This is a genomic window from Mucilaginibacter terrigena (assembly GCF_004168255.1).
Classification (GTDB): domain Bacteria; phylum Bacteroidota; class Bacteroidia; order Sphingobacteriales; family Sphingobacteriaceae; genus Mucilaginibacter; species Mucilaginibacter terrigena.
Genome location: NZ_SEWG01000002.1, coordinates 1 through 57,671, shown reverse-complemented (window position 1 = coordinate 57,671; position 57,671 = coordinate 1). Strand labels below are relative to the sequence as shown.

The window sequence follows — 57,671 nt, the reverse complement described above, 5'->3', positions numbered from 1 at the left end:
TAGTGTCCTCCTGATGCTTCCATGTTATCTACATCGATACCTTGCCCCTTTAATATCGAGCCGGCTTTAAGGGCGAAGAACGCCAGGTAAGCAAAGCCAATAACCGGGATAATGTATGAATTATGGATACCTGCTGTATCTGCAAGGATGCCCTGTACCGGCGGAATGATAGAGCCACCCAGGATCATCATAATTAAAAATGCCGATCCCTGGCTGGTGTATTTACCCAAACCGGTAACCGATAAGGAGAAGATGGAAGGCCACATGATAGAACAACATAAGCCACCGCTAATGAACGCAAATACGGCAACCATACCTGTGGTTAATAAGCCAATGATCATAAACACAGCGCCTAATACGCCGAATATAGCCAGGGTACGTACCGGTTTTTGGTTACCGATAAGAAATCCTATGATCAGGATAGCCACACAGCCTGCGTATGGGTAAAAGGTGCTTACGTTAGTACCGCTGATGCCGTTAACAAGCAATACAACGCCAAATGCAATAAATGGCACTATTACGGTAAGTAAAAATTTAACCTGCTTAGTAAGGTTGAAGGCAGCGATAGCACCAGTCCAGCGGCCTATCATTAAGCTGCCCCAATAAAGAGAAATAAATGGCGCTACCTGGTCGGTAGTAAAGTTGCCGAACTTGGGTGTTTCGAGCAAGGCCCCCATATTACTTTGGATGGTAACTTCGACCCCCACATATGTAAATATAGCCAGCATACCCAAAATAAGCTGTGGATACTGCATAGCGCCCCAGCCTTCTTTATGTTTGCTGCTGGTAGATATGGTTGTAAGTAAGGTGATCAGGATAATGGCAAGCGATGCATATACCATGTACGATTTATACTGGTTTACATGTTTAACATAAAATATAAAATCGGCCTTTTCCTGCGGGGTGATTTTTTTAATATTATTTATTTGCTCTAAAGTTTCGCCGCCATGATCTTTATATAACTGCGTATTTACAGTGACATTGTTTTCCTTTGCGGCTTTGTTACCAAAGTAAGTACTTACCGGGCCTGCAGCCAATATCAGCAGGAATGCTATAAAAATAACGCCTAAAGGCCTGTTGGCCTTATTGCTTGGCTCTATCTTTTCGTCGCTGGTTACACGTGGTAATTTCGATACCCAAAAGAAAATTGCTACGGCTATAAATAAACCTGCCAATATTAAATACAGGTTATTTACCGATGCTATTTTAACATCAGCAGCGGGTATTTTAGCAGATGCCGAACCAAAAAGCACAATACCTACAATAACCGGCCCCCAAATACTGCCGAAATTATTTACACCACCGGCAAAATTTAAACGGTGGGTACCCGTTTCGGCGCTGCCCAGGGCAACCACAAAGGGGTTGGCCGCGGTTTGCTGTAACGAGAAACCTAAGGCTATTACAAAAAAGGTAAATAGTATAAACGCGAACGAACCGGAGTTAATAGCCGGGATCATGATCAAAGCACCAACAGCCGAGATTAACAAACCGTAAATGATACCGTTTTTGTAACCTATCTTATTCAGGATATCAACCTTGGTTGCCGATGAAGCAAAGTAAAGTATCAGCGACCCGATGAAATAACCACCATAAAAAGTAAAATCGATCAATTGTGATTCGAATTGGCTTAGGTGAAAATGCGCTTTGCAAAAAGGTATGAATATTCCGTTCGAGGCCGCTAAAAAGCCCCAAAAGAAAAATACTGTTACCAGCGTATACAACGCCGATCCATTACTCTTCGAGTTTGTTTTTTCCATTGTTAATTAAGGTTAATACTATTGGTGTGTTTGAAACACTAAACATAAATCAAATTTTATAATTATGGCTATAATTTTTTCAAAATATAAATCACAACATTAAGTTTTATTGTTTAACAGATAAAAGTTGCATATTAGTGTCCTGATTTTTTACCTGTATGATTAAGCAGGACATATAAGCCTATATAATGATAGAAGCCATTATTTCGGGAATTGGATTTGGATTAGTGCTCACGTTTATAACAGGCCCGGTCTTCTTTGCTCTGATAAAAACCAGTATTGAAAAGGGTTTTCATGCTGGCCTCTCGCTTGCCCTTGGTGTAGTAATGAGTGATATGGTTTTTGTGGGCGCCATACTATACGGCTCGCAATATTTTGATATCTCCGCACACGATAAAACCATAGCCGGTATAGTAGGCAGCATCATATTATTCACTATCGGCATTTACTACATCTTCAAAAAAGCCGATGTTAACTACAAAAACACCATCCCCAATAAAATAAACCACGCGGGCTATTTTTTTAAAGGCTTTGTGATGTGCATTTTTAACCCCACCGTGTTGCTTCACTGGACGGTGGTTATCGGCGTGGCCAGTACGCAGTTTCACGCGGGTGTGCACCACCGTACCGCCAAAATAGCGGTCATGTTCCTCACCATCCTTATTATTCAATTCGGGCTGGATACCGTTAAAGCCTTTTACGCCAATAAACTCCGGCAAAAAATATCTCCAAAATTTGTACACCGCCTAAACGAAATTGCCGGTATCGCGCTCATCATCGCATCATTGGTACTGATAGACAGGCTGGTTACGCATTTTATATTTTCGGCACCGGCGGTGAGTTAAACGAAGCCTCCGCTGGTTAGCGGAGGAGTAAACCTATTTTACTTTGTCATGCTGAACGATAGTGAAGCATCTATTCGCCGCTATACATGCGGTTGTGCACAGTTCGCTAATACATCCTTCACTATCGTTCAGGATGACAAAAACGGAAACAAAAAAGAGCGATAGAAACCTATCGCTCTTTTTGTTATAAGAGTTTGCTACTAATCTCTAATCACAAACCTCTAATCACTAATCTTACATATAAGCCCTTTGGTTATTACCTTCCATCCAGTTAACAAAGGCGCGGTTTACAACTTTGTTACCGCCCGGGGTTGGGTAATCGCCGCTAAAGTACCAGTCGCCGGCATGGTCGGGGCAGGCTATGTGCAAATTATCAAGGGTTTGGTAAAGCACTTGCACCTTAGCCTTAATATTTGGCGGGGTGATGATCTTAGCAATACGGTCAGAGATCTCCTGGTCGGTAAATGGCGCGTAGATGGCCTTTACGTAATTTTCAACATCTTCTTTAGCCAGTTTAGAGCTATCCTTACATTTCTGGTAAACCTCAACAATGATATTCTCTTTGCCTTGCTCTTTCAGTAAACTAATCGCAGCCTCAAAAGCCACAAACTCGCCCATGCGCGACATATCAATGCCATAGCAATCCGGGTAACGGATCTGCGGGGCAGATGATACCACCACTACCTTTTTAGGGCCAAGGCGGTCAAGGATCTTCAGGATGCTTTGTTTAAGCGTAGTACCACGTACAATGGAATCATCCAGCACCACTAAGGTGTCGGCATCTTTGTTTATTAAACCGTAAGTGGTATCGTAAACATGGGCAACCATTTCGCTGCGGTCGGCATCCTGGGTAATAAAGGTGCGGAGCTTCACATCCTTAATAGCAATCTTCTCCACACGTGGGGCAAGCGCTAAAACTTCCGTCAACTCTTCCTCGCTAATTTTATCGTCGCGGTTCAGTAACCTGTCGCGTTGGTATTTTTTTATGTATTTATGGACACCCTCTACCATGCCGTAAAAAGCAACTTCGGCAGTGTTGGGGATATAAGAAAATACCGTGTTCTTAACGTCGTTATCTACAGCGCCCAATATCTGCGGACAAAGCAACCTGCCCAGTTGTTTACGCTCTTTGTAGATAGATGCATCGCTGCCGCGCGAGAAATAGATGCGCTCGAACGAGCAGGCCTTTTTCTCTAACGGCTCGCTAAACATATCCTCGGTTATCTTGCCGTTCTTTTTTACTATTAGAGCATGGCCGGGTTTTATCTCGCGAATGTCCTCGATGGGAATATTAAAGGCCGTCATAATAGCGGGGCGCTCGGAAGCGGCAACCACTATTTCATCATTATAATAATAAAACGCGGGGCGTATACCGACCGGGTCGCGCATTACAAATGCATCGCCGTGGCCCAGTATCCCTGCAATGGTGTATCCACCATCCCAGTTCTTGGCAGATTTCCTTAAGATCTTGGCAACATCCATATCGTTAGCAATGAGTTTGCTAATCTCCATGTTATCGTCAAGTCCTTCGCGTTTGTACTGGTCAAATAGGCCCTGGTTCTCGGTATCAATAAAGTGGCCTATCTTTTCCAATACGGTTACGGTATCGGCTTTCTCTTTAGGGTGCTGGCCAAGGTCGTACAGTTGCTGCAGCAATTCGTCAACATTGGTCATGTTAAAGTTACCGGCAATAACCAGGTTACGGGTCATCCAGTTGTTTTGGCGCAGAAAAGGGTGGCAGTTCTCTATACTGTTTTTACCATGCGTACCATAACGCAAATGGCCCAATAACACTTCGCCGGTAAAGCTTACATGTTCTTTGAGCCATTCGGTATCGGCCATTTTTTCAGGCGTTTCCTTTTGTATCTCGGCAAATTTCTTCTGGATGTACTCGAAGATGTCAGCGACCGCGTTCGATGCCATCGACCGGTGCCTGCTGATGTACCGTTTACCAGGCTCAATATCCAGTTTAATGGTAGCAACGCCCGCGCCATCTTGCCCGCGATTGTGCTGTTTTTCCATTAAAAGGTAAAGCTTGTTTAGTCCGTACAGTGCAGTACCGTACTTTTTCTGGTAAAAAGAGAGTGGCTTTAAAAGGCGGATAAATGCCACACCGCATTCATGTTTAATCTGATCGCTCATGATTGGGAATGAGCATGCAAAGGTAAAATTTTATCTTATATAGTGTTTAAACATATTGTCATTAGTTAGTATTTTTTACGATGTGGAAAACTCCAACAAAACTGATACGATTTTATCATTTTATAATGCTTAACAATCGCGCATTTTGAGGCCATTGCAAAAACGTTAAATTTGATTTAACCAATCGTCAACCCCATGAAAAAATTACTTGTAGCAATTTTCTCTTTAATCGCTTTTTCCTGCTCGTCGCCAAAAATTAAACCGTTGTTTGATATGCCTATGGGTGTGCAGGCTTATACCTATCGCGCCAGCTTCTCAAATGGTGTCGCTGCTACGCTGGATACTGTAAAAGCTTTGGGCATTACCGAGATGGAAGGCCCTAACCCGGCGAACATTAGCCCCGAAGAATTTAAGAAAATGCTTGATGAGCGTGGTATCAGCATGCCATCTATCGGGCTGGATTATAACATTATTGCCACTAACCCGCAAGAAGCAGTAAAGCTTGCCAAAATATTTGGCTCCAAATACGTAATGGTGGCCTGGATCCCCCATGGAGATACCTTTACTATTGATGATGCAAAAAAAGCGGTAGCCGACTTTAACTCAGGCGGCAAAGTGCTGCAGGAAAACGGTATCACCCTTTGCTACCACAACCATGGTTATGAATTTGGCCCGTACGAAGACGGCACCCTGTTCGACTATATCGCTAAAAACACCGATCCGAAATATGTATCGTTCGAGCTGGATATGCTTTGGGCGTTTCACGGCGGTGCCGACCCTGCCGCATTGCTGCTGAAATACCCAACCCGATGGAAACTTATTCACCTGAAAGACATCCGCAAGGGCATTGCTAACGACCTTACCGGCGGCACCGACATCAAAAACGACGTAGCCCTGGGAACCGGCCAGATCAACGTACCCGAAGTATTAAAAGCCGCCAAACAGGTTGGTGTTAAGCATTACTTTATTGAGGATGAAAGCCCTGACCATGCCGCGCAGATCCCGCAGACCATAAAGTATCTGAAAAGTTTGTGAAAAATAAGGCGGCAAGCCTGCTGTTTTGCTAAATTTACGTGCATGAAAATAGCGCTTGCCTCCCCTATATTTCCAAGATCAATTGCCGACGGTTTAGCTAAAACCGAAAAGTTAACAAAAAACGCCGCACAACAAGGCGCCGGGATCATTTGCTTCCCCGAAACATTTATTCCCGGTTACCCGCTGGCAGATGTTAAAGTAGCAAAAGCCTCGCCTGAAGAATTGCAGGGAGCATTGGAAAAGGTTTGCAGGATTGCTGCCGATAATACTATAGCTATCATTATGCCGATGGATTGGTACGAGGGCGATAAATTTCTGAACCTTGCGCATGTTATATCTGCCAAAGGCGAGATATTGGGCTATCAAACCAAAAACCAGTTAGACCCATCCGAAGATACAGTTTGGTCACCCGGCACCCAACGCAGCCTGTTTGAAATTGACGGCTTAAAGTTTGGCATTACCATTTGCCACGAGGGTTTCCGCTACCCCGAATCGGTACGCTGGGCAGCGCGCGAGGGTGCACAGGTAGTTTTTCACCCGCACCTATCAGGCAGCGATGTAAAAGGTGTGCAATTGACTGATTGGGGCAACATCAACAGCCCCTACTACGAAAAAGCCATGATGATGCGCGCGCTGGAAAATACCATTTACTTTGCCAGTGTTGGCTATACCATGAGGTACCCGGAGGCAGCCACATCATTGATAGCGCCCGATGGCAAATGCATTGCTTACCAGGCCTACGGCGAGGAAGGCATTATTGTCGCGGAGATCGATACCGAAAAAGCAACCGGTTTATTGGCTAAGCGGTTTAAACCGGAGTTGTACAGAAAATAGCCTGTCATGGTGAGCCTGTCGAACCATTAGCCGCTTTGCCAAGCCTTCGACAAACTCAGACTGACAATTCCACACGCCCTTTTTGGTGTTGTCACCAGCAAGCCGCCATGGAAGAAATCGGTTTGTTTATTTTATTCAGCATAAAACGACTTGGTAACGACTATATCACCAACGATATGATCATTAAACTCTTCTAAATCCTCCGCAGGCACCCATAGTTCATCATGCACCGGCCCGCCAACATTTTGTATCTTGTATTTTTTAAGATAATCAGCTGTTAACTCAAATTTGGTTACATAACCTGAACCCGATGCAGGCACATTCCAATCACGTGCAATTTGTATCGCATATTCCTCGTTCATCACGGGATAAAATATTGGTTGCTCCATTAACCTTTTAGGGAATCTCTTCCAACCAGAATCTTCTATTAACTTTAATTCCTTTGGCCCAACCGGCCGATATAATGTAACTAACTCGTTTTCCATGCCGTTTACTTACTAAACCCAACCATTCTATGCAACACACCCGGGTCGTAAACCTTGCCGCCTTTTATCACCACTTTAACATTACGCACATTGCTGATGTTGATTAAAGGGTTGCCGTCTATAATAATAATATCCGCGATTTTACCTGCGGCGATAGAACCCGTTTGCTTGTCCAGCCCCATTACTTCGGCGGGTGTGATGGTACCGGTTTTTAGGGCCTGCGCCAGGGTTAGGCCTGCTTCTACATAGATCTCCAACTCGCGGGCAACGCTAAAGCCCGGGAACCCCATATCGGTACCGGCTACGATAGGCACGCCGGCATCGTGTAGTTTTTTCACAATCATTTTCATGCTCTTCAACATGGGCGCTATCCTGGCAACCGTAGCCGAATCCTGTCCATAGGTTTTAAACTGGGTTTGCAGCGCTAATGGCAAAGTGTAAAACGCCGGCTCCAGTTTGGTGATATCATCTTTTACATTGCGGTAGGCCAGCTCGTAAACGCCAACGGTAGGGTCGATAACCGTGTGATGATCTTTGATGAATTTGATGACCGCTACGCTAACGCTGTCATCAAAATTGACAGATCTGTCTTTGTTCTTCTTCATGATGCTGTACACATACTGTATGTGGTTCACCATGTTCATGCCCGAATCAACGCCGGCTATCAGTGTCATTCCGTTGGGGATATGCCCCGTAACGGTCAGCCCTACTTTATGGGCCTCATCACATATCGCCTTAACAATAGCCGGTTTTGTTGAACTGTAAATTTTTATTTGCGCGAAGCCTTTAGCCTTATACGTGTCCACTGCTTTTATGGCTTCTTCTTTGGTATCCGCCTGGATAATGCCTAACGCCATTGGGCCTTTGCCATCAATAATACCGGCCATTAATATCTTAGGGCCTATACCCTTACCGCTATCGATAGCTTGCTGTATGGCATCGATAAAACCAAGCTCGTTACCGCAATCGCGTACGGTGGTTACGCCCGCGGCCAGGTAGGCCGGCCCCCATTCGGTTTGTTCAAAATGGGCGTGCATATCCCACAGGCCGGGTATAATGGTTTTGCCGGTGGCATTAATAACCTGCGCGCCCTTAGGGATCTTTTCGCCGCCAATTTGCCCTATTGCCTTAACCAACTTATGGCCTATGTATTTGATCACCCCGTCCTGTATCACTATTAAACTATTGGGGCGCGATGTGCCCCGCTCTACGTCGACAATAGTGCCGCCTGTAATAGCTATGATGTTTGATTTAGCTTTGGTGGCCGGTGTTGCTTTAGCAAACGCTTCCATACCATAACCAGCAGCGCGTTTTATCAGTTCGGGCAGCAGGGTTTCGTACTGCTCGCGCATCATTTCGATTTTGTCACCCTCGGCATCAATGGTGAGGATGCATATGAGTTTGCCCGCATTATCCGTCCAAACCAATTCGTTACCCCATATCAATCCACTGATAGTATAGCGGTTAAAGGTTATCGGTTTACCGTTGAAAGTAAGGTTATCAATGCCGGTCTTTGTTATCTGCAAGGCACCAAAAGGCAGGGTGTTAATGCTTGCGGGCTGTTTTTTATTGTTCCAGTATTGCAGCAATACCTGCTGCACGGTCGCCGGCGAGTAACCGGTTACCGGGAAAGTGAAACCCGAAATATTCTTTATAAAAACAGAATCGCTTACCCTGATATTGGCAACACTGCCTTTTATGCTGATGGAATCGTTAATGGTAGAAAACCTGGAGGTGTTCCCTTTTACAACCAGTTCGATTGGGTCTGCAACGGGGTTTACCTTTAGCGTGGCCTTCAATGGTACCGCGCTGCCCCTGTCTACAAACTTAAAGTCGACCACATATTTCTTCTGATCCTTATAGTTATAAACTTTATACGTTTCCTTACCAATATGCTGCTCAAACTTGTGCAGCAGGAATACGCCGCTATCCGCTGGGATTTCCTGTGCTTTAGTTTGGATGAATATTAAAGACAAAAGAAGGAAAGATAAAAGGCTTTTCATGATGCAGGGTTTTGTTATTCAAATATAAAATAAAAAAGCCCTGCTGAAAAGCAGGGCTTGACAAGAACAATACATTCATCAAGAGACGCGAAGTATGCGGGCAACTCTACAACCGCTCCCCATGCTGGCTGATATCCAGCCCAAGTTCTTCTTCTTCTTTTGACACACGCAGAGGCGATATCATATCAGTGATCTTCAATAATAACATCGACCCAAAGAAAGAGAACAACGAAGTGGCTACAAGCGCAAGTAGTTGGATAAAAAACAAATGGGTGTGGCCAAAAAACAAGCCGTCGCCGGTAACGTTTGCCGGGTTAACGGCCTGGTTGGCAAATACCCCTGTTAACAGCATACCTACCATACCACCCACCCCATGGCAAGGGAATACATCCAGTGTATCATCAATAGTGGTACGGGTGCGCCATTCTACTACCAGGTTACTCACTACTGCCGATATGATGCCAATAGCCAGCGAGTGCGGAACGGTTACAAAGCCTGCTGCCGGTGTTATAGCAACCAAACCAACCACCGCACCAATACAGGTGCCCATGGCCGATGGCTTGCGCCCGCGCAGCATATCAAAGAAGATCCAGGTGATACCACCTGCTGCCGATGCTGTTGTACTGGTGGCCAGCGCCGTTACCGCCAAATGATTTGCGCCAAATGCCGAACCCGCGTTAAATCCAAACCAGCCAAACCATAGCAAGCCGGTACCTATCATTACATAGGTGATACGCGCAGGCGAGTGGTTAGCCTCGTTACGGCGCTTTAAGAATAACGCTGATGCCAGTGCCGCCCAGCCTGCCGACATATGCACTACCGTTCCCCCGGCAAAATCAAGTACCCCTAACTTGGCCAATGCCCCATCGGGATGCCAGGTTGCATGTGCCAATGGCGAGAAGATGAATATGGAGAACAGCACCAGGAAGATGATGTAAGAGTTGAAACGAATACGCTCGGCAAAAGCGCCGGTAATTAGCGCCGGTGTGATAATAGCGAACTTTAACTGGTACATGGCAAAAAGCAGCAACGGAATGGTTGGCGCCGCAGGCCAGCTGGCATTGCCCAGCATGCCTTTCATCATAAAAAATGTTGATGGGTTGCCAATTATCCCGCCAATACTATCGCCGAAGGCTAAACTGAAGCCAAATATGCCCCAAAGCACCGTAATAATAACCATACAAACAATACTTTGCAGCATTGTTGAGATAACGTTCTTTTTATTTACCATTCCGCCGTAAAAAAAGGCAAGTCCGGGGGTCATAATTAAAACAAGGGCTGTTGACATCAGCATCCAGGCAATATCGCCGGTATTAAAGTTAGATTTTACAGATTTATCATACTCTACCGATGGAAAAGCAAACGTAAGTGCTAAAATAACAAGGATAACAAAAAAAGGTACGTAACGTTTCATATCAAATTAAAACCATTTATTTAAAACGGCCTCAATTTATAAATTTTTTAAACGAAAATTTTATAATAATTACGATGATTGCAATAATTTAATCAACAAATCAGGGAATATCCCGAAAATTATTAACAATAATGCAATTATTGATGAAAAAATAAGCAGGTTACCTGATGAAAAAACTTCATTTTTAATTATTTCCGTTCTTTTCAGAAATAAATTAAGCGGAATGCGGATATAATAGAATAAACCAACCACAGTAGTAACCGCGCCGGTAATTAATAAGGCCATCAGCCATACATCATGCGTTTGCTGGTAAACACCATATACCGCCGAAAACACAAACACCTTACCCGTAAAACCCGCGCTGATGGGTATGCCCGTTAAGGATATCAGCACCACAACAAAACAAACCGAAGCCAACGGGTACTTAAAGCCAAGGCCTTTGTAATCGCTCATGCTGGTGATGCCCTCATTGTTCTCAAAATAACTGGCCAGCATAAGCGCCGCAATGTTTGCCAAACCATAAACCAGCAGGTAATAACTTAGCGCGGTAAGCCCCTCGCCGCTAAATGTAACCACCGCCATTAAGGCAAAGCCAGTATGCGCTATGCCCGAATAAGCCAGCATACGTTTAACGCTGTTTTGCCAAACGGCCGCGAAATTACCCACTACCATGGTAACAATGCCCACTGCAGAAAGCAACATCCTGAAGTTTAACCCCGTCCAGTTGATGTACATTCCACTGGAACTAATAAACGGCGTGATAAAATTCACCAGCAGGGCAAAGGCGGCTATTTTTGGTAAGGTAGAAAGATAAGCCGTAACGGGTGTAGCGGCGCCTTCGTAAACATCGGGCACGTAAAAGTGGGCGGGCACCAGCGATAGTTTAAAACCGATGCCGAGCAATATCAGCATCATACCAAACGTCACGCTCATATGGTTCGTTTGGAGCAAGCCTTCCTGCATTTCGCGCGAAAAGATATCTAATGAACCGCTAAACGCATAGATCAGCGAGATTCCGTAGAGCATTATGGCCGACGATGCCGCGCCAAATAATACATACTTTAAACCGGCCTCGCTACTTTTTGCATTACCGGTGTGGTAGGCTGCCAGCAGGTATGATGCGATGGAAACCATCTCGATGGCCAGGTAGATGGACAACAGGTTTACGGCCATCACCATCAGGTGCAAGCCCAGCACCGAACCAATTACGATGCTATACAGATCCGACAGGCCTTTTTTATGCTCTTTAAGCTTATTATCCCAGGCAAAATAGATCAGCAGGATAAACGCCAGCACATCAATGATCAGCTTAAAAACAATACCCGGCCCGTGCAGCAACAGCATATCGCTAAAAAATCTGGCCGTTTCATTGGCATGCAGACTGGTTTTTTGGCTTAGCACCTGCACAATGACTATGAACATACCGCCAATTGATACCGCACGGCATAACGCCGCAGACCGCTTGCCAAATAAAAGATCTGTTACCAGTACAATAACAAACAACGCGGTTAAGTACAGCTCGGGTACAAAAAAGCGCAGGCCGCGTAGTACATCGTTTAACTGGTTGGTGATATCGGGTAACAGATCCTTCATTGATTATTTACTATTGTACTATAACTAACTGGTTTTTTGGATATTTAACCTGATATTTTAATTTAAGCTGCTTGTCGTCCTGTGGTTTTAAATTAAGGTTCCACGACAGCTTGCCGGTAAGCTTATCCATTTCGGCAGCGCTTATATCCTGCGTATCAACCTCGATAGCCGAGTTTTGCGCTACCGGTACCTGGTCTTCTACCAATAAACTCACAGGCTGGTTCTTCCGGTTCTTCACTGTGATAAGCCAGTCGCGGGTTTCTTTTTTGTTGCCGCCAAAAATTTGCTTTTCGGTAAGGTCCTTTTGCAAGGTACGGGTTACCACAATATTTTTATCGGTGCCCAACGATAAATTTAAGGTATCGCCGGTAGCATAAGTATCTATCAGCGATTTACCAATAAATGTACCTTCAAAGAAAAGGTTGGCCTCGCCTGATAAAAAATTGTATTTGTTCCAGTCGGTGATGCGGGCGGTTAAAAATACATCGGTGCTTAGTTTTGGCGCTACAAAGTACTGGTAGGTGGCTTCGGTATTTACTTCACTTATCTCCACCAAATATTGTTTACCATCGCTTGGAACACTGTATGGGTTGGCAATGTTAAACTCAACGTTGGTTTGGTTTTCAACCTGTTGAACTTCAATTGGGGTAGATTGAATACTGGAATTACCGCGGATTTTTAAACCTGCGGATTTTCCTTGCAATGAACTTGAATAATCCTTATTCTCCGATGAACCGTATCCCAATACTACAACCTCATTTAGAGAATTTACCGATGGTTTCAGATCAACATTAAGTACTGCCTGCGCGGTACGCTCTGTTTTTTCGTAGCCAAGGGAACTATATTCTAAAATGGCACTGCTGCTTGGTACCTGTATCGAATAATTACCGGCTGCATCCGACAGCGTGCCTATAGATGTTCCCTTAACACGAATAGAAACACCAGTAACAGGTTGATGATCATCCTGTCCGGATATCCTGCCTGTTACCTTAGTAATAGACGATTGCTGCCCTGCGTAATACATACCATAATTTAAATAATATGGTGTCAGCTCCGGTTTTCCGCCACTAACGGTTGGGTTACCTGTAGATAGCGTCAGCTTTACATTCTTCCAGTCCTCGCCGCTTTGCTGGGTAACATTTGCTTTATATGATATGGTGATAGGGCTATTCACATTTTTCGCCCTGATATCGTAGGTAGGGTACCAGCTGGCGTTATTAACCAGATAGGTTAACGTAAATTGAGATTGCAAAGCCGCCTTTGCCGAAACCGTTACCAGTATATTACTGGTGGCATCGGTAATGCCGCTGCTTTTACGTATATCCGCTATTTGTTTATCGTAACGCTGTAGTTCGGTATTAACAGTGGCTATATTATTATTAATTAGTTGTTCTTTCCTTTTATTTTCAGTAAGGCGGGCTGTTTGGAAATCGAGCGCCTGTTTTAGTTTCAACACATCCAGGTTACTATTCTGGCCGCTTACCACCTGGTTTTTTACCAGCATGTTGTACTCTTCCTGGTTAACGGATAGCACGTAATTAAGCAGCGAAATTTTATCGCGCAGCTGCTTTTGCTGCAATTGCAACTGCTCAACCTGTTTTTGCTTTTGCTGCAAGTTAAGGTAGTTTATTTCGTGCTTTACCGATAAGATGGTAAAATCCCCGGCACCGCGCACCTGGATGCTTTGCACATCAATATCGGGCGAGATATCTTCAAAAACCAGTGTTGATGTACCCGGCGTTATGCTAACAGCCGATGTGCGGGTTACTTGCGCCCCGTTTAAAAACAGGGTAACCTTCTGAACTTTCGATACTATCTTTTGAGATTCATCGGCGTTGGCTATATGAGCAAGGCCGATAACAAAGCAGGTAATAAATAATAACTTTTTAGTCATGATATTTAATTTTACCTGTATGATGCGCAAGCCTTAACTTTTCCATAAATCCGTTAGAAATAAATTGCTGTTTATTTCATTTGTATGAACTGCACCAGCGCCAGTACCGAATCGTTTATCTTATCCAACACCAGCGATGGCATAATGCCCAGGGCCAGCGCGATAAGCGCCAGGGGTAGCAAGGTTGCCGTTTCGCGGAAGTTGATATCGGTTAAGGCTACCTTCCAAACATCGCCGCCTTTTAGCGATACGCCGCCAAAGAACATGCGCTGTAAGGTCCACAGGAAATAAGCGGCACTTAGTAATATCCCCACCGAGCCGCAGATGGCCATCCAGTAAGGCAGAAGCCCGTTAACTGAAGGCGATTTAAAAGCACCTGCCAGCGAAAAGGCCTCGGCCACAAAGGCGGAGAAGCCGGGCAGGCCCAATGACGCGAAAAACGCGATCATCACATAAACCGTGTAGCGTGGCATCAAAGTACCCAGTCCGCGGAAATTGTAGATATCCCGGTCGTGTACGCGGTTGTAAACTACACCTACCAAAAAGAACAGCATGGTTGATAAAAAGCCGTGGCTCACCATTTGCAATACCGCGCCGCTGATGCCTTCGGCTGTGTTGGAGGCGATGCCCAGTAATACAAAACCCATATGCGATACAGATGAATAAGCGATCATACGTTTCAAATCGCGCTGGGCGAGGGCGTTAAATGCGCCGTATAATATGGAGATAACCCCGAGCAAGCCAAGCCAGAACGCGCCTGTAAAGGCCACCTCCGGAAAAATACCGATGCAGATACGAATGATACCGTACCCGCCTATTTTTAACAAAATACCCGCAAGGATGATAGATACCGGGGTTGGCGCTTCCACGTGCGCATCGGGCAGCCAGGTGTGCAGCGGCACTACAGGCACTTTAATGGCGAAGGCAATAAACAGCACCACAAACCCAACGGTACGCGCGGGCATGCCCAATATGGTGGCATGGCTTAGCACCGAAAATACCGATCCCTCGATATAATTGGCAGGGTTCATCATGTGGATGATATTGAAAGTGTGGTTACCCGTAAGCGGGTCTTTCACCGACAGGTATAAACCCACCATCACCAGCAACATAAATACCGACCCAAACAGCGTATAAAGGAAAAATTTGATGGCCGCGTACTCGCGCCTGGCACCGCCCCACATCCCTATCAGAAAATATAAGGGCAGCAGCATCAACTCGTAAAAGGTATAAAACAAAAAGAAATCCAGCGCGCAGAATACGCCTATCACTGCCATATCCAATAGCAAAAACAACGCGAAAAATCCTTTAAGGTTACTTTTTATCTCCCAGGATGCAATAGAGGCAATTACCATTATCAGCGAGGTCATCACCAGCAGCGTTACCGAGATGCCATCAATCCCCACAAAATATTCTATCTGCATTTTGCCTATGCTGCCCAAGTCAAGGCTTATCCACGGAAGCTGCTGCACAAACTGGAACTGCCCCTCCTGGTTAATGCCCGCATGTGCCGCCCCGGTTTGAAAATGCATGTAAATGTAGATGCTAAAGCATAACTGAAGGAAGGTTGCACACAGCGTAATGTATTTGAAACTGGCGCGCAGCGATGATGGCAGGAGCAAAATTACGATGCCGAACAAAATGGGTGTAAAAATGAGCAGGGTTAATATATTCATCAGGTCCAGATCAGTTTTAAAATAAATACGGTGACAAGCACTAACAACATGCTGTATAAATAATATTGAATTTTACCCCCCTGGAAACGGCGGGCAAAGCCGCCAATGCCGTGTACAATATCGGCAATCAGGTGCAAAAAGCCGTCGACTATATGTTTATCAAACCAGGCGGCTATGCCAGCGAGGGCGATACCAATTTTTTCGACCAGGTTTACCAGGCCATCTATCACCTTACGGTCGAACCAGTACGAGGCATAGCTTAGCCACATTACAAAGCGCACGATAACGCGGTTATAAAACGTATCGATATACCACTCGTTAAACGAGATGCGGAACAGCAGCCCCGTTTGCGGGAACGACCAGCTATTGCGTTTTACATAAACTACGTAAGCGCCATACATGACCACCACGCTTAAAACATTTACCAACACCGGGATGATGTAGTGGTACATATTTTCGCGCGCTAAAAAGTTTACCTTCGCAAAGCCTTTGTTCAGCCAGGCATCTTCATAAAAAACCGGACTATAACTAAACACCGGGAACAAACAGCAAATAGCTAAAAACACCAGCGGTACCTTATATTGCCAGCCGCCATCGCCCATGTGGATGTGGATCTGCGGGTTCATTTTTTGCAGGCGGAAATCGCCAAAGAAAACTTTTACAATTAGCCTCGCCACGTAAAACGCGGTTAGCCAACTGGTGAATAGCGCCACATAAGGTACCAATTTCAGGATGTCGGCTTTGCCGTCGCTCCAGTCAAAAGCCTGGATCAGGATACCGTCTTTTGACAGGTAGCCCGATGTTAGCGGTAAACCCACCAGCGCCAGCCCGCCAATTAGGGCGGCGATAAAGGTTAGTGGTAACTTTTTACGGAGGCCACCCATGTGCAGGATATTTTGCGGATCGATATCCAGGTTATTATCGTCCTTAATGTGTTTCATCTGGTGGATAACGATACCGGCGACCAAAAACAGCAGGCACTTGAAAAAAGCATGCGTAGCCAAATGGAACAGCGACGAAGAGTACGCCCCAACACCCATAGCCATCACCATAAAGCCCAATTGCGATATAGTGGAATACGCAAGGATGCGTTTCAGGTCGTTTTGTGTGAGCGCGATAGTTGCCGCCATAAACGCGGTGAAGCAGCCGATAATAGCCAGTATGGTTAGTTCCGTTCCGTTAAACATGGGATAGAACCTACCTAATAGGAACACCCCTGCCGCCACCATGGTAGCCGCGTGGATAAGCGCTGATACTGACGTTGGGCCTTCCATCGCATCAGGCAGCCAGGTATGCAGCGGGAACTGGGCCGATTTGGCGGCCACGGCTAAAAATATGCCGCCAACGGCTATGTATTGCCACAAGGCGGGTACGCTACCCAGCCGGCTTATCCATTGCCCGTTGGTAATTACAGAATTAACTATCGAGCCCTTATTTCCAAAAATCTGCTCGATATCAAAAGTGCGGTATTGTACAAACAGGATAAGTATGGCTATCAGTAAACCGATATCCCCTATCCTGTTCATGATAAAGGCTTTTTTATTGGCCATGATGGCGCTTTCGCGGGTAAACCAGAACCCGATAAGCAGGTAGGATGAAAAGCCCACCACTTCCCAAAAAGCATAAAGCAGTATCAGGTTATCAACCACCACCAAAGCCAGCATGCTAAAGCAAAACAGGCTTAAATAACGGAAGTAACGGCTGTACCCCTCATCATCCTTCATGTAAGCGGTAGAGTAGATATGCACCGGCAAAGCGATAACCGATACCAGCAACAGCATCAATACCGAAAGATTATTAAGCAGAATGCCCGCCTGCACTTTGGTTGCGCCAATGGTAAACCAAACCTGTTGTGCGTGGATGGTGTGGTTATCCCACACTTTAAAAAATACGTTTGCAGCAAGTACCTTACTTGCCAGTATGGCCAGCGTTGATACCCAACCCGAAGCCTTGCTTTTACCCAACAATAAAAAGTTAACCACAAAGGCAGCAAAAGGCAGCACCACTGCTATAATAGCAAGGGTTACGGTTTGCGCGTCGTTGTATGGTAAGGTTGGGTTCAATTCGTCGCCTGGTTTAGTTCAATATTTACAGTAGCCGGCGTCCGGTTTCTGCGGGTACCTTTTGGCCCGGTAAAAGTTACCGCCGTAACCCCCGAGTTATAAACCCTTAACAATTTTAGCAGGTCTTCTTCTTTACCACCCGTTAAAGTAGTGCCATCGCTAAGCACATAATTTACCCCGGTATCATTACCGCGGCGGCTCCTGATGTAAGCTTTGTAAGCTTTTGACAGCGTACCAAATTTCCACTGATACAGTTTTTTACCATAAACTTTCGTGATCACGCTCACCGTGGTGTCATTTTCTTTCGAGCCTACGAATTTAGGCTGTACAAGGACATCTATACTTAAAATCTTCTTAGGATCAAGGTCTTCTACTTTGCCGTAGGTAACCTCCTCGTTAAACAAAAAAGATTTTTGCTGCGGCCGGGGTTTTGGAACTGGCAGGGCGCTATCGGGTATATTGGCCGGCAAATGTTGTTTTGTTTTAATGATAACAGCACCTGCGGCAGCCTTTGGCCCGTACATGATCCTGGCACCCTTCCGTTTTATAACCGATACATCTAAAATATCCTCAACCCTTAATTCTTCCAGCCGGCCGTTGTAAACCGTATCATTGATCAGCACAAAGGGTTTTTCTTCGCCTTCGGGTGGGTCGGTAAATACCATTTTTTTATCGGCACCCATTTTTACGTATTGAAAATCGGGCTGCGGCGGCGGTTCACTTTCGCGCGATGCCCTATGCCTTGCACTGCGCCTGGTTGTATGTTTTACCTTCTTTTTCGCATGCTTCTTCCGTGTTTGCGCAAACGCGCTAACGGTAAGAAACATCAGCAATATTAAAAGTAGTTTTTTCATCGTCAATCTTTCAATTGGTTAATTTTATCAGGGTTGATGGTTTTGTAGCGGCGGTACACGTTAAGTATTATCGCCAGCGCCACCGCCGTTGTAGCTGCTGCCAGCACAATGGCAAACAGCGCGAACATTTGGCCGCCATTGTTTATGCGGTCGTACTTACCAAAGGCTACCAGGTTTAAAATGGCTGCGTTCAGCATCAGTTCGATTCCTATCAGGATCATGATGGCGTTCTTTTTGGATACGATAATGAACAGCCCGATGCAAAACAGCACCACGCTTACCAGCATAAAGTCGTTAAGGTTGATCATGCTTCCGCGGCCTCCTTTCTGGACAGGTGCGCCGCACCAACCAAAGCTATCATCAGCAGTACCGATATTACCTCGAAGGGCAGCAAATAGCGGGTCATTAAATTAACGCCTATATTATTGATGCCTGTGCCGTTCACAGGAACAACGTTTTTTGTGGCGATGGCCTGTTTTACCCAGGGCAGGTTATTGATATCCGCTTTAAAAACCACGTTCAGCATCACCACCAAAAACAGGGCGGCTAACAAAAACGCGGGAATGTTACCAAGGCTGATAAAACGGCTGCTTTGCTTTTCGGCAGCAACTAAAGCCTCCTTGCCCGAAAGCATGAAGGCGAACAGTATCAGCACCAAAATACCGCCTACATATATTACAATTTGGGTGACGGCTACAAAATCGGCCAGGGCCAAAACGTACAGGCCTGCAAGCCCAAAAAGCGTTACAAAAAACATGAAGATGCTGCGTACCAAATTTTTGCTGATGGCCACAACCAATGCCGAGCCCAGCGTTATAAAAGCCATTACGTAAAATAGTATTTGCACTAAACTCATAACCCGCCCTCCCTTGCCTTCATGGCGGCTAATTTGGCTGCTTGTTTTTCGGCGTTCTGGCGTTCCAGCAAGTCGCGTTTTTCAGCGGCAAACTCCGGCGACATATCCGAAAACTCGTAGTTCAGATCTTTCAGCTCGAATACCGTTTTATCGTACTGGTTGGTCATTACAATGCACTCGGTAGGGCACACAATGGTACACAGGCCGCAGTACATGCACTTGGCCATATCAATATCAAATTTAGCGGCGTATAGTAGTTTTTTAGACCCATCGGATGTTTCGCCAATGCTGCCCTCGGTAGATTTTATCGATTCGATATCGATACAGTTTACCGGGCAAATCTTGGCACACAAGTCGCACACAATGCAGTCGTCAATCTCTACATCCAGTTGGTAGCGGCCAACCTCGGGCACGGGCAGTTCCTGCTTAGGGTACTGGATGGTATTGGTATTGTTTTGCTGGTTAAAATAATTATCGTTGGTAATGGAGGTTACCTGCCGCTTAGCATTTGACGCAAATAAGGCCCTGATGGTAAGGGAAAGCCCCTTCCATGCCGTTGTAAAACCGTTTAATGCTCTTTTTATCATGTTATCTGGATTTCACCGATTTAATGATTTCACCGATTACTTACCTTTATTCTCTTGTCTTGACTCTAAATTCTTGCCTCTCTCCCCTACATTACCCACAGCCGCCACACGCCCGATATCAGCATGCATAAAAACGCCAGCGGGGTTAATACCTTCCAGCACAGGTTCATCAGCTGATCGACCCGCAAGCGGGGCAGTGTCCACCGTATCCACATCTGTACGCCTACCAATGCTAAAGTTTTCACCAGTATCCAGATAATGCCCCATGCGGTGCCGGTTGTCCAGGTTGCCAAAGTTACCGAACCTATGTTTGGTAACGGCGTGTTCCACGCGCCTAAAAATAATATTACGCCCACCATCGATACCAAAAACATCATCGAGTATTCGGCCAAAAACACCAGCGCGAACTGCAGCCCCGTAAATTCGGTGTGGAAACCCGCCACCAGTTCCGATTCTGCCTCGGGGATATCAAACGGTGCCCGGTTACTCTCGGCCAGCGATGCTATAAAATAAATTACAAAAGCCACCATCAAATGCGGCGCCTGGAAAATATTCCACGACAATATACCCCCTATAGCCGATACATCCCAAAGGCCAAAAAACTTTGCCTTATCTGCCGACAGAATGCCCTGCTGCATAGCGATATCCTGTAAGTTCAGCGTTTGCGCTATCATCACTACCGAGATGAGCGCGAAGCCTGCCGGGATCTCGTAAGAGATAATTTGCGCGGCCGACCGCATAGCACCTAATATAGAATATTTGTTATTCGACCCCCATCCGGCCATCAGTATGCCAAGGGTTTCGATAGAGATAATGGCGAAAATATAGTATAGCCCGATATTAATATTTGCCGGGACCAAACCGGGCGCCCAGGGCAGGGCTGCAAAAGCAAGGTAAACGCCAATAAAAATAATAACAGGCGCCGCCAGGAACAATACTTTATCGGCCGCCGCCGGGATGATCAGTTCCTTTTGTACCATTTTTATCATATCGGCCAGTACCTGCAGTGTACCATATTTACCAGTTTCGGTTGGGCCAAGGCGGTGCTGGATAAACGCGCTCACCTTACGCTCGGCATATACGCCAAACATGGTAAACAGGCCTACAAAAGCAAATAAACCTGCTGCTACAATAAAATATGTAAGATAAAAATTCAAGGGGCGTTTGCTTTGGCTGCAAACTTAATAAATGCCGGGGATAGTTGACTGATTTGGTAGTGCTTTTTTAGAATGATTTTAAAGAGGATAAAGGATTAGAGGAAAGATTTTTTATCAGATTTAGGAGGATAATTTGTTGTGCGTTGCCTTTGGCCCGGGCTATCCGCTCATACGCGCACAGGCCTTAAGCGCGGGGCCGGTATCCGCTACTATCCCTAACGCAAATGCTGAATTATTTGCACATCTAACACCCTTCCCTTACATCAACAAACTCGCTTTTAACCTCATTGCCGAAGAATTGGGATGCGTGGTGGTCAAAATCGGGGGTATCATCAATAGTGGTGTAAAAATCGCGGTGGCCGGTTTTTGTGAGCCTTTGCTCCATTTCGGGGTGGCGCTGCAGGTAATCAACCAGGCTGGTGGCAACAATATCGCCCTGCGCAACTACATTGATGTGTGCCGGCAGGTGGGCTTTTATCTTTTCCTGCAATAAGGGGTAATGGGTACAGGCCAGTAATATGGTATCGATATCCGGCGATTGCTGCATCAACTGATCCAGGTATAACTGCACGTAATAATCCGCACCGGGTTTGTTGTATTCACCGTTTTCTATCAGCGGCACCCAAAGCGGGCAGGCTTGCTGGTAAACCTTCAACTCGGGCGCAAAGTGTTCTATCTCTAACAGATACGAGCCCGACTGCACGGTACCTTTAGTACCCAGCACGCCAATTTGTTTGGTTTTAGTATAGCTGCCAATAACTTCGGCAGTTGGGCGGATAACGCCTAATACCCGCTTATCAGCATTGGCTTTAGGCATATCCTGCTGCTGTATGGTGCGCAGGGCCTTTGCAGATGCCGTATTGCAGGCCAGTATTACCAGCGGGCAGCCTTGTTTAAACATCCATTGCACACACTCCCAGGTATACTGATGGATGGTATTGAACGAACGATTACCATATGGCGCACGACCGTTATCGCCCAGGTAAACGTAATCGTAACCCGGCAACTGCTCCACAATGGAACGAAACACCGTTAACCCACCAATACCCGAATCAAAAACCCCAATAGGACTGCCTGGTAACATATCATCAAAAATAAAAAAAGCGCCCCGTAATGGAGGCGCTTTATAAATAATTTAATTTTCAGATTACTTTAATCCTAATTTAAGCTTTACAGCTGCCATCAGGTCGTCAGCATCAGGCGATACAACAAGGTACTCGCTGGTGGTATCTAATACATAACCGTAACCTTTTTCTTTTGCTACTGCAGCAACCGCGCCGCGTGCTTTATCAATAAGCGGTTTACCCAACTCGCGTTGTTTAGCTTCCACCTGTTGTTGCGATGATTGCTGGTAATCCTGTAAACGTTTGGCAAGGTCCTGTAATTCGGTTTCGGCTGCACCACGTGCTGCATCGGTCATGGTTGTCCTTTTTGTTTGGTATGCCTGGCCTTTTGTCTGGTATTCGTTATTCATTGCAGTAAGCTGATCAATGAATTGTTTTTGATAAATTTCAAGCTGAGATTTTACTGTTTTTGTTTCCGGCATAAAATCAATTAACTGCTGAAAATTAATGTGGCCAATTTTTGATTGTGCCTGGGCAAAGTTGCCTGCAAATAACATTCCTGCTGCAACTAAAGCAACTTTAAATAGTTTTTTCATTTCTGTTCTTCTGTGTTTAATAATAGTTCTAATTATAAATATAAAATTTTTATTTGGCAAGTACACCCGGTTTTAATCCTAAACGGGTTATCACCGCATCGCTTTTATTATAACGCGGGTTGGCGTACAGCATAATAACTTCGCTGTTTTTGTCAAATATCATATCCAGGTTTTCGCTTTCGGCAACGGCCTGTACAGCTTTAGACACCCTATCTTGTATTGGTTTAATTAAGGCATTGCTTTTTTTAGAAAGTTCGCCATCCGGGCCAAATATCTGGCGCTGGTAGTCTTTGGCTAACTTTTCTTTATCAACTATCTCGGCTTCGCGGCGTTTGCGCATTTCGGGTGTCATTAACACCTGGTCGGCCTGGTAAGCCTTGTACAAACGATCGATCTCCTGGAAACGGGCGTCAACATCTTTTTGCCACGTTTCTGACAGCGAAGCCAGTTGTTTTTGAGATGATGTATACTCGGGCATATGTTTAAGTATGTAATCCGAATCGACATATGCAAAACGTTGTGCCAGCGCTGCCGTGCAGGCTGTAAACGTAATAAAAAGTACTAAAATTATCTTTTTCATAAACTGCTGTGCAAATTTAATTAAATCCTCCGCTTAAGCTCTGTGAAATTGTAAAATGGAAGTGCCCTTTGTTGGCATCGGGCTGGCCCGGTATTTTATCAAAACCATAACCATAATCTAAGCCTAACAGACCAAATATCGGTAAAAATATCCTTGCACCAACACCAACCGAGCGCCTAACATTGAACGGATTAAACTGGTTAAAATTATCCCAAACGTTACCGCCTTCAGCAAATGCCAGTAAAAATATCGTGGCCGACTGCCCTGTAATTACAGGGTGTCTTAACTCCATAGTATATTTATTGTAAATAGCACTACCCTGGTTTGTATTTGCATTTAAGTTTGAGCCTACCGGTACGATAGAGAAGTTTTCGTAACCACGTAAACCTATAACATCCGTACCCTGCAGGAACTGGTAACTCTGCATACCATCGCCACCCAGTTTGAAACGCTCGAACGGAGACGGGCCTACCAGTTTGTTATACTGGCCCAGGTAACCAAAACGCACCTGCGACATCAGCACTAATTTACCGGTTATCCGTTGGAACCACTGTGCATCAAATTTCCATTTGTAGTATTCTACAAAATGGTAGCGTTGCTCGGGCGTGGCTATATTGTAGTTTATGCTGTTAAATAACGAATATGGGGGCGTAGCCTGTATGGTTAATTTTATGTTTGAACCTGATGTTGGGTAAAGTGGCATATCTACCGAGTTACGGCTAAGCTCTTGCGTTAACTTGATATTGTACGATGTACCGTTCTGGAACAGGTAGCCCCCGTAGTTATCCAGATCGTAGTGATCTACGTTTAACGAGTAGTTTAGCTGGAAGTAGTTATCGGGCCAGTTTAGCTTTTTACCCAAAGTTATACCTACACCATTTATGCGCAGCTTATTGTAATAAGGGCTGGATTTAGGGTAATACTGCCCTGTTGAGCTGCCTTGTGTATAAGCCGAGAATGCAAAGTAAATTGGTTTTTTACCCCCCAGCCATGGCTCGGAGAAGGTGAACGAAAAGTTTTGATATGTACGCCCACTCGACTGCCCCCTAAGACTTAGTTTTTGCCCGTCGCCTTTTGGCAGCGGCTTGTATGCTTTAAGGTTGAAAATGTTACGTAAGGCAAAGTTGTTAAAAGTTAAGCCTAATGTACCTACCAGTTGCCCGCCGCCAAAACCACCTGATAATTCTATCTGATCGGATGGTTTTTCAACTACGTTATAAACCAGGTCTACAGTACCATCGGCGGGGTTAATATTGGTTGGCCTTGGTTCGGTCTTTTGCTCATCAAAGTTACCCAGCTGGCCAATTTCGCGCGCGCTGCGTATCAATAGCTCCTTATTAAACTTCTGACCGGGTTTTGTGCGGATCTCGCGCATTACCACCTTATCGTTGGTAACATCGTTACCCTTTAGTATCACACGGTTAATGGTGTATTGCGGCCCTTCGTAGATCCTGATATCCAGGTCAACAGTATCGTTATGGATCCTGGTTTGTACGGGGTCGGCATTGAAGGTTAAATAACCATCGTTCAAATACAGCGAAGAAACATCATCGTTATTAGGCGTAGGGCCCGATAAACGTTTGTTTAGTTCTTCTTCGCTAAATACCTGTCCTTTTTCTATTTGTAGTATCCTTGTTAAAAGCTCTGTAGGATAGCGGGCATTACCAGAGAATTTAACATCGCCAAAATAATATTTAGGGCCTTCGTAAACGTTAATTTTTACATCAACGGTTTTTTCATCGTGCCTGGTAACGGTATCGCTCAACACTTCGGCATCGCGGTAGCCTTTGGCCTGCATTTTTTCTACAAGGGTTTGCTTATCCTCGTCGTATTTATCCTGTTTAAATTTTTTAGAACCAAATATGTTATAAAACTTCTTAACACGGGTATTCTTCAGAAACTTCCGCAGTTTAGCATCAGAAAAGGCTTTATTCCCTTCAAACGTGATACTGTTTATTTTGATCTTGGATTTTTTATTAACGGCAACATCCAGTATAACACTGTTTTCATCGCCGGGGTCTTTAGTTTGGGTGATGGTAACTGTGGTGTTAAGGTATCCTTTTTCGTTAAAATGTTTTTTGATAATAGCTGTAGTTGTGCTCAGCAGGTTTTGGTTAACTATCTTACCGGTTTTATCACTTAGCTTTTTGTTTACATCTTCAATTTCGCCTTTGCGGATACCCGTTATGTGCAGGCGCGATAAACGGGGGCGCTCCACAACGGCAATTTCCAGGTAAATAGTATCCATATTAATACGGGTAACATTTAACTGTACATCTTCAAAAAGGCCTTGTTTATAAAGGTCTTTTATAACGTTTGCGTTTTGCTCGCCGGGCAGGTTTATCCTGTCGCCTTTGTTTAGTTTAGATATGGTAAGCAGGATATCCTTATTAACATATTTAGCTCCCGAAATAGTAATATCGCCTATAATATAATCTTTAGGATTAAGATAGCTCAGGCTATCGGCAGGGATAGACCCGGTTAGGGAAGATTGCCTTGTACCGTTAACCTGTGCCAGTGCTGCAGAGCTTATAATAGAGAAGAGAAGGGCAAAAAAAACTTTATTCATCCGAATATTTTAGTGGGCTAAAAATAATTTATACAGTTGTTAAAAAGTGTTAAAAGTAAAAATTTAGTTTACCTGCTCGCTTGTCATCCCAAAACGGCGTTCGCGTTTCTGAAAATCAAGTATAGCTTCGTACAGGTCTTCGCGCCTGAAATCAGGCCAAAGCTTTGCAGTGAAGTACAGCTCGGCATAGGCAATTTGCCATAGTAAATAATTACTTATGCGGTACTCGCCACTCGTCCTGATCAGTAGTTCAGGGTTTGGCATACCGCCGGTATATAAATTATCTTCAAACATTTTTTCATCAATATCGGCGGGTTGCAGCTCCCCGCTTTGCACTTTTACCGCCAGCTTTTTAGCGGCGTTCACCATTTCACCGCGGCTGCTGTAGCTTAAGGCAAGGGTAAGCACCAGCCCGGTATTACCGGCTGTTTTACTTATGGCCTGTTCTAATTCCTGGTGGCATTTGCCGGGCAGCATTTTTAAATCGCCAATGGCATTTAAGCGTACGTTGTTCTTCATCAGCTTAGCAATCTCCTTATTAAGGGTACTGATAAGCAATTCCATAATAGCGGTAACTTCAAATTTGGGCCGGTTCCAGTTTTCGGTACTAAAGGTATATAAGGTTAAATACTCTATCCCTAATTCGCCCGCGCTTTCAACAATATCCCTTACAGACAGCACCCCGTTATGATGGCCAAACACCCTTAACTTTCCTTTACCCTTTGCCCATCGGCCGTTACCATCCATGATAACAGCAATATGGCGGGGTAATTTCTGAAGATCTATCTGGTCCTTATAACTCATTTCCCGAACGGTTTTAACAGCTGTATCTCAACTGTCGCACCTATTGCTTTGTTAAAATTTGAAACGTTTTAAGCAAAGCTTTCAATTACTTATGCTCTTTTTTTCAGGTGACAAAGGTAAAACTTAATTGTATTTATTTTAGTATGCCGTAAAAAAGAAATAATTATCGGCGGAGGGGTATAAACAATTCTGTTGAGTGTATGGGGTTTAAAAACAACACCCCCTTTGCAAGCAAATGGGGCTTGTTATAATTTATGCATATGCAGCGGCCAGATGTGCGTCCCTGCCGTTGTGGCAAAATCCTTATTACTTTGTAAACTGTATATTATTTATTATCTCAGTTAACAATGTTTCCGCTTTTGCGGCATCCGCTTCAGGATATTCCATGCGCCCTGCTTGTGTTAATGTTTTTGCTTCATTTTGAATATAAAAACTATAATACCCTTTATTATGTAACACGTAGTTAACCACTAAAATTTGCTTATTTCCAGTATTTTTAATTACAGATGTATAGGTATTATTATTATATTTTTTTAATACCCCATAGCCGTCGTCGTTGAATCTTTTTGTTCTGGCCAAATCGTTGTGTATAGAGTCTTGGTTAACATTAAAAAAGCTTACTAATATATTATCCGCCTTATAATTATATGGCGGGGAATAATCTGTTTTAGATTTAGTTTGCAGCTTAAGGCGCCCAGGAAGAGCATCAACCTGTTGCTTATTTATTTTATATACGCCATTGGGTAGTGAAATTTTGACAAATTCACTGGTATGGGTTGACTGTGCATGGCAGTTGATAACGGTAATTATACTTAATGCAATTGTTATAAATATCTTTTTCATTATTTCTTTTTTATAAGTTAAGGGCACTGTATAACGATAAGTTTCCCATCCTGATCAATACCAACTACAGCAAAAGCGGTAGAACTTGCTGGCGCTTTGTATAAATCAATTGCGTCACCAAATAGATCCTTTAAGATCTTTGTTGTTGCGGTTAACTCGTCAACGTTATATGTGTCTTTATATCCAGACGCCCTGGCCTGGAAAGCCGTTGCATAGCCACCTCTATCATTATTAAAATCAATAAACATTCCTTGAACTGTTCCCCAAAGATTAATTTTTATAATATAGGTGGTATTATTCAAAATTACAGCAGTGTAAGAATTATTCTCATAAAATTTCTTATCAGCCGCGCTTGCCCCAATTCGCGACAGGGTCGTTCTGTCGTCAATCAATCCAAAAACGTCATCAGGTGATGGCCCAGCCGCTTGATGGCGGTGCATTGTACCAATAGTATATCCTGCGGTACTATTCCAAGTAAAGTCTGATTCCCAATAACCGTTTATACCTGCGGTAATACCTGTAGTTTTGTACGTATTTGGAGATGTGAGGTTAGCCAATTTAAGGTCGGATCCAAATTCATTCGTTCCCGGCTTTGCTAAAATTTGATCCCTTTTCGAAGCAAAATTTGCAGGAAGATTTTGCTTTTGCTTTTTCATTTTAGCACAAGGGTCTTCCGGAGATGGTGGTATGGTGCATGGATCAGGCGATACAGGAGGCGGAAAGCCACCATCACCCGGGTTAACCAAATTTATTTTTATGGAGTTAATAACTTTACCATTTTTAATACTTGATGGATTCTGACCGGCACAAGGGTTAGGAGGATTACTACCCGATCCGCCACCTCCCGAATCACCTCCGCCACTTGTTGGTGGTATGCCTGGCGAACTTGTATCAATTGGCAGGTCATAACAATCAAGGCCTCCGTAAAAGCATTGAACGCTTGTGGGGAAACCATTCAGTGTGCTGATAGTACAATAATACCATGATGTGCATGTTTGCGCTAAATTTACTTGTTTGTCAGTACTTTGTGTTATCTGGACATTACTGCCTGGTTGTATTATACTTTTTACAATTTGATTTGTTATTATACCATTTTATAAACGCAACCACTCATAAATTTTCCCTGAGGAGTAGAATAATAAAGAATACCGCTAAAATTGGTATCACGCTTAACATATGAGTTTCTTGCGAGCTTTGATACGTCGCCGTTTACATAATCAGCGTCGCCAACAATGGTCATTATATAAGCTATAATTCTTACCAGTTCTTAATATTAACACCGTACTGCGACTATTGTATTGAGATAGTTCACTGGAGCCAATCTTTAATGCAATTTTTGATGCTGAGTCTAATGGCATTTCAATCACGTCATAGTCAAAACGAATATAGTTTTTAGACTTGTTCCAGTTAGGGCTAAAATATTGGCTCAAATCAAACTCATCTCCAACTGATTGGGTAGACTGTCCTGACTTTTTTTCCTGTTTAGGAAAGTTGTTTTCGTACCATGATTTTGCCGCACTAATTTTAGGATCAGTAAGTGTTAACGGCGATATTTCGCCGATCTTGGAAAGATCTTTACGGCATCCATAGATAACAGCGACTGATGCCATCAAAATTAAGCAAGCTTAAAAACGGAATTCTTACTTTAGGATAAAGTTTTTTCATGTGAAAGGTAGAAGGTTTTCCCTACAAACGTATAATATCTTTCTTTTGTAAAAAAGCATTAAATTACGCGTTTTGACAACCATAGCTTGTCAAAAATGCATAAATAAAACGATAACCATGTTTTAGAAGCGCCCTCTAAAAAGACCTGCAACCACACTCACGACAACACACATTTTCGCCGTTGTTGGTGTTGTCACCAACAACATTTAGGATAAATAGCAGACTGGCATGGCGGTTTGTTGGTGACAACACCAACAAGTGCGGGAAGTGCACTTAACCCTGTATGGTACAAACAGGTTCAAAACCAGAAACCCCCTTCCGTATGCAAAAGGGGATTGGGTCGCTCAATTTTTTTTTGATTTAAAATGCCTGGTTTTCCTTCAACAGATTGATATCCTTTGCTGCAATATCAGCAATGGCAAATTGCTGTACATCTGTTATCTTCATTTCGTCGAGCGTGTTTACCAGGTTACCGTAAACCGAGCTTTCGGCTGGTTTTATGATCACTATCATGGCTTTGCCTGTTGTTTGCTGTACGTATTTACGGGTTTCGAGTATGGCGTGGCGCAAACCGCTACCGCTGTAATTGGTAACAGCAGGTGCAATAAGGGGCTTATCTGCTAAACCTAAGTAATACATGGCCTTATTGTCTTTGCCAAGGCAAATGGTCATGGTGCGCGATTCGCCTACGGGGTCGCTTACATCACCTACCGGCATGTTTAATTCCATTGCCTTTGGTTTTGTTAGCGATGTGGTAAGCATAAAAAAGGTGATGAGCAGAAAAGCAAGGTCGACCATTGCGGTAAGATCTACCTTAACGGCCGCTTTTTTAGAGCGGGTTTTGTTTCCTGATTTTTCCGGGGTTGTATTTAATTCGGCCATGACAATATAGTTTAAGGTTAAACAATTAGTTACTAACTATAAAACGTATAAATATACTGTATTGTTTCAATAACACAAAATTAAATTCTGTTAAAATATATAATTAAGATATTATATATTTAAAATCAACTTTTACTTAGTAATAACAAGCTGAGGTTACAAAGGTATAAGAGATGGTGAAGCCTACGAACATGTAAAAATCGCGCGGTTTAAAATCGCCACGCTGGGTGCCGGGCGTACCAATATAAACACCGGTTTTCTCGCCGGAGCGGTCGGCCAGTTTTACAGCGGTAGCGTTTGGCAGCGATGCGGGCGATGCATACAACCCGCTTACATCATCCAGGTAATCGGTAGTGGTAAAACGATACCCCAAGTCGGCGGCTACCGTCCACTTGCCCGAAAAATTATATTTTAGCCCTGCACCAAACGGCACCACAATAGCTTTGGTTGCGTAGGGGCTGGCTTGCCCCTCGGTTTGCAAACCCCTTAAACCAATAACATTGCCTGCCTGTGTTGTAGCCTTTGGGGCATAGGATGTGATCCCCGCACCCGCGTATATATAAGGTGTGTATTTATTTTTACCGGCATCAGGGATGTAGCTCATAAAGTTAAACTCGGCCATCAGGCTAAGCTCCTGTAAAGGAGTTTTAAAGCTAAGGTTACGATCGCGAAACTGCTGGCTGGATGATGTACTGTCGGCCCCGCTTATCTGCGCAAAAGAATAACTTAATTTTGCTGCCAGGTAACGGTTAAAATTGCGTTTTACAAAAAGGCCGGCAAACGCGCCGCTTGGCTTAACCGGGTTGTTTACATTCAAATCGCCAATGTAGCCCGCAGCGCCCAATGCCCCACCTATTTCCCAGGTTTGGGCATTTGTATTTATGGTAATAAACAGTAGCAGGAAACCAGCAATGAATTTAGGCATCAAAGGCAATTTAATAGTTACGGGCATCTAACCCCCATAACAGCTTTTTCCTTAACGTAGATAAGTAGCTTTCATTATTCAAGCGTACCAAATTAAGCTTAAAGCCGGCCTTGTACACCTTAAACTGCATGGGTTTATCAACAATAACCGTACGGCTATCGCACGATACGATGTAGTTATTGCCCCGGTAATCAATATCAAGCGTTAGCGTGGTGGTATCGGGTAATACTACCGGCCGTACGTTTAAATTATGAGGCGCTACAGGGGTAAGCGCTATGCTATTTGATTGCGGGAAGATAATTGGCCCGTTACAGCTTAACGAATAGGCTGTTGAGCCCGTGGGGGTTGAAATGATAATGCCATCGCCCCAGTAGGAGTTTAAAAACTCCCCATCCATTGCTACATGGGTGGTGATCATAGCGCTGTCGTCGCGCTTGTGGATGGTTACATCGTTCAGCGCGAAGTTATTATCGCCAAATAGCTTTTGTTCAGAATCTATCACCAGCAGTTCGCGGCTATCCAGCGTAAACTCTTTATTAACAACGGCGTGTATGGCTGCTGCTATATCGCTTTTATTAATGCTGGCCAAAAAGCCCAGGCGGCCAAAATTTATCCCGATAACCGGCACGCCCGAATCGCGCACAAGCGTAACCATATCCAGCAAGGTACCATCGCCGCCAAGGGTTAAAAAAACATCAACATTATTTTTTATGGGTTCGTCGCAGTTTAGGGTGGCGCAGGCGGATATATCCACATTACCCTGTAAGTATTCACTTAAAATAGGGTGTACGTAAATATCAACCTTATGTTGTGCAAGGCTATCAAACACCTGGCGGATGTAAGGGAACACCGATGGATCGTTAAACTGCCTGCCGTAAACTGCTATTTTCATATATCGGTTACAAATTCAGGTAGTTCATAAACGAATCGAACCTGTCCATAGAGTTATCGTTATGATCGGTGAAGTTAAAGGTGGCTTTTACATCGTAATTATAGCGTAAAAAAGTGGCCAGAATGTTGGAGATATCCTGCTTGTTCACCTTAAGGGTTACTTCCATGCGGGTGCTATCCGGGAACGTGCGGGTGTACGAGCTCAGGATCTGCGCGTTATCAGACTCTACCACCTGCGACATATGCGCCAGTGAATTGTTCTTATTATCAACTTCCAAAACGATGATACCGCCCGGCTCGGATACTGAAGTAAGTTTGGCGAAATACTCGTTCATGGCGTTGATGGATATCATGCCCAGGTAGTCTTTTTTGATATTAAGCACAGGCACAACACTTAGCTGCCGCTCGTAAAACAAACGGATAACATCGTAAATATGCTGCTCCTCTAATACATACGGGTTTACCAGCGATAAAGCCAGCGAGCCTATTGGCGCGTTAAAGTCGGTTTCTTCAACAAGGTCGTCCTCGCTTAACAAACCCAGAAATTGTTCTTCGTTTACAATTGGCAAATGGCAAACCCTAAACTCTGCCATACGGTCAAACACCTTCTGGATACTATCAGAGGTATGTACCGGTGGAATGGCGTCGGATATCAGCTCAATTGCAAGCATTTTTATTTTTTTTAGTAGCCCCACCCAAACCCTCCCCGAAGGGGATGGCTTTAAAAGCCAATTTAAAGTCTCCCCTACCGAGGGAGATTTAGAGGGGGCTGTTATTTCTTTATTTTATTCAAAAACATCGTCAGGTACTTATTAAACTCTTCGGGCCGCTCCATCATAGGTGCATGGCCGCATTTATCTATCCAGTGCAGCTCAGAATTGGGCAGCAACTCGTTAAACTCGACAGCAACCTCGGGCGGCGTAATTTTATCATCCCTGCCCCATATCAATGATACCGGCATGGTTATTTTACGCAGCTCGGTTTTCATGTTATGCCTGATGGCCGATTTTGCCATAGCCAATATCCTGATCACCTTATGTCTGTCGTTTATCATCTGGTAAACTTCCTGCACCAGTTCTTCAGTAGCTACCGCGGGGTCGTAAAAAGTGTACTGCACTTTTTCCCTCACAAAGTCGATACTCTCGCGGCGCGGGAACGAACCGCCAAAAGCATTTTCGTACAAACCCGAACTGCCCGTTAACACCAGCGCTTTTACATAACCGGGGTGCGCCAATACATATATCAGCCCCACGTGCCCGCCTAACGAGTTACCCAGCAAAATAACGTTGCTAAGCTTTTTAAATTTTATAAACTTATGTACGTATTTTGAAAGACTGCGGACTCCAGTGGTCAACAAAGGCATATCATAAATTGGCAAAACAGGAATAATAACCCGGTAATTGGGGCTAAACTCCTTTATAACTTCGTCCCAATTGCTTAAAGCGCCCATTAACCCATGAAGCAGCAACAGCGTTTCGCCCTCCCCCTCTTCAATGTAACTGAAACCTTTTTCCTCTTTAAGCACAAAATCCATAATATGATCGGTATAAGTATTGCGTAAATATATCAGACCCGCGTTAACTTCAGTCTGAAATGTTGTAAAATTATAATTATTAACCAGTTTATCAGTTTTTGTGTAATAATTATTACAGTAAAACTATCCTAATAGTTGCTTCACTATTTCTGATACCGTTTTACCATCGGCCCGGCCGGCAAGCTCTTTATTGGCCACACCCATTACCCGGCCCATATCCTTAACTGATGTTACCCCAAGCCTTTCGATAACTTCCTGTATAAAGCCCTCTATCTCAAACCGTGTCATCTGCTGCGGCAGGTAGGGTTCAATCACATACATTTCGGCCATTTCAATATCGTAAAGGTCTTCGCGGCCCTGTGTTTTGTATATGTCTGCAGATTCTTTACGTTGTTTGATCAGCTTTTGTAACACTTTTATCTCGGCTTCCTGGGTCAGTTCTTCGGCAGCGCCCTTTTCTGTACGGGCTAACAGGATGGCAGATTTAATTGCCCTAAGCGCCCTAAGGCGGTCGGCTTGTTTAGCCAGCATGGCTTGCTTTATATCCTGATCTATTTGAGTAAGTAATGACATGGTTTATTTAGTGATTGAGTGAATTATTTTATTTCGAATTTCGAATGTTCAATTTCGGATTTAAAAAACCCTATTGTCATTTCGATGCGATAGCGAGAAATCTTGTTCGATAAGATATGCGATTAAGCATGGCGTAAGATTTTTTCCTCGTACCTCGTTCAAAATGACATTTATTTATTATTACTTCTAAAAATATTAGTCGCCGAAGCTTGCGCGGTTGGCATAATAACCAGGTCGTTGATGTTTACGTGCGCGGGGCGCGACGATATAAACCAAATGGTTTCGGCAATATCATCCGCCACCAGCGGTTCAAAGCCATCATACACTTTTTTGGCGCGTTCTTTATCACCTTTAAATCGTACCTCCGAAAACTCGGTCTCCACCGCGCCCGGGTGTATGGCCGAAACACGGATGCCTTTATCATTCAGGTCTATCCGCATACCTTTATTAAGGGCATCAACCGCGTGCTTGGTTGCACAATATACGTTTCCGTTTGGATAAACCTCTTTGCCGGCTATCGACCCTAAGTTAATAATATGCCCGAAACCATTGGTAACCATCCAGTTGGATACCACCCGGCTTACGTACAGCAGGCCTTTTATATTGGTATCTATCATGGTCTCCCAATCATCGTAGCTGCCGTTCTGGATAGGATCGAGCCCCTGGCTAAGACCGGCGTTATTTACCAGCACATCCACTTTTTTCCATTGCGCGGGCAGGCCCTCCAGGTTTTGGATAACCTGTTCGCGGCTGCGCACATCAAATGATGATATGGCTACTTCAACGTTATATTTTTTGTTTAACTGCTGCGCGATCTTCTCCAGGCGTTCCATACGGCGGCCGGTAAGTACCAGGTTGTATCCCTCGCGAGCAAATGTGTGGGCACAGGCCTCGCCTATCCCCGCGGTGGCGCCTGTTATTAATGCGATCTTTGCCATAGATAATGTTAACTATCGGCAACGAAATTATGTTTTTATGTTGACTTTATTTGTCTTTTTACCGTAAGGATAGTTGGGTTACACGGCAGGCAATCTATCAGCCGGGTTTAGCTTTTTAACAAACGACAAGCCGGTAAGCACCAGTATCAACAATGTATTATATAAAACCAGTTTCTGGGCGAAAGGCACTAACCTGCCTGCAAGGGTAATGGCTATCATATTCAGCATTACCAAAGCCACAATTATGGCCTGCATTTTACTAATGGCTTTTACCTGTATGATGGCATACCCAAAACAAACAAACCCGGCTATGGCAAAGGCGTTGGTAAATATAATATCCAACCGTGAAGCCACAATTGCCACGGATGCGAATAGAATGCCGGCTATATTGTATATATTATAGGTGTGCCCGTCTATTACGGTAGCTTTTGCTGATGATGCCAGTTTAGGGTTAACCAATACTTTTAGCTTATGCCAATCGTAAATTAGCAGTAGGATGTTCAGCAGGGTAAAAAAACCGTTAACGTAAGGTGTGCCGTTCCAGTTTTGAGAAATGGTTACCGCCAGTATCGACAGGTTCATGGGTACCAGCATAACAGCGCCAATGGTGCTGAAGCGCTGCGATAACAGCAATATACCACATACCACCTGCAAGGTTGCAACTACACGTGCAAACAAGGCTAAGCCATACTTGGCCAGCATAGCCTCTAAAAGCGGCGGACCGATTATTTGCCCGAAATGCCCGTTAGTTAACTTACACAAACCCGCCGAAAGAAAATATATCCGAGGAAAAGCCTGATGAGTATTATGAAGAAATCCTTATGCCGTATCATTTTGGTAATTACTGGTTTAGATGCCACAAAGAAAACTGTTTCTTAAAAAATAGCGGGAATCTATTAGACCAACTATTAACGATAGTCGACAAATTTGAACTTCAGCAGGATAACATCAGACGAACAGCGGTTAGCAGTCGACGAAAATAAAAAGGCCTGTTGGTTAACAGGCCTTAAGTATATGTCATTGCTGTAAGCGATAGCGCGGCAATCTCGTAGCAGGTATATTGTTCATGCATTGGCTACGAGATTGCCACGTTGCTTCGCTCCTCGCAATGACATGGGATGAAGATTCTTATAATTGCCTTATTTTGATATTCTTGTAATAAGCCTTGTGCCCATGATCCTGCAGGGCAATGTGGCCAATTTTGGCCATGCCGTATTCGGGGTGGTCTTTCCATTTGCCTTCGGCTTTTTTCTTTTTCCAATCGGCATCCCAAGCGGTAAACTCCAAGATCTTTTTACCGTTAAGCCAATGCTCTACATGCCCGTTCTTAAACACAATGCGGCTGGTGTTCCACTGGCCAACCGGCATAATTTTCTTTAACGCGTTGGGGATGTGCATGGCGTAGTCGGCGCCGGTTTTTTGCCATTCTTCCAGTTTATCGGGCACCCATCCAATATCATCTATGATCTGGTACTCGGGGCCTGTAAGGTAGCTTGCTTCGTACTTGGGCGATTCTACCACATGGTACAAAACGCCGCTGTTGCTGCCCTGATCAATCTTCCAATCCCAGGTCAGTTCAAAATTATTAAACTGCTTATCGGTTACAATATCGCCGCCTGTATCGGTACCTTTTACAGCGCCCAGGCAAACCAGCGCGCCGTTCTCAATTTCCCAGTTCTTTACCGCGCCCTTTTTATTATAGCCATGCCAGCCTTTTAAATTTTTGCCGTTAAACAGGCTGATCCAGGCCGATTTTTTTGCCTGTGCAAAGCTTTGCGAACCGGCAAAAGCCATAATTGCCGCAAGGCTTAATATTTTAAAATTCTTGTTCATGTAATTGGTTATTGGTTGTCCTATCCGCAGGGTGCTCTGCGAGAGACCCTGCGGGGGACAATAGATCATTATTTAGCCATCTTCATTTTTTCGGGATCCCAAAACATCGGGCTGTTTTTGTAGTAGCTATCGTTACACAACAATGCCGGTGCAGCCGCCCGGTATCCAAAAATGGCATCCTCGGTAACTTTGCCGTTATTACGAATAGCGGTTATCCAGTTGTTCATATGGTCGTAAGGGCCGCCCAGGTAACCTTTTTCGGCGTTAAAAGTAATTTCTTCGGGGGGTAAAATATGTTTCCTGCCCGAGTCGCTTTGCCCCGCCTTGCGCATTTTTTCGATATAAAAAGGATCGTCCGACTGGATATCCTTGTTCCTTTTCAGCGTAACGCTATCCCAGGTAATATCCATCGAGCCTTCGCTGCCTACCAGTTTAAGGTAAGTAGTACCGCTGGTGCCATCCACAAAATTGCAGCGTAACGACAGGTTGAACGCGGGATGCGCCACGGTTTTGCCATAATCAAAAGTGCCTAACAAAACATCAGGTACTTCGCGGCCGTCGTTCCAGTAACGTAAACCTCCCGACGCGTAAATTTTATTCGGGCCCATCGATCCGGTTATAAAGTGCAGGCTGCTAAACAGGTGCACAAATAAGTCGCCCGCCATACCGGTACCATAATCGGTATAATTTCTCCAGCGGAAAAACCTTTTAGAATCGTAAGGGCGTTTTTGGGTATTGCTTACATAGGTTTCCCAATCAACCGTTTGTGCCGATGCATCATCGGGTATTGGGTATTGCCAAACCTCTACCGGGGCGCGGCGGGCCCAGAAACCTTCGGCATAGTTCAATTCGCCAATGGCACCGCTTTTAAGCAGTTCGTGCGCTTTCTCGTTCCCTAATGACGATACGCCCTGGCTGCCAACCTGGAACACCTTACCGGTTTCCTGCTGGGCCTTTATCACCGCGGGGCCTTCGGCAACAGAGTGTACCATTGGTTTTTCGCAGTACACGTGTTTACCGGCGTGCATGGCATCAACAGAAATTTGCTGGTGCCAATGATCAGGCGTGGCTATAATTACCGCGTCGATATCCTTGCGGTTCAAGATCTCTTTATAAATTTTGGTGGTATAAATATCGGCTCCCCAGCGCGTTTTAGCCTCTTTTAAGCGGCCATCGTACAAATCGCAAACGGCAACAAGTTTTACACCCGGAACCTGCAGGGCAACAATGGCATCCTGTGTGCCCATGCCGCCTGCCCCTATCAGCGCTATATTTACCTGGTCGTTAGGGCCGTATTGGTTATACTTTTGTTTAAGATAATGGAAACTATGTTTGTCTGCGGCTAACAAACTGCTTCCGGCGGTTACAGCGGCGGCTGTGGTGGCCAATTTTTTGATAAAGCCCCTGCGGGATGCTTCGGGATTTTCTTTCATAAATTATGCGTTAAGTTATCTTACAATTATGTTTATTAGAATATAATTTAGGTTTATAAGACATTGGCATGCCTGAAAGTGAAGGTATAGTTTTTTAACAATAATTGAAAAAAGAAATAACGGCACATCAAAGCATTATTAGGTTTATAACCCTAATAATTAATAAATAAGGTTATTTAACCTAATATTTGCTAAATTAGGTTTAATACACTAACTTTGATACAATAAGGTGAATAAAGCTAATTTATGAATGCAGCAATTACCGCGGATATAGTTAATTCAACGTCAATGAATGACGCGGCATTCTCAATGTTGATGAAAGATCTCGAGCAATGTTTTAAACAGGATAAAGTTGAATTTTACCGTGGGGACAGCTTCCAGGTGTTTATAAAAGACGCCGAAAAAGCATTGCTTAAATGCGTTAAAAGCAGGCTGTTGGCTATACTATATACCGAACAAACCCGGATAGATATACGGTTAAGTGTTAGCATAGGCGTATTGAGATCGGATGTAGTAAACATGGGTTCGAACATGGAAGAAATATTTGTAAACTCGGGAAGACAGTTTGACAAATTTCAGAACTCATCGCGCAGATTATATATCAACTGTGGAAACACTGAAAAAGATTTTACGTATGAAATAATAGCCGAATATGTAGATAGCCTGCTCGACAGGTTAACGGCCCGGCAAGCAGAAGTGCTTTACTATTTACTCTCAGAGAACACGCAGGCCGAAACTGCAGGGCTGTTAAAATTAACACCTGCAACTATAAGCAACCACGTAAGGGCAGCCAGGTACGAAGAGATTAAAAGCATGCTTAATAAATTTAAAATATTAACCAATCAGTTAAAGGATGGAAAGTAGCATTATATGGCTTATAAAATTACTATTAGCTCATTTTATAAGCGATTTTTGGTGGCAACCATCAAAGTGGGTTAAAGATAAAGAGCGCCGTAAAATAAAGTCGATATACCTTTATTGGCATATCCTGGTTACAGGCATCACCGCCATTTTATTTGTGGGCTTTAGTTATTGGAAGGTTGTTTTGATCATTACCCTCATCCATGGCCTGATAGATGTGGCAAAATCTTACGCAAAACCGGGTTTCAGAAATTTCGCCATTGACCAGATCCTGCATGTTTTAGTAATAGCCGCAAGCTGGGTGCTTGTTTTTGGGCATCAGCCAAGCATGCCGGCAATAAATGATTTTTATGTAAACAGTAAATTTTGGGCATTTGCTGCCGGGATATTCTTCTTAACCTTACCAGCATCCATTATTATTGGGCAGGCTACCAGCCAATGGGCAGTGCCCGCCGGGTTAAAGAACGCCGGTAAATATATAGGTATAATTGAAAGGCTTTTGATATGTCTGCTGGTGTACCAGGCCCATTATGAGGCTATTGGTTTATTAATAACAGGGAAAAGCATACTACGCTACAACAGTGCAAACGAGGAGGTTAAAACCGAATATTTATTGATAGGGACCCTATTGAGTTTATCTTTAGCATTTGCGGTAGGACTGGCGCTTAAAGCTATTATGCAATAAATTAATTATGGCATGCTGTTCTATTGAGTTTGTCTTTTTACCATCATCTATCAACCATTAACTATCAACTACAAACTCCAATACTTATCTTTGCCCGCATATTCATGAGCAAAACTGTAACACCATACCAAAACCAGCAGGGCACCAAAAAAGAGCAGGTGGCCGATATGTTTAACAATATATCTAAAACCTACGATTTTCTGAACCACTTTATGTCGCTGGGGATAGATATCATCTGGCGTAAAAAGGCTATCAACGAGTTAAAGAAAGATCAGCCTCAACTGATTTTAGATGTAGCTACGGGGACGGGTGACTTTGCTTTCGAAGCATTATCTATACTGAAGCCTAAAAAGATAATCGGGGTGGATATTTCGCAGGGTATGCTGGATATCGCGAAGCAAAAAATAGCCAAACGCGGCTTAAGCGATAAATTTGAAGTTAAACTGGGCGATTCGGAAAAATTGCCTTTTAATGCGGATGAGTTTGACGCCGTTACCGTTGCCTATGGCGTGCGCAATTTTGAACACCTGGAAACCGGCCTTGCCGATATTCACCGGGTGTTGAAACCAGGTGGTAAAGCTGTTGTGCTGGAGTTTTCAAAACCAAGGGTATTCCCGGTAAAACAACTTTATAAATTTTACTTTAATTATATAACACCAGGCATAGGCAAGCTTTTTTCTAAAGATGCAAGGGCTTACACTTATTTGCCCGAGTCTGTCGCGGCTTTCCCGGATGGCGAAGCGTTTACCAGCCTGATGCAAAAAGCAGGTTTTAAAAATACCAAAAGCCGCCCTTTGGCGTTTGGTATCTGTTCGATATATACCGGTATTAAATGATAAAAACCCGCCTTTTCATAACTATCCTGTTGATGGGCTGCAGCAATTTTTTATTTGCGCAGGCATGGGGCGGCGGTGCCGATAACAATGACCTTAGCTTTGGCTTCTCGTTTTCGTATTTGCAAAGCAGTTTTAAGATAATTAAACAACCCAACTGGCAGGAACCCTTTTTTGATACCGAACTAAACCAGTATGCCACAAGTAAATTAACCAGTATTAGTTCTAAGCCTTTACCGGGTTTTGCGGTTGGATTTTTAACGCGATACCGCTTAACCGATCACCTGGAAGTGCGCGCTACGCCATCGCTGGTATTTGCCGACAGGGCCGTAAGCTACACCTATGTAAACCCCGATCAGGATGTAACCAAATCGGTGCAAACCACAACGGTTGATTTCCCCTTGCAACTTAAACTCAAATCGGACAGGATAAAGAATATTAGGGCCTACCTGGTTGGCGGCCTAAAGTATTCGGGGGCTATCGGCTCAAAAAAGAACGAAGCCAACACCGCGCCTACTGAGCGCCTGCTCAGAAATATAAAAGGTTATTCATCGTACGAGGCAGGCTTTGGCTTTGATATCTATTTCGAATACTTCAAGCTGTCGCCCGAAATAAAACTAACTAATAGCTTGGGCAACATGCTTCTGTCAGAAAGCACACCGTACGCTACACCTATAAGCAGGTTATCGCTGCATACGTTTACATTTAGCCTGTTTTTTGAGTAAATGTTAATCTAATCGTTTTTCGTAACAAACAAATCTTAAACCCGGCCTAAACTCCAGGTCCATCTCGCCCATAAATTTGTACCCCAGTTTTGGGAAAAGTTTTTGCGTAGCCTGGTTGTTGGTATTGGTATCTACTCTCAGGGTATTTATCTTCCGGTCAATAGCAACGGTTTCTGCCTGCTGCAATAATGCCGCGGCTATGCCCCTCCCCTGGAAATGAGGACTAACAGCCAGCCTGTGTGTTACAATAGCCTCTTCGGTAATATCAAGGCCTACCTGCGCGTATTCGGGGTATTGCTCGGTAGTAATGGCCGATACGCCTGCAATGGCGCCGTCAATGTCGGCTACCCAAAGCTGATTTAGTGCAATGTCGTTTTCAAAAACCGCCGGGTTTGGGTATGAATCATCCCATTGCCCGTTACCGCCCGCTATCATTAAGGGCACAACATCTTTAATCAACTGCATTATTGCGGGGATATCTGTTAATTTGGCAAGGCGGATCATTTGATTTTAAATTTACGTCCCGATAGCTATCGGGATTAGATTTCGGATTTATTCAGGTTATAATCTCGAACGAGATACGAGGAGAACTACCGTAAGGGGCTGATCGTTATCGCTGGTTGGAAATGACATTTTATTTTAGACTGCGAATGTTTGACTTTTTCGTCTCAATTCTCACGTCTAATATCTCAAATCTAAATTAATGGTTATGCTTTTTATGTATATCCTTCACCAGGCATAGTTTTTTTATTTCATCTATGCGGATGGGGAAAGGGGCATATTTTAGACGGTTGCCCACCATCTCTGTAACGTTATCCGAGTGGGCTATTACCTCTTCGGGGTTATCGCTGGCCAGCAGGCGCTTGTACATGCGGTAATCGCCCCATTCAATGTAATACACCTCGCCGGGTAGTATCTTATTATCGGTAATTACTTTTAAAGCAACCCAGCAGCCGTTCTCTAAATATGGATACATGGAGTGGCCCCAAACCGGCAGGGCGAAGTCGCACTCTTCAATCCCTGGAAAATTCATGCGGCCGACCGGGAGCGCGTCATTTATATCATTGTAAACCTCTACACCCGATGCCGTGGCAATAATATCATACATCGGGATCCCCTCTTCGCGGCTTGCAGCCACAGGTTTATCCGCGGTCCTTTTTTGGCTGCCAAGATATTCACCGTATTTTTCCTTAAAAACCTTCAGCTTTTCAGGGTCGATATTTTGGCGGCTCTTGATGATCTCGGTAATAGAACTGGCCGAATTGAAACCCAATGCATCTGCTAATTCGCTATTGTTATTAAATGCCCTGCCACGCAGCTGATTATAAAGGATTATAAACTCCAATGTTTCGGGCCGTACTGTTTTTATTTTATTAGGTTTTGATAGCTCATCCATGGCAATAAAAAATAAATAAAGATTTTTCTTGATTTATTTAAAGATATTTCTTTATATTTGTTCGTTCGATAATTGCTAATTTAAAACTAATAATCAATAATCCAAACAATATGCTTACAGAACTTAAAGAATATACTTTATGAAATTCAGGATTTGGATAGATACCTATGCGTCATACATTCAATTAACCGCCCCCAAAACTTCCAATATTACTGCACCAATGTATATAGCATATTCCGTATTGCGAGATGAACAAAAAACCGGCAAAGACTTGCCCGATAATAATAAATTAAACAAACGCCTGGAGGGCTATATAGCCGCTTGTGATAAGTATCGCAACGAGATAGCGGCCATCCAAAAATACATACCCGGATGGACACCGCCGTTTGAGCTTAAAGCTTAGAGTAAGAAAGCGGAAGCTAAAAAGCCCCTGACTATGAACTATGAACCATCAACTATGAACCCTTCTATAAACCATCAACTAATATAATCATGATAAAAATTGCTCAAAAACTAAAAGACCAACTATGGTGGCTTATTATCACTGTAGATTACAATTACAGCCGCATAAGCATTGCCGACCACGACCTTACCGACGACACGCTTACTCTTTGGCTGGAAGACAAACAAGACTTTAAAAACTCATTGGACGAATGCCTGCAGCTGGATATCTCTGTAAAGAACTTCGCCAAAATTATCAATGCCGAAAACCTGAACAGTTACGAAGGCCAGCGCCTGCACCCTAATAAGCAATTTGTTTATAAAACCCGTGTACAGATCAACGAAGCCATAACCTGGTACAAACAGGATGCTACCCTGGTAGAGCAGCAATGGGCACGCGAGGCAATGCTAAAAACCATCTTAACACAATTGGTTGAGACAGAAGCGGCAGTTGATAAAGACTGGTAGACATTATGCCATTTGGAATATTTAACATTATTGTTGAAGATGTAGATAAGTTCTCCGTTAGGTATGGTAGTGCATTACCGTTGGGCTTGTGGATGTTCATTTTTTCGTATTGTGTTAATTTTTGTTTTGGCACTCAAGAGGGCTACGCCGTTTCTTTGCCTTAGCCGCAAAGAAAACGAACCAAAAGAAAAGGCCAAGTCAAAGCGAAGCTTCCGCCCGCCCTGCCGGTTCTTAACGCTTTCTCCGCGCATGCGCGGAGTTCGAAAGCTAAACCGTCTTCCCGCCATACTCCCGGCCCGCCCGCTTTGACGCTTGGGCCAGCGCTCGTTAGACAAAAAGGCTTAATCGGGTAAATCACGGCTCAGCAACGAGTGTGAGGAACCGAACGTTACTTCAAAATGCGGCATTGGCCCATTCGGGTAGTACAGGCTTTGCAAACGCAGTAACTTTCACAGAAGGGGACGCAGCCGCGACTTTTCTTTGGTTACTTTCTTTTGAGAGAAAAGAAAGTAACATCCACTGACGGTTCATAAAGCATAATGCCCTTCCTAACGGAGATGTAACTGCTGAAAAAGGGATTACTTGGTTTTAACCAATTGATCCTGTTCTTTATCTACCTCAACAAGCTCCTCAACTTCGCTAATCGCTTCTGCGGGTGCAGTGGCGTAGTTTAACTTACGAAAGCGCCATATGGCAAAGGCAGGCTCCTGGTAACGGTTTATTAATTTGAAGAATTTTGGGAAGTTGTGTACCTCATCGAGCAGTACGCCGGTTACGATGCCACTGTTGTCCAGGATCTCGCGGATGGTGTATTCTTTATCTTTAGTGATCCAGATCTCAAAGTCGCGCCTTATTTCGGTGCTTTTATCGGCATCAATTTTATCATTTATACATATCACTTTATCACCCGGCCTCATAATAAGTCAAAATTAAAAACTCAAAAGTAAAAAACGCCTGTCATAAGCATTATTACATTAGTTAAACCAACTTAACATCATCATGTTTGACTTTCAACTTTAAACTTTTGACTTTTAACCTAACTACCCGCCGGCATAGATACGAAGAAGGCCGTACCTTCGTCGGGGGTGCTTTCCACCCATATGCGGCCGCCCTGCATTTCGGTAAATTCTTTGCACAACAACAGGCCAAGGCCAACACCTTTTTCATTATCTGTACCAAAGGTTGATTGGGCTTGTAGCGAGAATAGCTCCGCTTGCTTTTCGGCAGACATGCCAATGCCATTATCGCGGATGATAAGCCAGCATTCGCCGCTTATTTGTTTGGCCTTAAAGCTTATTTGTCCTCCCGGCTGTGTAAACTTAATCGCGTTGCTTATCAGGTTACGAATCACCAGCTGCAGCATATCGCTATCGGCCACTATGCGGATGTCCCAATCTATCTTATCAGTAAGGCTGATATTCTTTTTAAGCGCGATGGCTTTTTCAAGCTCGATGGTATTAAAAAGGGCATCGCGAAGGTTAACGTACCCAAGTTTAACATTAACCCCATCCATTTGGGCTTTTGACCATATAAGCAGCTTACCAAGCATATCAATGGTGCGCCGGGTAACCTTGAGCAGGTCACCTTCAACCATTCTGCGTTCGGCAGTATCAAGTTCGTATTCGGTAACCAACTCCAGGTAGTTCTGGATATTGCTAAGCGGCGAGCGCAGGTCATGCGCTATGATTGACATCAGTTTATTTTTTTCGGAGTTAATGCGCTCCAACTCGTGGTTTTGCTGTGTAATGTGATGGTTTTGCACCTCAATGGCATCGGCTTTGTCTGATGCCGATCGCTTTTCATGATCATAGTTACGCCTTAGGTACGTAATTGTATAATATACCACTATTACCACTACCACATATGCCGAGGTAAGGTCCCAGTAACGGCTTTCGCGATTGATATAATTATTGGGTACCCAGTTTGGGTAATAATACTCGACCAGGTGCATACTGATAATGATGGCCATGTTGAGGCCTATCCAAAATTTTTGCTGCCGTTTAGGCACAACGCAAAGCACCAGCAATATGCACAACCCCATTAGCAGATCGGTTGGCCCGTAAGTGCCTGCGTTATATTTAAAATTTATGGCGAATAGCAGGTTACCGATAATGGTAAATATGGTAACCGTTGTTTTTACCTTGCCGCGATACCTGGACAGGTAATAAAGTACCGAAAAGATGAGAAGTGTTACCAGGCTTAACAAAGAAATAAACGGAAGCCCTATAAGGTAATTAAAGGGCACATTATAAGCAAGCGCTAATATCGAAATCAGGCAAAGTGAGTGGAATATTCTGACCTCTAAAGAGAACTCCGCAGTAGTGCCTGTAAGCCTAAGCCATAGCCTGTTTATATTTCCAAAGAGGCGCAAGTTGTAAATTAGTTAGGGTTATACAAGGTTACAAATAAAAAATTACAGCACAAACCTTTAGAGCAATACTTATCTTAAAAAAATAAGAATTTTCGTAAATTGTAAAAGCATAAAAAAGCCCCGCTAAGCAGGGCTAATATTTTTCAAAGAAATATATAGGCTTAGTTGCGGCTAAAACCGCCTCTGCTGTTACCACCACCGCCAAATCCCGGGCCTTTATCCTCGGCTATATTAACTGTTATGCGTTTACCATAATAGCTTTGGCCGTTCATGCATCTGATGGCTTCTTTAGCTTCCGCTTCATTAACCATCTCAACAAAACCAAAGCCCCTGCTTTCTTTTGTTTCACGATCTTTAACGATCCTGAGGGACTTAACAGGCCCAAAATCACCAAAAACCGCATTTAGTTCGGCCTCACTTACTTCTAACGGAAGGCCTCCAATAAATACTTTCATTAATCTCCTTTTGTTTTTCTGTAAAGATACGCAAAACAGGGCGATTTTTATAGCGCGCAAGGCAAATGAAGGGCTCTGTAAGATGTTTTTTACAATGAGGTGTCAATACAACAAGTGCAGGGTATTACTGCTTCTTTAGCTTAAGTTCAAAGGTGCCCTCTACCCTGTAAAGCGATGAGTTTGGATCATCGTCTTTAGAAAGGAAGGTGAAAAAATTACCCTTTGCAAGTACATCTTTGTTACGGTATTGCAGCAGGTTTATTTTACCCGAATCGCCGGGCTCGGCATATTGTGTAAGCGTGTATTGTTGCGAGTGGATAACATCGGCCATCATCAATAACTGGCCTCCTGCTACAGGTTTGGTAAGGCTATCGGCTGCCGCCCCTTTAGAACTGACGCCAAAGCTCATGGTATGTTCTTTATTAATGGCAGTTATTCCAAAATAACGGTTATCGCCGGCGCTCATGTTCACAAAAGCAACTGAATCTTTAGATGCATCGAAAGTATAGGTAGAGTCCTGCATTTTGATGGTCAGGGTACCCTCGGTTGCCAGGAAATTGTCAGGCGAATTGGTGGTTAACGCGCTATCCGCGTTTAATGCAATTTTCTTTTGATCTACAGCTTGTTCGCCGGTATCTTTTTGGCACGACACTGCCAACACCGAAAGGAGCAGGACAAGTGAAACATACCAATTAGTAAACCGTTTTGAGTGCATAGGTAAATCGATGGTATAAAACTATGAAAAAATATTTTAATTACGCCCTGCTAAACCGGTAAAAACAAAAAATTTAACACTTTTTAACGATATATTATAAACGTGCTGAACCGTTCAAAGTTTTGCCAAATTGTCAAAATAATAATATTTGTTTCGCGATATATAATATTGGTTACCAGAGAGTTTATTTCGCCCCAAAATATCCGTGAGAAGTTACCAGAATACATATCCGGCCTATTGTGGGTTCATAAAGAAAAATCTTTATTTTATTTGCATATTTAAAGAATAAGTATTATCTTTGTATATATCAAATGCCAACCGGCATTAATTACATAATCTTATACATTCATGAAACGCTTATCCTCGGCCCGTGGTTATACCATGCGCATCAACCGGTATTTTGATTTGATAAAAGGCAAGTTTCATATGGAACTATTACCAAATACCGCTTTGAAAGAAAAAGGTAAACTTACTTATCAAAAAATCTGGGATACCGAGCCCGAGCCACCCACCCTATCGGGGTTGGCGCTGTTCCTTGGCTTTAACAGCCGTAACGAATTTGAGGCTTACGAGCGCGGCGGCGAGTTTGCCAACCATGTTAAACGCGCGCGGTTACGGATAGAGGCCGAGTATGAAAAGAAACTGCATTACCAGTCGTCGACCGGTGCCATATTTATGCTTAAAAGCCTGGGCTGGGCCGAAAAACCCGACGGCACTTTACTTACCGACATCCCTAAAACAATGAAGATAGAAATTGTAAACCCGGGCCTTAAACTGGCGGTTAACGAAAACGAAGTGATGCTGAATTGATTAAAACACTGATCCCGGCCATGTAAACTATCATCCCAAATCAAATGAAAACTTCTACCTTATTTAAGCATAATTACGAGGCCACTACGCATGTAGTAATTAACCAGGGCGGCACCAGTTCGGGCAAAACCTATGCCATACAACAAGTGCTTTTTTGCCTGGCTGTGGAGACCGAAAAACAGATCATAACCGTAGTAGGCCAGGATATCCCCAATTTAAAATCGGGGGTGTTGCGCGATGCGCAGGCCATCCACAACGAATCGGAAGTCCTGAAGATCATGGTTAAAAACTATAACAAAACCGACAGGATCTTTGAGTTCAGCAATGGCAGCATCATCGAGTTTAAAAGCTACGCCAACGCCCAGGATGCCAAAAGCGGTAAGCGCGATTACCTGTTTGTAAACGAAGCCAACGGTATTGCGTGGGATGTATACACCGAGCTTGCCCTGCGCACCAAAAAACGCATTTACATTGATTACAACCCCAACAATGGCTTTTGGGTACACGATAAACTGATTGGCAAGCCCGGTGTGCAGCTTTTTATATCAGACCACCGGCACAACCCTTTTATTGAGGAGCCATTACGTAAAAAAATAGAGGCGCTTAAAGCCGAAGATCTGGAACTATGGAAAGTTTATGCCCGTGGCCTTACCGGTAAAATAACCGGGCTGGTGTTTAATAACTGGCGCATATGCGAGGCCATCCCGCAGGATGCCAAATTGATCGCGGCCGGGCTCGACTTTGGGTTCACCAACGACCAAACCGGCTGCCTGCTGGTTTATAAACAAAACGGCGAACTTTGGGTAGATGAACTATTTTACGAAACCCATCTTACCAATACCGATATCTCGCGCAAACTGCAGGAGCAGTTTATCAGCAAAGCCACAGAGATCATTGCCGATAGCGCCGAACCAAAATCAATAGAGGAATTGAAACGCATGGGCTGGTTTATAACAGGCGCGAAAAAAGGTGCCGATAGTATCAAAAACTCGATAGATATCCTTAAAAGATACCACATCAACGTTACCCGCGAAAGCGTACACCTGCGCAAAGAACTGGAGCGATATAAATGGAGAACTGATAAAGATGGGAAAACCATTAACCAACCGGTTGATACCTGTAACCACCTTATAGACCCTTTACGGTATGTTGCCCTGAATAAGCTGAATACCAAAGGAAACAGCACCTTAAAAACCAGGCTGCCGAAGCCCTCCCGGCCCCCGTTGGCTAACGGGGGAGTTTTTGAAGAACTGATTGGTGGCCCGTTATCACAATAAAAAAACAATTTTACTTTAATAGATCCCTGCATAATTAAATCTGCTCCCCCTTCAGGGGGTTGGGGGGCTTTGTATGATAGAAAAAACACTTATAACCACACATGGCAAGTTGCGGGTAAAAATACCCTCGCAGTTAAACGAGGTTACCCTGGGGCAAATGATGGCTTTGCAGGATAGCCCCCAGCTTGGCGACCTGGATGCCATCAGCATCCTATCAGGCGTGCCGGTTACCGACCTGCGATCGGTACGCGATGCAAATGATTTTATGCAGTTTGCTGATGCTGTATTGTCGCTATCACATCAAATTAAATATTTGTATAACAGCGATGAGATCCCCAAAAAGTTAACGGTAGAAATAGATCAGAAACCGGTTACCGTAAATGTTATCAATAATCTTTCGGTAGAGCCTGCAGGTGCCTTTATGGCCGCCCGCGATGTTATAGCCGACGAGATAACAGAACACGTAAAAATATACGGCGAGGATAACTGGAAAGATTACTTTAACCCATCGCTTACAGCATGCTGCAAAGTGCTTGCCTTTTACTTTTACTGCCTTGCCACCGGCAACGTTTATGACGAATACGCGGCATCAGCCTTTACCGAAACTATTAAAAAAATAAGGGTAACGGAGGCACTGCCCATAGCCAAACATTTTTTTATGAGCTATCCAAACTTATCGAAACCGAGAACAGGCTTTTGGCATCGGCTGCTACAGTTTTGGAGAAAAGGGCGGGCATTCAATCCTTCGAAAAGTTTAAATACATCAACACCATAAACTCGCTTGCCGGGGGCGATATCACCAAATGGCACCAGGTGCTGGCCATGCCCTACGAACGCGTACTCACCAAGCTGCTGCTTAATAAAACCGAAGCAGAATATCAGAAAAGATATAGCGAATTAGCCCCCTAACCCCCTGAAGGGGGAACAAAATTTATTATCAAACTTATCCCTGTAAGTAATTTCAATTCAAAAGCTCCCCCTTCAGGGGGTTGGGGGGCTTCACATTTATGCGTAACCAAATAGAAGCCATAACTCAAACCCTTAGCGCCAATCCGTCATTTTTATACGGCACCGAAAAAGAACTGAACACCCTGGCAGATGATGCCGCCTTCCCCTGTGTGTTTATGTACCCTATGCAACCCATTGTGGTATCGCCGCAGGTAAATGGTTCGGTAGATAATGTTTTTACCCTGTACCTGGAGTTTTTGTACAAAACGGAGTTCGGCCAGTTTACCGCCGAAAACGAAACCTATGTACAGCAGGCCCTGCATATGGCAAACGAGTTTATTGTAAAGGCCGCCAAATACCGCGATGGCGATGGCCGTTACTTCCGCATCAAAGCAGGCGAAAAAGCCAAATGCCTCCCCGTTTATAACAAGTTTGATGTAAACACAACCGGTGTAGGCCTAACCATAACGCTTAATACCATGTACTATGATGTTTACTAAGCAATGCTGTAACCTAAGCCTATAACTCAACCCCACATAAAAGAAATGAACTTAATAGCCACCATCGAAACATATAACCTGCCATCCATCATATTGGATAGTAACAACAGCCGGTCGCAGCAGGCAAGGGTATCCATCGCCATTTACGACCCTGTAACCGGCAAGCCAACAAACGGTAATAATTGCCAGGTGTTTTACAGGCTTACCGACGAATTTAACAACGCCACCATTCAAAGTGCATTCGTACCCGGCATGAGCGTAGTTATTTTTGAAGGTGAAATAGGCCGTGTAATTTTTGATAGCCCCTACCATGTGGCATCTTTTACGGCGAAAAAATTCGAGTTTGTATCCATAACCGGTGGCGAGGTAACATTGCCCCCTCCCCCGCCCGGCGACATCCAGTTCATCAGCATAATTGTTAACAATCCCGAAACTTCTGCGGGGGCGCATAACGGGCAGATTACGGTAAATGCAACCGCTACTTATCTGCCTATCGGCTATAACATTGATGGTACAGGCTCGCAGGTATCATCCATATTTACAGGCTTGGCGGGCGGCACCCATACTATTACAGTAACAGATGCAAACGGGCTAACATTAAGTAAAACTGTTTACGTACCTACGGTTAATAATTTACTGCGATCAGACCCATCGGTAACATTACCGGGCAGCAATATATCCCGTTGGAACGCCGCTTTCAACCCGGTTGTTTTCACCTATCAGCGCCGGGATTTTAACGTTACCGAACTACAGCTGCATACTATAAACGGCAAAACACGTGTTTTTACCAATGCCGATATTTCTGCCGTGACCGCGGGCGATATGATCTATATCGAAACCCCAACCTGTACGGGGACATTTAAAGTGACCGAAAAATATACCGCCAATGCTTTGGTGATAGATACGCCTTTTATGAGCAGCAGTACAGGTTTTATTAACATTAACCGCCTGCGGCCATATTATAAAATAACTACCCGCATAACATATTATGATAAAATTACCGGGCTGGAAAACACCATAGCGGCAACAAACCGCCCCAACAACAAAGGCATTACCCGGGCAGATATTTCAAACTTTTTACAAAGCCTGCTGCGGGCTAAAGACGAAAACGATTTTACACAAAGCAATTATCGGGATGATAACCTGAGCGCCTGCTACAAAATAGCCTACGCCGAAGAATGGGACGGCCATACCCCAACTTTTAACACTATCGAACACCCCTATTATGTGGTTTATGCCGCCAAACAATTGGGCGAACGTTATGGCGGCAACCTGGCAGCTTACGTGCCTTTCAGCACGGTGCCAAATGGGGTGGATAAAGCCAAATGGATAACTGATTTTGCCGAACCGGCTTACAGCAACGGCTACCCTTTCGATATCGGTTTTATTTATAGCGAGGATATGGTAGGCCGGGAGTTATATGCCGAATTTACCTTGCTGGATATAAATCGCAACCCTTTAGCCGGCGGCCCCGATACCACATACCTGCTTAACGATGATGGTTCGTGGTTGCTTACCGAAGACGATGGAAAATATGTTATTGCAAGGCAAAACCAATCTGCATTACCGGTGCCGGGGCAATTGGGCCTTAACCGCCTGCTTATACCCGGGCCGTTTGCTGCCGATGTTTACTATATCAACGTAACATTAAAATATAATGACGGTTACGACATTGCACATACCGTAACCCAAACCCAAACCATCAGGGTTGACGACGCGGTAGAAGATCAATCGGTTTACCTGCGCTGGATCGGGCTAAGCGGCAGCTGGAACTATTACCGCTTTGTTTACAACCAGGAAATAAGCCTCGACGTGCAAAACGCCGTAATCATTAAAAATTACGTGAGCGACTGGGAACACCAGGACAGCATTGAGGAAGTAATAAGCAAAACCGCGGGGCAAAAAGTAAAAGTAGTAGCCGAGGACCTGCCTGTTGCTGATATCAAGGGCTTACAGTCCATCAAATACTCGCCCAAGGTGCAAATGCTGGTAAATAAAAACCCGGTTAAATGGCAAACCATTGTTATCAATACAGCTACCTACAGCGAGTACGAAACCCGCAACGGCCAGGCGCCGTTCAGTGTTACGTTTAACTTGCCGGCAATAAATATACAGGTGCAGTAACGCTTGTAATAGCTATTGCTCTTTTACAAGTGCAAGGTGCCTCTGCAATTGATCAAACCTGTCGTTTTTGTAAAAATCTACGCCGTAGGCAAATACTTTATCCGTCATTTCAAGTTCAGTACCGGTAAACCTGGTGATGTACGATACAAAAGCGCCGGTGCCAACATAATCGTTTGTAGATAGGTCTGTCACCTCGGTGAAATGGATCTTGGTATCGTCGGTAACATATTTAAACTTTCTGATAGTAATTCCTTTTACAATCATCGTTCCAGAGCCGTCGGCTTTAAAATAAATATGGTCAACGTAATCGGATGTGGGCTGGTTGCTAAGTATGGCAACAGATTTATCGCCAAAAATATACTCGGTACTTAACGATGTCAGCTTCCAGTTTCCTGAGATCTCTAATGTCTTGGGCTGTTCAGCAGCCTCCTTTTTACACGATGACAAACCCAGGCTAATAGCAATAAAAAACAGGAAATAAACTTTTTTCATTCAATAATATTTTGCCCAAAGATATAATTTATAAAAATTAAATGAGCCAACTACAACTTTACATAAACGATGACCTTGTTGACCTTGCCGACGATAGCCCTGTTGCACTCACCTTCCAGATAAACAACCTGGCCGAGGTGAAGAACCAGCAGGGCAACACCAGCAACCAGTTTAAGCTGCCGCTAACGCAGCGCAACCGGCAAATACTGGGTTTCCCGGATGATGTAGCTTTTACCACCGCCCTGCCCTACAATAATTACCAGGCCAAAATTATACAGGACGGGCTGGAGATAGTACCTGCCGGCCTGGCCGTTTTAAACAGTGTAGATAATGATACCGCAGCTATTACAGTACTTAGCGGCAATGTTGATTTTTTTGATAATATCGATGTTAAAATTTACGACATGGGCGATAGCAGTATCCCGGCGGGGGAACTAAGCCTGTTTAAACCCTATCAACACGATTGGACAATTAGCAACGTAATATCATCGCAAAGCAACACCGAAGGCTGGATATGGCCGGTGGTGGATTATGGCAGGATAGCTTACCCGGTAAACGACCCTGTTACCGTAGATGTGCGCGACCTGCGCCCTGGCTTTTTCCTGAAAACGGCTATAGAAATCATGGCACAGCACGCAGGATATAAAATAAACCCCAACAGCTTTTTGTTGAAGCAAAGCCTGTATCAAAAGCTGATAGTACAATTTGCCAACGACTCGTTTGAACATGGAACGGACTATCAGCAAAAAGACAATACGGTATCGCTTAAAGATAACTATAGCAGTATCGACCAGATCATAACCAGGCCCCGTGTTGATGGCCCAAACGCGCCGTATGATTATATATATTTTAACACTACATCGTACACCGCTGCGCGCGATATAAAATGTACCGCTACCCTAAACTTCGACCTTTATTTGCGCGGTACCGCCGGTGGCAGCTACCCATCGCATGTGCATATCTTTTTTGTTAAGGTTGCTGCAAACGGCACCGAATCGGGCGAGATCAACGCACTGATATACGACCTTGCCAACGATGCTGAAATAATAAGCCCGCCGTTTGCAGTAAAGATCGGTCAAAAAACCTTCAACAAGCAAAAACTGTCGGCAGATTTCGACTTGCAAGCTGGCGAGAAAATATTTGCCCGGTATGGTATAAATCATATTGGGTCGCCAAATAACCTGCAAAACACTTATGGTAAAATATCCAAAGGCGCGTCGTTTACGGTAGATGTAGATCAGAAAGAGGTCCTATACTCCTACCCTGTGCAGTGCGAGCGTATCTTCCCGGATATCACCTTAAAAGATCTGCTGAAAGATACCCTGCAGCGCTTTGGTATAATTTGCCAAACAGATAATACCACGCGCACCATCACATTCGCGTCGTTCAGGGATATTGTCAACAACATCCCCGCGGCAAAAAACTGGACAGGCAAGTGCCTTAACCAGGGCAAAAACATCTCGTTCCAGCTGGGGGGCTATGCGCAGGTAAACTACATGAAGTATAAAGAAGACGATGCCATACTGCCCAAAAACTATAGCAGCGCCCAAATAAATGTAAGCGATAAAACCCTGCCCGCCAATGCCGACCTGTTGGAAAGCCAGTTTGCCCCAACCTTAACCCGCCCTTTTGTTGGCGGTACCATAGCGCAAATAAACAAGGTAGACCATAACAGCGACGATACCGATTACAGCATAAACACCCAGCCGCGCATCCTGATAAACCGGATGACCAACCTGCGCGATGCCGGCAACAAAACTATAAAATTTACAGACGGCAAACCCGGTAACGACAGGTTTTTAAACGACGAGATATGCACACCACAGTTTTACAATAGCGCCAACGAAAGCCTGCTGTGGGACGATCTGCGTAAAGCTTACTACCCCGAGCTGGAAAAGATACTGCAGCAAACCAAAAAGGTGGTACGCTATTTTATGCTTACCCCGCGCGATATATTGGAACTGGACCTGCTGATCCCCGTTTACCTGGAGCAGGACAGCGCCTACTATTACATTAACAAAATTGACAGCTGGCGCAAAGGCCAGCCCGTAAAGGTGGAGCTGGTGAAACTGGGTTAGATAATAAGAAAAGTTGATGTCCCACTACTATAAATTAGGCTTTAGATGAAATTATAAACCCGAAAATCTTGTTAAGATTTTGAGACCCTATCTACTGAAAAATATTTTTTAACATTGTTGTTATTAATAACGTAGATATTTATATTTACCAATAAAACTAGCAAAAACCTAAACAATTCTATAAACACAATGAACCCTAAAATAAAGCCCAAACAGGCAAAAAGCAAACTAACCAAATTAGTAGCTGTTTCAATTATTATTGTCGCCCTTATAGCGTTGGTAGTATTCAATTTAAATTTTGTAATTATCAATTTTCAATATTATTTACAACCCGAGACGTTTAAACCGGGCGAGAAAGTTTATCTTAAAGAAAGCTATTATCTACCTAATGGCAGTTACGGAATTGGTGCCCAAAGATTAATACGACCATTAAATAAGCAGGAAATTGATGAAATGCCTTATAAAGACCTAAGTTTTGATGACGAAAAAAAGGCCAAATTGTATGCCAGTATAACCCCAGACTTGAAACCTTACGTGAGTAATTATAACATAACGTTTGTTTACAGCAAAATGAAGGAAAACAGGACCGCTTTAATAGGTACTTACGTAGGCCAATATCTGTTACCTGCTAAAGGCCCCGATAATAAAGGTGTAACTGATCTTTTTTACGTCATCAAGCCAAATAAACAGGTTTTCTCTGCTAATCGCTTCCCCAACTCATCTATACCAGAAAACTATACGCTTGCCGATAGTAATATCTACATTAACTCTAAAACAGCAACCTCAGAAGAATTGGCGGCTTTTAAATAATTCCATTTTAGTTACTTAAAAAATCCTCGTATAATCATCAATCAAATATGCCAAATGGCATATTAAACACACTTTATTATGGCAAAATATAATTCCGTTACCGACAATGAAATTGAACAGGCAAAAAAATATAAGGATGCCTTAGACGAACTACAGAAATCTGTAGTTGGCTTAAACAGCAAGCTGCCCTCCTTTGCCGATGGTTTAAAAGCCGGCCTGCAAGGCATTGGCGAAAAGTTGCCCCCACTGGTCGAAGTTTCCAACTTCGACCTAAAATTGGGCAAGAATTCCTCTTGCGAGGCCAATCTAATTTTTAAGCAGGTCTATTATAATTAAAAACTTATTTGCTTTTCCTAAATCACATGTTTATATTTACCAATAAAATTAGCAAATACAAACCTATGCAAACCGCTACACAAGTAACACCAGAGCAGGTAAAAAAGCCAAAAAGCCGCAAAAAATCTACTATTATTATATCCGTAACTGGTATTGTGTTGCTAATAATTGCCGCAACGGCATTTTACAACTGGGATTATTTACAGTTGTACTATTGGAACGCGCGGTATAATAAACTAAACCCTGGCAATAAGTTATATGAGCGACCTGATTGGGTAAAGGATACACTGGATGTGGATCTTTTTAGATTGATACGCCCAATTACAGATAAAGATATTGATGATCAGCAGCTAACAGAATTGGAAAAAGACATTGCAAAAAAAGTATTAATTTCATCAACAAAAACTTATCTGCACAGAACATCCTGGCATATTAGTGCCGATAAGCTAATCAAACTCAAGTCTGCATATATTGGCACTTATCAAGGCAGCGATATTATGGATGATTTTATAAGCGGAAAAACATTTACGGGTTTATATTTTATCATCAACCCTAATGAAAAAGTGCTTGGTAAAGACAAATACGAGTTCCACAAACTGCCAAAAGGCTACACTTGGGCCAACGGGCCTTTTTATGTGAACATTTACGACATATCTGAAAAAGAATCGCCCGAGTTTAAGAAATAGCTGTTTTTATTAAAAGCTAACTTTACATATCATTTGGCCTATTTACAGGCTTAAATTAAAATTCAAACTATGCCAATTGGCATTTAAAACACAGTAAATATGGCGAATTATAATTCCGTTACCGACAATGAAATTGAACAGGCAAAAAAATATAAGGATGCCTTAGACGAACTACAGAAATCTGTAGTTGGCTTAAACAGCAAGCTGCCCTCCTTTGCCGATGGTTTAAAAGCCGGCCTGCAAGGCATTGGCGAAAAGTTGCCCCCACTGGTCGAAGTTTCCAACTTCGACCTAAAATTGGGCAAGAATTCCTCTTGCGAGGCCAATCTAATTTT

General features: G+C 43.8%; 59 protein-coding genes (1 of these 59 running past the window's edge). 20 read left to right on the top strand and 39 right to left on the bottom strand.

Features of this window, described 5'->3' with window-relative positions; genetic code table 11:
- Nucleotides 1-1,757, bottom strand: the 5' portion of a protein-coding gene (locus EWM62_RS04040) for an MFS transporter (RefSeq protein ID WP_129875379.1). The gene continues 1 nt to the left of window position 1, outside the view; only the first 1,757 of its 1,758 coding nucleotides appear in the window; it begins with the start codon at nt 1,755-1,757; its stop codon straddles the left edge of the window (only 2 of its three bases are visible, at nt 1-2).
- Nucleotides 1,758-1,945: 188 nt separating this feature from the next.
- Between EWM62_RS04040 and EWM62_RS04035 the strand changes: the two genes are divergently transcribed.
- Nucleotides 1,946-2,602, top strand: coding sequence for a LysE family translocator (locus EWM62_RS04035; protein WP_129875378.1), 657 nt, complete (start codon nt 1,946-1,948; stop codon nt 2,600-2,602).
- A 234-nt stretch (nt 2,603-2,836) separates the two neighbouring features.
- Here EWM62_RS04035 and EWM62_RS04030 read toward each other — a convergent pair whose 3' ends face one another.
- Nucleotides 2,837-4,744, bottom strand: coding sequence for a class II glutamine amidotransferase (locus EWM62_RS04030; protein ID WP_129875377.1), 1,908 nt, complete (start codon nt 4,742-4,744; stop codon nt 2,837-2,839).
- 195 nt (nt 4,745-4,939) lie between these two features.
- Between EWM62_RS04030 and EWM62_RS04025 the strand changes: the two genes are divergently transcribed.
- Nucleotides 4,940-5,779 carry a sugar phosphate isomerase/epimerase family protein gene (locus tag EWM62_RS04025; protein WP_129875376.1) on the top strand — a complete coding sequence of 280 codons (840 nt, stop codon included), beginning with the start codon at nt 4,940-4,942 and terminating at the stop codon, nt 5,777-5,779.
- Nucleotides 5,780-5,821: 42 nt separating this feature from the next.
- On the top strand, nt 5,822-6,613 hold the full coding sequence (locus EWM62_RS04020) for a carbon-nitrogen hydrolase family protein (protein ID WP_129875375.1): 792 nt from the start codon (nt 5,822-5,824) through the stop codon (nt 6,611-6,613).
- A gap of 131 nt (nt 6,614-6,744) precedes the next feature.
- Here EWM62_RS04020 and EWM62_RS04015 read toward each other — a convergent pair whose 3' ends face one another.
- The 30 genes from EWM62_RS04015 to EWM62_RS03870 all read right to left on the bottom strand — a co-directional run bounded on the left by EWM62_RS04015 (nt 6,745) and on the right by EWM62_RS03870 (nt 38,325).
- A complete protein-coding gene (locus EWM62_RS04015; protein ID WP_129875374.1) occupies nt 6,745-7,098 on the bottom strand; it encodes a hypothetical protein in 354 nt (117 codons plus the stop codon).
- 5 nt (nt 7,099-7,103) lie between these two features.
- Nucleotides 7,104-9,101, bottom strand: coding sequence for an amidohydrolase family protein (locus tag EWM62_RS04010; RefSeq protein WP_129875373.1), 1,998 nt, complete (start codon nt 9,099-9,101; stop codon nt 7,104-7,106).
- A 106-nt stretch (nt 9,102-9,207) separates the two neighbouring features.
- Nucleotides 9,208-10,515, bottom strand: a complete 1,308-nt coding sequence (locus EWM62_RS04005) for an ammonium transporter (protein ID WP_129875372.1) — start codon at nt 10,513-10,515, stop codon at nt 9,208-9,210.
- A 69-nt stretch (nt 10,516-10,584) separates the two neighbouring features.
- Nucleotides 10,585-12,108: an NADH-quinone oxidoreductase subunit N gene (locus EWM62_RS04000; protein ID WP_129875371.1), complete on the bottom strand. Its 1,524-nt coding sequence runs from the start codon at nt 12,106-12,108 to the stop codon at nt 10,585-10,587.
- 10 nt (nt 12,109-12,118) lie between these two features.
- On the bottom strand, nt 12,119-14,002 hold the full coding sequence (locus EWM62_RS03995) for a DUF4139 domain-containing protein (RefSeq protein ID WP_129875370.1): 1,884 nt from the start codon (nt 14,000-14,002) through the stop codon (nt 12,119-12,121).
- A 71-nt stretch (nt 14,003-14,073) separates the two neighbouring features.
- Nucleotides 14,074-15,678, bottom strand: a complete 1,605-nt coding sequence (locus tag EWM62_RS03990; RefSeq protein ID WP_129875369.1) for a complex I subunit 4 family protein — start codon at nt 15,676-15,678, stop codon at nt 14,074-14,076.
- Nucleotides 15,678-17,741: an NADH-quinone oxidoreductase subunit L gene (gene nuoL, locus EWM62_RS03985; protein ID WP_129875368.1), complete on the bottom strand. Its 2,064-nt coding sequence runs from the start codon at nt 17,739-17,741 to the stop codon at nt 15,678-15,680. The genes EWM62_RS03990 and nuoL overlap by 1 nt, the downstream gene beginning before the upstream one ends.
- The gene (locus tag EWM62_RS03980; RefSeq protein WP_129875367.1) at nt 17,738-18,595 is read right to left on the bottom strand and encodes a hypothetical protein; all 858 of its coding nucleotides are present in this window, start codon (nt 18,593-18,595) and stop codon (nt 17,738-17,740) included. Before EWM62_RS03980 ends, nuoL begins: the two co-directional genes overlap by 4 nt.
- A gap of 2 nt (nt 18,596-18,597) precedes the next feature.
- Nucleotides 18,598-18,903, bottom strand: a complete 306-nt coding sequence (nuoK, locus tag EWM62_RS03975) for an NADH-quinone oxidoreductase subunit NuoK (RefSeq protein ID WP_129875366.1) — start codon at nt 18,901-18,903, stop codon at nt 18,598-18,600.
- Nucleotides 18,900-19,451, bottom strand: coding sequence for an NADH-quinone oxidoreductase subunit J family protein (locus EWM62_RS03970; RefSeq protein WP_129875365.1), 552 nt, complete (start codon nt 19,449-19,451; stop codon nt 18,900-18,902). The genes nuoK and EWM62_RS03970 overlap by 4 nt, the downstream gene beginning before the upstream one ends.
- Nucleotides 19,448-20,038: a 4Fe-4S dicluster domain-containing protein gene (locus tag EWM62_RS03965; protein ID WP_129875364.1), complete on the bottom strand. Its 591-nt coding sequence runs from the start codon at nt 20,036-20,038 to the stop codon at nt 19,448-19,450. The genes EWM62_RS03970 and EWM62_RS03965 overlap by 4 nt, the downstream gene beginning before the upstream one ends.
- An 86-nt stretch (nt 20,039-20,124) precedes the next feature.
- Nucleotides 20,125-21,195, bottom strand: coding sequence for an NADH-quinone oxidoreductase subunit NuoH (gene nuoH, locus EWM62_RS03960; RefSeq protein ID WP_129875363.1), 1,071 nt, complete (start codon nt 21,193-21,195; stop codon nt 20,125-20,127).
- A 244-nt stretch (nt 21,196-21,439) separates the two neighbouring features.
- Complete coding sequence (gene murI / locus EWM62_RS03955) at nt 21,440-22,279, bottom strand: glutamate racemase (protein ID WP_129875362.1); 840 nt, start codon at nt 22,277-22,279, stop codon at nt 21,440-21,442.
- A gap of 63 nt (nt 22,280-22,342) precedes the next feature.
- A complete protein-coding gene (locus EWM62_RS03950; RefSeq protein WP_129875361.1) occupies nt 22,343-22,855 on the bottom strand; it encodes an OmpH family outer membrane protein in 513 nt (170 codons plus the stop codon).
- A 49-nt stretch (nt 22,856-22,904) separates the two neighbouring features.
- On the bottom strand, nt 22,905-23,435 hold the full coding sequence (locus EWM62_RS03945) for an OmpH family outer membrane protein (RefSeq protein WP_129875360.1): 531 nt from the start codon (nt 23,433-23,435) through the stop codon (nt 22,905-22,907).
- A 16-nt stretch (nt 23,436-23,451) separates the two neighbouring features.
- A complete protein-coding gene (gene bamA, locus EWM62_RS03940; RefSeq protein WP_129875359.1) occupies nt 23,452-26,004 on the bottom strand; it encodes an outer membrane protein assembly factor BamA in 2,553 nt (850 codons plus the stop codon).
- A gap of 63 nt (nt 26,005-26,067) precedes the next feature.
- Complete coding sequence (locus EWM62_RS03935; protein WP_129875358.1) at nt 26,068-26,808, bottom strand: isoprenyl transferase; 741 nt, start codon at nt 26,806-26,808, stop codon at nt 26,068-26,070.
- A gap of 306 nt (nt 26,809-27,114) precedes the next feature.
- The gene (locus tag EWM62_RS03930; RefSeq protein ID WP_129875357.1) at nt 27,115-27,651 is read right to left on the bottom strand and encodes a hypothetical protein; all 537 of its coding nucleotides are present in this window, start codon (nt 27,649-27,651) and stop codon (nt 27,115-27,117) included.
- Nucleotides 27,652-27,668: 17 nt separating this feature from the next.
- Nucleotides 27,669-28,307, bottom strand: coding sequence for a hypothetical protein (locus EWM62_RS03925; RefSeq protein WP_129875356.1), 639 nt, complete (start codon nt 28,305-28,307; stop codon nt 27,669-27,671).
- A 561-nt stretch (nt 28,308-28,868) separates the two neighbouring features.
- The gene (locus tag EWM62_RS03920) at nt 28,869-29,261 is read right to left on the bottom strand and encodes a hypothetical protein (RefSeq protein WP_129875355.1); all 393 of its coding nucleotides are present in this window, start codon (nt 29,259-29,261) and stop codon (nt 28,869-28,871) included.
- A gap of 415 nt (nt 29,262-29,676) precedes the next feature.
- The gene (locus tag EWM62_RS03915; protein WP_129875354.1) at nt 29,677-30,198 is read right to left on the bottom strand and encodes an ExbD/TolR family protein; all 522 of its coding nucleotides are present in this window, start codon (nt 30,196-30,198) and stop codon (nt 29,677-29,679) included.
- A gap of 136 nt (nt 30,199-30,334) precedes the next feature.
- Entirely contained in the window at nt 30,335-31,123 is a 789-nt protein-coding gene (gene porG / locus EWM62_RS03910; RefSeq protein ID WP_162499769.1) for a type IX secretion system protein PorG, read from the bottom strand.
- A gap of 10 nt (nt 31,124-31,133) precedes the next feature.
- Complete coding sequence (locus tag EWM62_RS03905; RefSeq protein WP_129875352.1) at nt 31,134-32,015, bottom strand: NAD kinase; 882 nt, start codon at nt 32,013-32,015, stop codon at nt 31,134-31,136.
- A 7-nt stretch (nt 32,016-32,022) separates the two neighbouring features.
- Entirely contained in the window at nt 32,023-32,685 is a 663-nt protein-coding gene (locus EWM62_RS03900; RefSeq protein ID WP_129875351.1) for a CBS domain-containing protein, read from the bottom strand.
- A gap of 101 nt (nt 32,686-32,786) precedes the next feature.
- Complete coding sequence (locus EWM62_RS03895; RefSeq protein ID WP_129875350.1) at nt 32,787-33,548, bottom strand: alpha/beta fold hydrolase; 762 nt, start codon at nt 33,546-33,548, stop codon at nt 32,787-32,789.
- A 123-nt stretch (nt 33,549-33,671) separates the two neighbouring features.
- Nucleotides 33,672-34,121: a GatB/YqeY domain-containing protein gene (locus EWM62_RS03890; protein ID WP_129875349.1), complete on the bottom strand. Its 450-nt coding sequence runs from the start codon at nt 34,119-34,121 to the stop codon at nt 33,672-33,674.
- A 170-nt stretch (nt 34,122-34,291) separates the two neighbouring features.
- Entirely contained in the window at nt 34,292-35,059 is a 768-nt protein-coding gene (locus tag EWM62_RS03885; protein ID WP_129875348.1) for an SDR family oxidoreductase, read from the bottom strand.
- Nucleotides 35,060-35,137: 78 nt separating this feature from the next.
- Nucleotides 35,138-35,821 carry a hypothetical protein gene (locus tag EWM62_RS03880; protein ID WP_162499768.1) on the bottom strand — a complete coding sequence of 228 codons (684 nt, stop codon included), beginning with the start codon at nt 35,819-35,821 and terminating at the stop codon, nt 35,138-35,140.
- A 366-nt stretch (nt 35,822-36,187) separates the two neighbouring features.
- The gene (locus EWM62_RS03875) at nt 36,188-36,892 is read right to left on the bottom strand and encodes a 3-keto-disaccharide hydrolase (RefSeq protein WP_129875346.1); all 705 of its coding nucleotides are present in this window, start codon (nt 36,890-36,892) and stop codon (nt 36,188-36,190) included.
- Nucleotides 36,893-36,960: 68 nt separating this feature from the next.
- Nucleotides 36,961-38,325 carry a Gfo/Idh/MocA family protein gene (locus EWM62_RS03870; RefSeq protein ID WP_129875345.1) on the bottom strand — a complete coding sequence of 455 codons (1,365 nt, stop codon included), beginning with the start codon at nt 38,323-38,325 and terminating at the stop codon, nt 36,961-36,963.
- A 315-nt stretch (nt 38,326-38,640) separates the two neighbouring features.
- Between EWM62_RS03870 and EWM62_RS03865 the strand changes: the two genes are divergently transcribed.
- From EWM62_RS03865 to porT, 4 genes are all read left to right on the top strand, one after another.
- The gene (locus EWM62_RS03865; RefSeq protein WP_129875344.1) at nt 38,641-39,189 is read left to right on the top strand and encodes a helix-turn-helix transcriptional regulator; all 549 of its coding nucleotides are present in this window, start codon (nt 38,641-38,643) and stop codon (nt 39,187-39,189) included.
- Nucleotides 39,179-39,871, top strand: coding sequence for a DUF3307 domain-containing protein (locus EWM62_RS03860; protein ID WP_129875343.1), 693 nt, complete (start codon nt 39,179-39,181; stop codon nt 39,869-39,871). Before EWM62_RS03865 ends, EWM62_RS03860 begins: the two co-directional genes overlap by 11 nt.
- Nucleotides 39,872-39,975: 104 nt before the next feature.
- Nucleotides 39,976-40,707 (top strand): bifunctional demethylmenaquinone methyltransferase/2-methoxy-6-polyprenyl-1,4-benzoquinol methylase UbiE, encoded by a 732-nt coding sequence (ubiE, locus tag EWM62_RS03855; RefSeq protein ID WP_129875342.1) that lies wholly within the window; start codon nt 39,976-39,978, stop codon nt 40,705-40,707.
- Nucleotides 40,704-41,429: a type IX secretion/gliding motility protein PorT/SprT gene (gene porT / locus EWM62_RS03850; RefSeq protein WP_129875341.1), complete on the top strand. Its 726-nt coding sequence runs from the start codon at nt 40,704-40,706 to the stop codon at nt 41,427-41,429. Before ubiE ends, porT begins: the two co-directional genes overlap by 4 nt.
- Before the next feature lie 3 nt (nt 41,430-41,432).
- Here the strand turns inward: porT and EWM62_RS03845 are convergent, their stop codons facing one another.
- Together EWM62_RS03845 and EWM62_RS03840 are read right to left on the bottom strand one after the other, a co-directional pair.
- On the bottom strand, nt 41,433-41,933 hold the full coding sequence (locus EWM62_RS03845; RefSeq protein WP_129875340.1) for a GNAT family N-acetyltransferase: 501 nt from the start codon (nt 41,931-41,933) through the stop codon (nt 41,433-41,435).
- A gap of 196 nt (nt 41,934-42,129) precedes the next feature.
- The gene (locus EWM62_RS03840) at nt 42,130-42,825 is read right to left on the bottom strand and encodes a S24 family peptidase (RefSeq protein ID WP_129875339.1); all 696 of its coding nucleotides are present in this window, start codon (nt 42,823-42,825) and stop codon (nt 42,130-42,132) included.
- 139 nt (nt 42,826-42,964) lie between these two features.
- Between EWM62_RS03840 and EWM62_RS03835 the strand changes: the two genes are divergently transcribed.
- Both EWM62_RS03835 and EWM62_RS03830 read left to right on the top strand, forming a co-directional pair.
- Nucleotides 42,965-43,228 carry a hypothetical protein gene (locus EWM62_RS03835; protein ID WP_129875338.1) on the top strand — a complete coding sequence of 88 codons (264 nt, stop codon included), beginning with the start codon at nt 42,965-42,967 and terminating at the stop codon, nt 43,226-43,228.
- A gap of 89 nt (nt 43,229-43,317) precedes the next feature.
- Complete coding sequence (locus EWM62_RS03830; protein WP_129875337.1) at nt 43,318-43,734, top strand: hypothetical protein; 417 nt, start codon at nt 43,318-43,320, stop codon at nt 43,732-43,734.
- A gap of 578 nt (nt 43,735-44,312) precedes the next feature.
- Here the strand turns inward: EWM62_RS03830 and EWM62_RS03825 are convergent.
- The 4 genes from EWM62_RS03825 to EWM62_RS03810 all read right to left on the bottom strand — a co-directional run bounded on the left by EWM62_RS03825 (nt 44,313) and on the right by EWM62_RS03810 (nt 47,212).
- Nucleotides 44,313-44,651 (bottom strand): hypothetical protein, encoded by a 339-nt coding sequence (locus EWM62_RS03825; protein ID WP_129875336.1) that lies wholly within the window; start codon nt 44,649-44,651, stop codon nt 44,313-44,315.
- A gap of 119 nt (nt 44,652-44,770) precedes the next feature.
- Nucleotides 44,771-46,105 (bottom strand): sensor histidine kinase, encoded by a 1,335-nt coding sequence (locus tag EWM62_RS03820; RefSeq protein WP_129875335.1) that lies wholly within the window; start codon nt 46,103-46,105, stop codon nt 44,771-44,773.
- A 161-nt stretch (nt 46,106-46,266) separates the two neighbouring features.
- Nucleotides 46,267-46,560: an RNA recognition motif domain-containing protein gene (locus EWM62_RS03815; RefSeq protein WP_129875334.1), complete on the bottom strand. Its 294-nt coding sequence runs from the start codon at nt 46,558-46,560 to the stop codon at nt 46,267-46,269.
- A gap of 124 nt (nt 46,561-46,684) precedes the next feature.
- On the bottom strand, nt 46,685-47,212 hold the full coding sequence (locus EWM62_RS03810) for a hypothetical protein (protein ID WP_129875333.1): 528 nt from the start codon (nt 47,210-47,212) through the stop codon (nt 46,685-46,687).
- Between the two features lie 411 nt (nt 47,213-47,623).
- On the opposite strand from EWM62_RS03810, the gene EWM62_RS03805 reads away from it, so the two are divergent.
- The 6 genes from EWM62_RS03805 to EWM62_RS03780 all read left to right on the top strand — a co-directional run bounded on the left by EWM62_RS03805 (nt 47,624) and on the right by EWM62_RS03780 (nt 52,934).
- Nucleotides 47,624-48,085 (top strand): terminase small subunit, encoded by a 462-nt coding sequence (locus EWM62_RS03805; RefSeq protein WP_129875332.1) that lies wholly within the window; start codon nt 47,624-47,626, stop codon nt 48,083-48,085.
- Between the two features lie 44 nt (nt 48,086-48,129).
- A complete protein-coding gene (locus EWM62_RS03800; RefSeq protein ID WP_129875331.1) occupies nt 48,130-49,362 on the top strand; it encodes a PBSX family phage terminase large subunit in 1,233 nt (410 codons plus the stop codon).
- 73 nt (nt 49,363-49,435) lie between these two features.
- Complete coding sequence (locus tag EWM62_RS03795) at nt 49,436-50,137, top strand: hypothetical protein (protein ID WP_129875330.1); 702 nt, start codon at nt 49,436-49,438, stop codon at nt 50,135-50,137.
- Nucleotides 50,080-50,271, top strand: a complete 192-nt coding sequence (locus EWM62_RS03790) for a hypothetical protein (RefSeq protein WP_129875329.1) — start codon at nt 50,080-50,082, stop codon at nt 50,269-50,271. Before EWM62_RS03795 ends, EWM62_RS03790 begins: the two co-directional genes overlap by 58 nt.
- Nucleotides 50,272-50,369: 98 nt before the next feature.
- Entirely contained in the window at nt 50,370-50,810 is a 441-nt protein-coding gene (locus tag EWM62_RS03785) for a hypothetical protein (protein ID WP_129875328.1), read from the top strand.
- 45 nt (nt 50,811-50,855) lie between these two features.
- Nucleotides 50,856-52,934 (top strand): hypothetical protein, encoded by a 2,079-nt coding sequence (locus EWM62_RS03780; RefSeq protein ID WP_129875327.1) that lies wholly within the window; start codon nt 50,856-50,858, stop codon nt 52,932-52,934.
- Nucleotides 52,935-52,946: 12 nt separating this feature from the next.
- Here EWM62_RS03780 and EWM62_RS03775 read toward each other — a convergent pair whose 3' ends face one another.
- Nucleotides 52,947-53,426, bottom strand: coding sequence for a hypothetical protein (locus EWM62_RS03775; RefSeq protein WP_129875326.1), 480 nt, complete (start codon nt 53,424-53,426; stop codon nt 52,947-52,949).
- A 41-nt stretch (nt 53,427-53,467) separates the two neighbouring features.
- Here EWM62_RS03775 and EWM62_RS03770 point away from each other — a divergent pair, with 41 nt between their 5' ends.
- The 5 genes from EWM62_RS03770 to EWM62_RS03750 form a co-directional block, all read left to right on the top strand.
- Entirely contained in the window at nt 53,468-55,504 is a 2,037-nt protein-coding gene (locus EWM62_RS03770; protein ID WP_129875325.1) for a hypothetical protein, read from the top strand.
- Between the two features lie 189 nt (nt 55,505-55,693).
- Nucleotides 55,694-56,314: a hypothetical protein gene (locus tag EWM62_RS03765; protein ID WP_129875324.1), complete on the top strand. Its 621-nt coding sequence runs from the start codon at nt 55,694-55,696 to the stop codon at nt 56,312-56,314.
- A 78-nt stretch (nt 56,315-56,392) separates the two neighbouring features.
- Nucleotides 56,393-56,650 (top strand): hypothetical protein, encoded by a 258-nt coding sequence (locus EWM62_RS03760; protein WP_129875323.1) that lies wholly within the window; start codon nt 56,393-56,395, stop codon nt 56,648-56,650.
- A gap of 26 nt (nt 56,651-56,676) precedes the next feature.
- Complete coding sequence (locus EWM62_RS03755; RefSeq protein WP_129875322.1) at nt 56,677-57,336, top strand: hypothetical protein; 660 nt, start codon at nt 56,677-56,679, stop codon at nt 57,334-57,336.
- Nucleotides 57,337-57,435: 99 nt separating this feature from the next.
- A partial coding sequence (locus EWM62_RS03750; RefSeq protein ID WP_129875321.1) for a hypothetical protein occupies nt 57,436-57,671 on the top strand: 236 nt, incomplete at its 3' end.

Coding starts and splice junctions, on each gene's coding strand:
- EWM62_RS04035 (WP_129875378.1), top strand. CDS start 1,946: ATGATAGAAGCCATTATTTCGGGAATTGGATTTGGATTAGTGCTCACG.
- EWM62_RS04030 (WP_129875377.1), bottom strand. CDS start 4,744: ATGAGCGATCAGATTAAACATGAATGCGGTGTGGCATTTATCCGCCTT.
- EWM62_RS04025 (WP_129875376.1), top strand. CDS start 4,940: ATGAAAAAATTACTTGTAGCAATTTTCTCTTTAATCGCTTTTTCCTGC.
- EWM62_RS04020 (WP_129875375.1), top strand. CDS start 5,822: ATGAAAATAGCGCTTGCCTCCCCTATATTTCCAAGATCAATTGCCGAC.
- EWM62_RS04015 (WP_129875374.1), bottom strand. CDS start 7,098: ATGGAAAACGAGTTAGTTACATTATATCGGCCGGTTGGGCCAAAGGAA.
- EWM62_RS04010 (WP_129875373.1), bottom strand. CDS start 9,101: ATGAAAAGCCTTTTATCTTTCCTTCTTTTGTCTTTAATATTCATCCAA.
- EWM62_RS04005 (WP_129875372.1), bottom strand. CDS start 10,515: ATGAAACGTTACGTACCTTTTTTTGTTATCCTTGTTATTTTAGCACTT.
- EWM62_RS04000 (WP_129875371.1), bottom strand. CDS start 12,108: ATGAAGGATCTGTTACCCGATATCACCAACCAGTTAAACGATGTACTA.
- EWM62_RS03995 (WP_129875370.1), bottom strand. CDS start 14,002: ATGACTAAAAAGTTATTATTTATTACCTGCTTTGTTATCGGCCTTGCT.
- EWM62_RS03990 (WP_129875369.1), bottom strand. CDS start 15,678: ATGAATATATTAACCCTGCTCATTTTTACACCCATTTTGTTCGGCATC.
- EWM62_RS03980 (WP_129875367.1), bottom strand. CDS start 18,595: ATGAAAAAACTACTTTTAATATTGCTGATGTTTCTTACCGTTAGCGCG.
- nuoK (WP_129875366.1), bottom strand. CDS start 18,903: ATGATCAACCTTAACGACTTTATGCTGGTAAGCGTGGTGCTGTTTTGC.
- EWM62_RS03970 (WP_129875365.1), bottom strand. CDS start 19,451: ATGAGTTTAGTGCAAATACTATTTTACGTAATGGCTTTTATAACGCTG.
- EWM62_RS03965 (WP_129875364.1), bottom strand. CDS start 20,038: ATGATAAAAAGAGCATTAAACGGTTTTACAACGGCATGGAAGGGGCTT.
- murI (WP_129875362.1), bottom strand. CDS start 22,279: ATGTTACCAGGCAGTCCTATTGGGGTTTTTGATTCGGGTATTGGTGGG.
- EWM62_RS03950 (WP_129875361.1), bottom strand. CDS start 22,855: ATGAAAAAACTATTTAAAGTTGCTTTAGTTGCAGCAGGAATGTTATTT.
- EWM62_RS03945 (WP_129875360.1), bottom strand. CDS start 23,435: ATGAAAAAGATAATTTTAGTACTTTTTATTACGTTTACAGCCTGCACG.
- bamA (WP_129875359.1), bottom strand. CDS start 26,004: ATGAATAAAGTTTTTTTTGCCCTTCTCTTCTCTATTATAAGCTCTGCA.
- EWM62_RS03935 (WP_129875358.1), bottom strand. CDS start 26,808: ATGAGTTATAAGGACCAGATAGATCTTCAGAAATTACCCCGCCATATT.
- EWM62_RS03930 (WP_129875357.1), bottom strand. CDS start 27,651: ATGAAAAAGATATTTATAACAATTGCATTAAGTATAATTACCGTTATC.
- EWM62_RS03925 (WP_129875356.1), bottom strand. CDS start 28,307: ATGAAAAAGCAAAAGCAAAATCTTCCTGCAAATTTTGCTTCGAAAAGG.
- EWM62_RS03920 (WP_129875355.1), bottom strand. CDS start 29,261: ATGGCATCAGTCGCTGTTATCTATGGATGCCGTAAAGATCTTTCCAAG.
- EWM62_RS03915 (WP_129875354.1), bottom strand. CDS start 30,198: ATGGCCGAATTAAATACAACCCCGGAAAAATCAGGAAACAAAACCCGC.
- porG (WP_162499769.1), bottom strand. CDS start 31,123: ATGCCTAAATTCATTGCTGGTTTCCTGCTACTGTTTATTACCATAAAT.
- EWM62_RS03905 (WP_129875352.1), bottom strand. CDS start 32,015: ATGAAAATAGCAGTTTACGGCAGGCAGTTTAACGATCCATCGGTGTTC.
- EWM62_RS03900 (WP_129875351.1), bottom strand. CDS start 32,685: ATGCTTGCAATTGAGCTGATATCCGACGCCATTCCACCGGTACATACC.
- EWM62_RS03895 (WP_129875350.1), bottom strand. CDS start 33,548: ATGGATTTTGTGCTTAAAGAGGAAAAAGGTTTCAGTTACATTGAAGAG.
- EWM62_RS03890 (WP_129875349.1), bottom strand. CDS start 34,121: ATGTCATTACTTACTCAAATAGATCAGGATATAAAGCAAGCCATGCTG.
- EWM62_RS03885 (WP_129875348.1), bottom strand. CDS start 35,059: ATGGCAAAGATCGCATTAATAACAGGCGCCACCGCGGGGATAGGCGAG.
- EWM62_RS03875 (WP_129875346.1), bottom strand. CDS start 36,892: ATGAACAAGAATTTTAAAATATTAAGCCTTGCGGCAATTATGGCTTTT.
- EWM62_RS03870 (WP_129875345.1), bottom strand. CDS start 38,325: ATGAAAGAAAATCCCGAAGCATCCCGCAGGGGCTTTATCAAAAAATTG.
- EWM62_RS03865 (WP_129875344.1), top strand. CDS start 38,641: ATGAAAGATCTCGAGCAATGTTTTAAACAGGATAAAGTTGAATTTTAC.
- EWM62_RS03860 (WP_129875343.1), top strand. CDS start 39,179: ATGGAAAGTAGCATTATATGGCTTATAAAATTACTATTAGCTCATTTT.
- ubiE (WP_129875342.1), top strand. CDS start 39,976: ATGAGCAAAACTGTAACACCATACCAAAACCAGCAGGGCACCAAAAAA.
- porT (WP_129875341.1), top strand. CDS start 40,704: ATGATAAAAACCCGCCTTTTCATAACTATCCTGTTGATGGGCTGCAGC.
- EWM62_RS03845 (WP_129875340.1), bottom strand. CDS start 41,933: ATGATCCGCCTTGCCAAATTAACAGATATCCCCGCAATAATGCAGTTG.
- EWM62_RS03840 (WP_129875339.1), bottom strand. CDS start 42,825: ATGGATGAGCTATCAAAACCTAATAAAATAAAAACAGTACGGCCCGAA.
- EWM62_RS03835 (WP_129875338.1), top strand. CDS start 42,965: ATGAAATTCAGGATTTGGATAGATACCTATGCGTCATACATTCAATTA.
- EWM62_RS03830 (WP_129875337.1), top strand. CDS start 43,318: ATGATAAAAATTGCTCAAAAACTAAAAGACCAACTATGGTGGCTTATT.
- EWM62_RS03825 (WP_129875336.1), bottom strand. CDS start 44,651: ATGAGGCCGGGTGATAAAGTGATATGTATAAATGATAAAATTGATGCC.
- EWM62_RS03815 (WP_129875334.1), bottom strand. CDS start 46,560: ATGAAAGTATTTATTGGAGGCCTTCCGTTAGAAGTAAGTGAGGCCGAA.
- EWM62_RS03805 (WP_129875332.1), top strand. CDS start 47,624: ATGAAACGCTTATCCTCGGCCCGTGGTTATACCATGCGCATCAACCGG.
- EWM62_RS03800 (WP_129875331.1), top strand. CDS start 48,130: ATGAAAACTTCTACCTTATTTAAGCATAATTACGAGGCCACTACGCAT.
- EWM62_RS03795 (WP_129875330.1), top strand. CDS start 49,436: ATGATAGAAAAAACACTTATAACCACACATGGCAAGTTGCGGGTAAAA.
- EWM62_RS03785 (WP_129875328.1), top strand. CDS start 50,370: ATGCGTAACCAAATAGAAGCCATAACTCAAACCCTTAGCGCCAATCCG.
- EWM62_RS03780 (WP_129875327.1), top strand. CDS start 50,856: ATGAACTTAATAGCCACCATCGAAACATATAACCTGCCATCCATCATA.
- EWM62_RS03775 (WP_129875326.1), bottom strand. CDS start 53,426: ATGAAAAAAGTTTATTTCCTGTTTTTTATTGCTATTAGCCTGGGTTTG.
- EWM62_RS03770 (WP_129875325.1), top strand. CDS start 53,468: ATGAGCCAACTACAACTTTACATAAACGATGACCTTGTTGACCTTGCC.
- EWM62_RS03765 (WP_129875324.1), top strand. CDS start 55,694: ATGAACCCTAAAATAAAGCCCAAACAGGCAAAAAGCAAACTAACCAAA.
- EWM62_RS03760 (WP_129875323.1), top strand. CDS start 56,393: ATGGCAAAATATAATTCCGTTACCGACAATGAAATTGAACAGGCAAAA.
- EWM62_RS03755 (WP_129875322.1), top strand. CDS start 56,677: ATGTTTATATTTACCAATAAAATTAGCAAATACAAACCTATGCAAACC.